This window comes from Pannonibacter anstelovis (genome assembly GCF_036881715.1).
Lineage (GTDB): Bacteria > Pseudomonadota > Alphaproteobacteria > Rhizobiales > Stappiaceae > Pannonibacter > Pannonibacter anstelovis.
Genome location: NZ_JBAKBF010000017.1, coordinates 1 through 53,568 on the forward strand (window position 1 = coordinate 1; position 53,568 = coordinate 53,568).

Sequence of the window (53,568 nt, forward strand, 5' to 3'; positions counted from 1 at the left end):
CTCCTCACAATCCTCAATGCCATGCTCCGGGAGAACGCCACATTCAGACATCAATGAAACAGTTGCCGGCTCGCGCTCCGCTTGGCCGGGGTGACGCCTGAGTGAGGTTGAAGGGCGGGGCAAAACCAAAAGCAGGCGTCAGTGTCGGCCGGGGGAGAGGCCGCAAGTTTGCCGGCAGTCTGAAGGCGGCTCTACGGCCCTGCCGGAATCGCGATTTCCCGTTCGGCAATGGCGCTGATGCCTTCTCCGGCCTTTGCAAAGCCGCGTTCCTGCATTGTGCAGCGCCAGATTCCATCTTCCCGTGCGATGCTGAAGAGATTATAGCGCGCCCCGGGCTTGCTGCCGCCGGGTGCGTGGCTGGCCGAGGGGACTCCGATGACCGGAACGGGGCCGTGCGGGCCTTCGATGCTGGTCAGGCTGTCGATGTGGGTGTGACCGTGCAGCACAAGCTCTGCCCCGCTGCGCTTGACGGCAGCGCGCAGGCGTGAGGCGTCCTCGAGCCGCTTGTGCCAGCGTGTGGCTCCCTTGAACGGCGGATGATGGATCATCACCACCCGGAACAGGCCTTCTTGGCCGGTTGCCTCCAGCATGTCCTGCAGCCGCCGTGTCTGCGGCACGCCGATGCGTCCCGTGGCAAGGCCCGGCGCGCTGGCGCGGGCGGTTGAGACGCCGATGAGGGCCAGCTGCCCGCGGCGGCGCAGATAGGGGAAGTGCGCCTTGATGCTGTTGCGGCTGTCCGGCTCTGCCGGATGGTCACCGGTCATGTAGGGGCGCCAGGCCTTGAAAGCGGACCTCAGCGCGCCGGGCACATAGGCGTCGTGATTGCCTGGCACCAGAGACATCAGATCCGGCGGCGCCACCGCATCCAGCCAGACCTTTGCTGCTTCGATTTCGAGGGGGAGGGCGATGTTCACGAGATCGCCGGTCAGGGCAATGTGGTCTGGTACTTCCGCCAGCATATCCTCGATGAGGGCGGCCAGATAATCCCCGCCCATGGCCTTGTTCCGGTTCCGCCGCCAGTTCACATAGCCAAGGATGCGCTTGGACAGGAGTTGCAGCAGTTCAGGCTCCGGCAACGGGCCGAGGTGCGGGTCGGAAAGATGGGCAAGGCGGAACATGCCTTTCCTTCCCCCGTGTGCCTGGACCCGTCAAGCAAAAAGCGCCCCGATGGGGGCGCTTTCGGCAAGTTTGCGTCTGGTCTGCGCTGTGTCCGGGCTGTTCAAAGGGCCCGCCGCGCAGCGTCCAGATTGCCAGTGTCAGTTGGCCGCGAAAGTGGTCAGAGCGGCGCGGATGCGCGGGTTGCTCATGTCAACTGCGGGCTTCCATGCGAAGCGGCGGTTGCGAGTGCGGCGCGCGAACAGGGCGGTAAACATGTGTGTCTCGTCTGGTTTTCCGATGGGAGCCTCGCACAGACATTGCGCAAGTTGCTGCCTATTTCTTCATCGGAATGATGTGAATATAGCCACTCTTCGCAGGTGCACAACTCATGGAAGTGGCGGGCTGCCCTGCGTTTCCTGCATGACAGGTGAACAGGTTTTTACCGCGTTTTCCGGGAAGGGCTTGCCCTGACCACAATGTTCAGCATACTGCCGCGCATGTACAAGGTTCTGCGTATTTTGCCGCCGGCTCTGCTGCGCCGCATCATTCATTCCGCCAATCTTTTCCGCAGTGCTCATACGCTCGGCGTCCGCGTGGTCATTCGCGATGCGAATGGCTATGTGCTGCTGGTCAAGCACACCTACATGTCCGGCTGGTACCTGCCGGGCGGGAGCGTGGATGTTGGGGAAACCCTGCAACAGGCGGCCGTGCGGGAGGTCTTCGAGGAGACCGGGATTGTGGCTCAGGCTGAACCCCACCTGCTCGGTATCTATCACAACCGCGAGGGCTCCAGCCGTGATCATGTGGCCCTGTTCGAGATTCCCGAATGGCAGCCCGGCATGACATCGCCGGTTCCCAACAAGGAAATCCAGGAGGCCCGCTTCTTTTCTCCCGATGCGCTGCCGTTGGATGTGACCGGGGCGACGCAGCGGCGGGTGGACGAAATTTCCGGTCGGTTGCATCCCAGCGCCTACTGGTGAGCGCACTGCGTCCGGCAACCCTTGCAAAAACTGCTGGACCAGCCGGCCAGCTTCATGATACTCGCGATTCATTCCGGCAGCAGTTGTGCCGGACACGGGACGACTCACGATGATTTCGAGCCACGAACAGCGACGACGACGGAGCGCACGGGACTTTATCCCGATCGCACGCGTGCGTCTTGTTTCTGGCTGCTGACCGGTTCGTCCATTGGCATCTTCAGGGCAGGGCGCAAGAACGCCAGACCATAATGCCGAGATGCCAACTGCCATGAAGACCGATACCTGGTTCATTCGTCTTGAGGCGCCCTCTGACGAGGCCGCTGTTGAAGCCCTGCAAGCTGAAGCCTTTGGCCCGGGCCGTTTTGCCCGTACAGCCTTCCGTATCCGCGAGGGCGTGCCCCACTCTGCTGAACTGAGCTATGTCGGCACTGCCGGTGGCTCCATTGCGGGTTCCGTCCGTTTGACGCCGATCCGCATTGGCGAAACGCCTGCCATGCTGCTGGGGCCGCTGACTGTTGCGCCGGAGTTCAAGAACCGTGGCCTCGGCAAACTGCTGATGCGTACGGCGCTGGACGAGGCCCGGCGGCTTGGCGAAACGGCGGTGCTGCTGGTCGGTGATCCTCCCTATTATGGCCCGCTTGGCTTTGCGCCTGTGCCCTTCGGACAGATTACCCTGCCAGGACCGGTGGACCCGGCACGCCTTCTGGTGGCCTGCCTGACAGACGCCCCCATGCCTTCCGGCGCGGTTCGCGGCGGCCGGTAAGCCATGCCCCGGTTAGAGGGGGCATTTCATCTTGAAAAACAGACAGCGCGCGCGGACCTTACGCTGCGGCTGGGTGAATAGAGGGGTTCGGATCATGATGGGATCTGACGGTGTTGCAGCTTTTGAGCCGCAGGCAGAGGCGAGCCTCGATAGTCTGCTCGAAGAAGACGGTCTGCTGGAAGACGTGACGGCGGTTGCGATCAAGCGCACGCTGGCGCTCCAGCTTCTGCATGCAATGAAGACGCAGAAGATTACAAAGTCGGAGATGGCGCGGCGGATGCGCACCAGTGCCTCGCAGCTGGAGCGTATCCTTGATCCGTCGAATGACCGGGTGCAGCTCGACACCCTGTTGAAGGCCGCCTCTGCCGTTGGCCGCAAGCTGAGCTTCAGTCTGACTTAAGCCCCCTTACCGGCCTTCACGGTACCAGGCGAGCGACAGGGCGCCGAGGAGAAGGGCGAGACCGGCGAGGCCGTTGAAAACGGGGTAGCGGTCGATGCCCTTCAGCACGCTTGCCTGAGAAGTCTTCAGTCCCATCCAGCCACTGCCGGAGAAGCCATCCGCCCGGTTCATGGGCACGATACGGGGCGGGTTTACCTCGCCGCCTGCATCCGCCAGCCTTACCGCAGCGCCGCCTGTCTGGGAGGCGAGGGGGCCGAGCTTTGATGTGGTGGAGATAACGTCGGCAAACTCGCGCGGGTTCTGCGGACCCACGTGTATCAGCGCCGTGCGCTCGCCGTCCGTCACGGTATAGAGGCCAAGCTCCGTGACGCGCAGGCCTGCCGTCCACAAGCCCGGCTCTTCCTCGGAAAGCTCAAGCTGGCGCTGGGTTCCGGAAGGGGGCGTGAGCGTGACCGGGGCTGCCGTTTCACCCAGAGTCTGACGTTCAATCCGCAGCAACGGGCCGCGCAGGGAGAGGCGCAGAGCTTCTTCCTCAAGGTCGGGCTCCTTCATCAGCCAGTGGCCGAGGCGCCGCAGCAACGGCACATAGGGGCCGCCACCTTCATAGCCGCGCGCCCAAAGCCAGACGTGATCGGACAGCAGCGTTGCCACGCGGCCTTCACCCTGACGGCTGAGGACCAGAAGCGGCAGGTCGCTGGGGCCTGTCATCAGCTGTTCTCCCGCATCGACTTCTGCTTCTACGGCACGGAACCAGCGGCTCCACTGCGGCGGCTCGGAGCTGGCGCCGGGCAGGCCGCGGGTCACGGGGTGGCGGCTGCCGAGTTCTGACACCTCCGGATAGAACGGGCCTTCAATGACATTGCCTGTGGGTCTTGCTGGCAGAACCGGGGCCATGGGCGTGCGGTAGATGGTTGAAGCTTCCGCATAATCCGGGCCGCCCGCAATCAGCAGCGCACCGCCAGCCTGCACGTAACGGGCGATGTTGTCGAAATAGAGCATCGGCAGCACGCCACGGTTCACATAGCGGTCGAAGATGATCAGGTCGAACTCGTCGATCTTCTCGGAAAACAGCTCGCGCACGGGGAAGGCGATCAGCGACAGTTCGTTGACCGGCGTGCCATCCTGCTTTTCCGGCGGGCGCAGGATGGTGAAATGGACGAGATCCACCGACGCATCGGATTTCAGGAGATTGCGCCAGGTGCGCTCGCCCGCGTGCGGGGAGCCGGAGACCAGCAGCACCCGCAGGTTCTCGCGGATGCCATCCACCGTCACCACAAGGCGGTTGTTTATGGGCGTAAGTTCGCCGGGAAGCGCATCCGTCTCGAATTCGAAGATGTTCTGCCCGCCATGGGCGATCTGCACGGCAATGTCCGCAGGCTGGCCGGGCTGCACCCGTTGTTCGGTGATGGGCTGGCCGTCCCGGCGCACGCGGATGGTCACCGGCTGGCCGCTGCCTGCCAGCGTGCCCATGTCGCGTACCTCAACCCGGACAGTCTGCTCGGAGCCGACGAGGCCGAAACGCGGGGCACGGACCAGCGCCAGCCTCCGGTCGCCTTCGTCCGGGCGTCCGGTCACCAGCGCATGCAGCGGGGCCTTGAAGCCAAGGGCATCTGCGGTGGCGGGAATGTCATGAACCTGACCGTCAGTCACCATGATGGCGCCGGCCACCCGGTCGGGCGGCACATCGGAAAGCCCGCCGGAGAGTGCATTGAACAGCGCTGTGCCGTCATCCTGCGTGCTGGGGTTCACCTCGATGCGGCGCACCTCGAAGCCGGGCAGGGCGGCAAGGCGGTCTTCCAGCGCCTTTGCAGCGTCATCCGTCACAGTGGCGCGGCTTTCCAGTGACTGGCTCTGGCTCTTGTCCACCACCAGTGCCACGACGCTTGAAAGCGGCTCCCGGTCTTCCCGGTCCAGCGCCGGATTGGTGAGAGCGGCGAGCGCCAGCGCCAGCGCCAACGCCCGCAGCCATGTGCCGCGCACGCGCATCAAAAGGCCTGCCACCAGGAAGCCCAGCACCAGCACGGCAGCGCCGCCCAGCACCGGCCAGGGCAGGAAGGGCGCAAAGGAGAGGGACCAGTTCATCGCCGCGTTCCCCTCATTGTCCCAGCCGTTCCAGCAGCGCGGGAACGTGCACCTGATCGGCCTTGTAGTTGCCGGTCAGGCTGTACATGACGATATTGACCCCGGCGCGGAAGGCATATTCGCGCTGCAGCGGATCATCGGGCACCGTGGGGTAAAGATAGGTACCGTTGGCATCCACCGCCCAGGCTGCGGCCATGTCGTTGCCGGTGATGAGGATAGGCGACACGCCATCGCCGGCCCGCACTGGCCGGCCATCATCCGCCGGACCGTCTTCGCTCGCCTCCACCCATAGCGGGCTTGTGGCATAGCGGCCGGGGAAACTCTCCAGCAGGAAGAAGGTCTTGGTCAGCACATGGTCGAAGGGCACGGGTTCCAGCGGCGGCACGTCGAGGCCATCGAGGATCTCGCGCAGCTTGGCGGTGGCAGGCGTCGTACCGAAACCGCTCGCGGAGCTGACCAGATTGTCGCGCGTGTCGAACAGGATGCTGCCGCCATTGCGCATGAAGCTGTCGATCCGGGCCATCGTGCGGTCATCAGGCTTTGCCGCTGAAGGATCAACCGGCCAGTAGAGCAGGGCATAGAAGGCCAGCTCGTCCTTCGAAATGTCCACGGCCATGGGTGTCCCGGGTTCCAGAGCAGTGCGATCGGCGAGATAGCGCGACAGACCTTCCAGACCGGCAGCGGATGCCGCATCAATCTCTGCATTGCCGGTCACCACATAGGCGAGCCGTGTTTCCAGCGTTGCTTCCAGCGCCTTTACATCGTCAGCGCTTTCCTGCGCCCCGGCCGGAGACGGCTGTGCCACAAGTGAAAGGGCGAGGGCGGGAACCAGCAGCAGGGCGCCTGCTGTGCGCACCATCCGGCGAAGACGCAGGCGGCTGATCAGTCCTGCGAGCAGCAGCACGATCAGGGCATCCAGCGCCATCAGCCCAAAGGCGGAGAGGAACAGCGGCGCTCTCAGGTCCGCCGGCTCACTGTCCGCATAGGGGCGAAGGTCCGCGTTGGGGGAGAGGGACATGTCGAGCGGCACAAGCTTGGCCCCCTGATCCAGAAGGTTGAGCGCCCGGAAGCCGTCGTCTGCCCCATAAAGGCCCGGCGGCGCCGCGCGGCTGGCCTTCGTCCGGGCAAAATCAGCTACGGCAATGGGGGAGACATCAGCACGCGGGCTGGAGAGAACGCCATAGCCATCCAGCAGGCGCAGCGGCGGCAGAACGTTGCGCACGGCGGTGTCGGTCTCAAGCACGGCGCTGGTGCCGGTTTCTTCCGTCTCTGCAGATGGCGCCGCGGCCGCCGGATTGGACAGGGCTACAATCCGGCGCAGCATCTCCACATAGACGCCGGAGAGCGGCAGGTTGGACCAGCCGGTGTCTGCGGTGACGTGGAACAGCACGATGGCGCCGGTGCCGCGCGATTGTGCGGTAACGAGCGGCGTGCCGTCGCTGAGCATGGCCCAGCTGTGGTCCGGCAGATCGGCGGTGGGCTCTGCCAGCACCTGCCGCGTCACTTCCACCTCTTCAGGGATGGTCAGTCCTGCAAAGGGCGACTGCTGCGGGAAAGGTGCCAGCTTCTGCGGCTGCTCCCAGGAGAGGCTTCCCCCCAGCGTGCGGTCCCCGGCGCGCAGGCGCACCGGCAGCAGGTCATCCGTGCCGCCCGCCGTTCTGGGCCCGGCAAAGCGCACCAGCAACCCGCCGCCATCCACCCAGCGGCCAAGCTCGGCGGCGGCATTGTCTGGCAGACGCCCGACATCGGCAAGCATCACCACCGAAACGCCCTCGGCCAGCAGTTCCGGAATGGCTTCGCTAAGGTCTGCCGTGCGCGGGGTCTTCAGATCGGCAAAAGGCGCAAGTGCGCGCTGCAGATAATAGAGCGGCGAGAGCAGCGGCTGCGCCTGGTCTGCGCTTGCGCCGGAAATGAGCGCAACCGTGCGCCGCCTCCAGCTGTCATCCAGCAGCTTTACAGCGCCCGAGGCGCGTTCGCCGGAGACTTCCAGCCGGGCAATATCGTTGCGCAGTTCGCTTGGCAGGTAAAAGGAGGCGGTTGCCTCCGTGGCGCCATCCGCAAAGACGGCATCTGCCTCGCCGATCGTCAGGCCGCGCAGGTCTGCCGCGCGGACGCGAACGGTCACAGGGCCTTCGCCGGGCTTGCGGATCACGGTCACAGTCAGTGCGTCGGCATTGCTGGTGAGGGCAGCAAGGCCCATCGGTGTGCGAAGGCCGGCGTAAACTGTCAGCGGTTTGCTGCCCAGCATCTGTCCGAAGTCCCGCTGGAAGGTGCCCGGAGCATCATCTTCCAGCCCGTCGGAAATCCAGGCCGCCTGTTCTACCGGCGTTTCCTGCAAGGCCTTGCGCAGGGCGGTGATCAGTTCGGCGCGTTGATGTGCGTAGGCGCGTGGCTCAAGTGCGCGCAGCCTTTCTCCCGCAGCTGCTGCGGTGGATGCATTGAGTGGCTGATTAGGTCCTTCGGCTGTTGCCAGCAGTATGACGGGAGTGCCGGTTTCTGTTGCTGTGTCCAGGATCTGCTGGGCCGTTGCCACCTGCCGGTCCCAGTCCTTGGCGGAGGTCCAGCCATTGTCGATGACGAGCAGCAGCGGCCCGCCCTCAAGCGTCAGCTGTTCCGTGGGCCGCCATACGGGACCGGCGAGGGCTACGATGAGCAGGGCTGCAAGCAAGAGGCGCAGGGCTGTCAGCCACCAGGGGCTTTTCTGCGGGGTTTCCTCGTGTTTCTCGATTTCCAGCAAGAGCCGGGTGGGCGGAAAGGTGACCTCGCGCGGGCGCGGCGGGGTGAGCCGCAGCAGCCACCAGATCACCGGCAGCAGAGCAAGGGCGGAGAGGATCAGCGGGGAGGCGAAGCCGATGGGCAGGCCGAACATGGATCACAGCCCTCCCATGCCGGACGTTATGCCGCCCGGCTGACCGGACAGGCGGCCATGCAGCGCCAGCAGCGGCTCGGTGGCAGGTCTGTCGGTGTGGTGCAGAATGTGGCTCCACCCGGCGCGCCCGGCAATCTCGCGCAGCTGCGCCTTGCGGGCGGCAAGCCGTGCCTGATAGGCCTCGCGCCAGCCTTCCGCACGGCCTGTGGTCAGCCGCAGCCCGCCTTCGGGATCGCGGAACTCCACCCTTCCGTCGAAGGGAAAGCTCTCCTCGATGGGATCGAGGATCTGCACCAGATGCCCGCGCGCACCAGTCGAGGCGACGCGCCCGACCCAATCGGTAACGGCGGCTATGGGATCGAGAAAATCGGCGATCAGCACCACATCCGAGAACCGGCGGACGGACGTTGTATCCGGCAGGGCATCGGTGCGGGTGGCATGGGCTAGGGCTGCAGCAAGCCTTTCCGGTGCATCGCGGCTAGTGATAGGGCGGGTCAGGCCCGGCAGGCCGACACGTTCTCCACTGCCGGACAGCATGCTGGCCAGCGCCAGCATCAGCACCAGCGCCCGGTCACGCTTCACGACGGGGGCCAGCTTCGAGCCAAAATTCATGGAAGGTGACAGATCGGCCCAGAGCCAGATGGTGTGGGCCGCCTCCCATTCGCGCTCGCGCACATAAAGATGCTCGTCACGGGCAGAGCGCCGCCAGTCGATGCGGCGCGCAGGCTCACCCATGGAAAAGGGGCGGAATTGCCAAAAGGTTTCGCCGGGTCCGGCACGGCGGCGGCCATGCCAGCCGGTGGCAACCGTATTGCCCACCTGCCGCGCTTCCACCAGCAGCTCCGGCAAGGCTTCGGCCACCGTGCGGGCGGAGGCGAGCATGCCCGGCCCCAGCCCGCTGGTCTGTGTTGTGTCTGCTGCCGGTGCCGTGCTGGTGCCTGCCATTCAGGTCCTCCCGGCTCAGCCGATACGGGTCTTGAGGCGGGAAATCACCTCGCGCACGGTGTGGCCATCGGCGCGGGCGGCAAAAGTCAGCGCCATGCGGTGCTGCAGCACCGGCTCGGCCAGTGCCAGAACATCGTCGATGGAAGGCGCAAGGCGGCCCTCGATCAGGGCGCGGGCGCGCACGGTCAGCATCAGGGCCTGGCTGGCGCGGGGGCCGGGGCCCCAGGCGATCAGCCGGGACAGCTCGTCGCCTTCACCCTGTTCTGCCGGGCGGGCGGAGCGGACCAGCTTCAGGATGGCATCGACCACGCTTTCGCCCACGGGCATCTGGCGCACGAGCGCCTGCAGGGCGATCAGCTCTTCCCCGTTCAGCACGGCTGTGGGCTTGGCCTCGGCAGAACCGGTCGTCTCCAGCAGGATGCGGCGCTCGGCTTCCAGCGTCGGGTAATGCACGTCGATCTGCATCAGGAACCGGTCCAGCTGGGCTTCCGGAAGGGGATAGGTGCCCTCCTGCTCCAGCGGGTTCTGGGTGGCGAGTACGTGGAAGGGGCGCGGCAGATCATGCGGCTGGCCGGCCACCGTCACGTGATATTCCTGCATGGCCTGCAGCAGGGCAGACTGGGTGCGCGGGCTGGCGCGGTTGATTTCGTCGGCCATCAGAAGCTGGGCGAAGACCGGACCGGGAATAAAGCGGAAGCCGCGCGTGCCATCTGCAGCCTGCTCCATCACTTCCGCACCGAGAATGTCGGAAGGCATCAGGTCCGGCGTGAACTGGATACGCCGGGCATTGAGGCCGAGCACCGTGCCCAGTGTTTCCACCAGCTTTGTCTTGGCAAGGCCGGGGACACCGACCAGCAGCCCGTGGCCGCCGGCGAGAATCGTAACCAGAGCCCGGTCAACCACGGCTTCCTGGCCAAAGATCACCCGGGCCACATCGGCACGTGCCGCACCAATGCGGGCGACGGCCCTTTCGGCCTGCTCAACAATGTTGACGGAGCTGGCAGGGGGCGTGGTGATTGCGCTCATGGAAACCTCTTCAAGGCGTTGTCCGTGTCCTTGCCCGGCGGGAAAGGAGCAGCGTTCCGTCTTTCATACTCCGGCCATCCTTGCGGCGGCCTGATGCGGCAGGCAGATCGCTGCTGCATTCTTTCACTCTGACAGTTTATCCGGGTTGGTATAAGCCTTTTTTCCGTGCGCCGGGTTGTGCACAGGCCTACGATGCTCCAGATCAATGTGGATCACACAGTGTCCCGGTGGCGGAACCATGGCAGAAACAGCAAGGCGGACAGGGCGGCCCGACTGATGACAGACGAAACCCGGCTTTCCACTTCTTCAGGTTCGGCCCGGCCCGCTGATGCCCTTGCGGCGCTGATTTCCCGTGCGGGCGGCGGTGATGGAAAAAGGCCGCCGGTAGAGCGCTGGAATCCGCCATTTTGCGGCGATATCGACATGGCCGTCCACGAAGACGGCTCCTGGTCCTATATGGGCTCTCCTATCGGACGCGAGGCGCTGGTCAAGCTGTTTGCTTCGGTGCTGCGCAGGGATGAGGACGGGTGTCACTATCTTGTGACCCCTGTGGAAAAGGTTCGTATCCGCGTCGCAGATGCGCCGTTCCTCGCTGTCGAAATGCACAGCCTCGGACAAGGCGACTCACGAAAGCTCACGTTCCGGTCAAATGTTGGCGATGTGGTGGTTGCGGGGGCAGAAAATCCGCTGCGTTTCCGGCTGGATGAAGAAAACGATGGTCTTGTGCCCTATGTTCTTGTGCGAGGGCGGCTGGAAGCACGGCTGACACGTCCGCTGCTCTATGATCTGGCTGAGCTGATCGAGGAAAAGGAAGGGGTGCAGGGCGTGTGGAGTAGCGGCGCGTTTTTCCCGCTGCCGGAGGGGGCATTGGGCGAGACGGTAGGGGGAGGCGCTGATCGGTCATGAGCGTGATGGACGTAATCGGGTCCCGGACAGGGCGGATGCCTGGCGCGGCAGATGACCTGTTTTCATTCGAAGGCTTCCGCTCCCGCGCGCTGCGGCGCTTGCCTTTTGCCGCTGAACGGGACACGGGCGACCATATTCTCAATCCGGACCTTGGGCCTTATGCCAAATGGACGGGCGATCCGCGCGAGGCGGCGGTGCTGATACCTGTCCTTGCCAAGCCATTGCTGCAGGGGCTTGAGCCGGGCGAGGCATCGGTGCTTTTCACGCTGCGCACGCCGCATCTCACGGCCCATGGCGGGCAGATTGCCTTTCCCGGCGGCAAGATCGACCCTGAAGACGGCAGCCCGGAGGCCGCCGCCCTGCGTGAGGCGCAGGAGGAAATCGGGCTGGACCCATCGGCCGTTGAGCCCTTCGCCCGGCTGTCGCCCTATCTGACTGGGTCCGGCTACCGGATCACGCCGGTCGTGGGTCTTGTGCATGAACTGCCGCCACTGACGGCCAATCCGGGCGAAGTGGCGGATATCTTCGATGTGCCGCTCGGATTTCTGATGCGGCCGGAAAACCATCAGCGCCAGAGCCGTGAATGGCAAGGCCGCCCGCGCTACTTCTATGCCATGCCTTATGAGACCCGGTATATCTGGGGTGTCACGGCCGGCATCGTGCGCTCGCTTTATGAAACGGTCTATGCCTGATGCTGCGTGTGACACTGACACAGATTGGAATTTTCCTGCTGCCTTTCGCGGCTTATGCCTTGTGGCTTTGGTTTTCAAAGAAGGCTGAAAAGTCTGAAGCCTGGAGCCGGGGGCACATTTTCTGGCTGTTCATTACGGGCGGCGGGCTCGTGATCGTGAGCTTCATCGTGATGGCAAGCTATGACGACAAGCACGAGGGGCAGACTTACCGGCCTGCGGAATTCCGTAATGGTGTTCTGACGCCTGGCCGTTATGAATAGGCCCTGCAACGGGAACGCCGAGAGCGACTGACATCATGACCTTGCCCCGCAAGCTTCCGGACACTGCCATGTCATGGCTGCGCGGTGCCGCCATCCAGCGCGTCTTCGAGGCGCTGCAAACGGATGGCGGCGAGGTGCGGGCTGTGGGCGGAGCGGTGCGCAATGCCCTGCTGGGGGAGCCGATCCGTGACGTGGACATGTGCACCACGGCGCTGCCGCAGCAGGTAATGGAGCGCGCGGAAGCCGCCGGGCTGAAGGCTGTCCCCACCGGCATAGACCATGGCACGGTGACGGTGATCAGTTCCGGGGAGCCTTTTGAGGTGACCACCCTGCGCGAGGATGTGGAGACCTTCGGACGTCACGCGGTGGTGCGCTTCGGACGCGACTGGGCGCATGACGCAGCCCGGCGCGACTTTACCATGAATGCACTTTATTGCAGCGCTGACGGTACGATCCATGATCCGCTCGGCGGGCTGGAGGATTGCCTCGCACGCCGGGTGCGGTTCATTGGCCGGGCGGAAGACCGCATCCGCGAGGACTACCTGCGCATTCTGCGCTTCTTCCGCTTTCACGCCACCTATGGCGCAGGCCCGACGGATGACGAGGGGCTGTTGGCTTCCGTACGTTTGCGGGACGGGCTCTCACAGCTTTCGGCGGAGCGGATCGGCGCGGAGATGAAGAAGATCCTCGCTGTCAAAACCTGCCCGCCGGTGATCGCCGTCATGGAAGGCACGGGCATCCTGCCGCTGCTGACGGGCGGGGTGGCCCGCCTTGCCAGCCTCGCCGCGCTGAAGTCTCTCAGTGATGAACTGCCGGAAGCTGGCTCGCCCATCCTGGCACTTGCCTGCCTCACCGGTTTCGCCGGCGAAGACGCCGGGCGCATCGCCCGCCGCTGGCGCCTGTCCAATCAGGAGCGGGATACGATGTTCCGCGCCATCGAAGGGTCGGTTGCCTTGTTGCTGGCGTCAAGGCCAGCTGCGGTGCTGAAGGCGCAGATGATGGCCTGGGGGCGTGAGACGGCGTGCGACGCCCTTGTTCTCGCCCATGCCCGCGCCCGTTCCGCAGGCCGCGGTGAAACGGGTTTCGCGGGCCTGCATGAGCTGGCTCGAAGCTGGGACATTCCGGTGTTTCCGGTAACAGGGCATGACCTTATCACCGCTGGGGTGCCGAAGGGGCCGGCGCTGGGCTCTGCGATGGAACGCCTGCGCAGCCTCTGGGCCGCCTCGGATTACCGGGCAGCCCGCGAGGAGCTTCTTGCTGCTCTTTCGGGAGAATGAGGCCTCAGGGCCACTTCACCACGGGCGGCATTGAGGACAGGATCGAGGCCACGTTGCCGCCAGTCTTGAGGCCAAAGATCGTGCCGCGGTCGTAGAGCAGATTGTACTCTACATAGCGCCCGCGCCGGATCAGCTGTTCTTCGCGCTCAGCCTCTGACCAGGATTTTTCGAAGTTGGCACGCACCAGCTTTGGGTAGATGCCAAGGAAGGCAAGGCCGACGTCCTTGGTGAAGGCAAAATCCGCGTCCCAGTCGCCGGAGTTCAGATAGTCGTAGAAAATGCCGCCAATGCCGCGCGGCTCGTTGCGGTGCTTGAGGAAGAAATACTCGTCGCACCAGTCCTTGTAGCGCGGATAATCCGCATTCTTGTGCGGTGCGCAGGCTTCTTCCATGGCCTTGTGGAAGGCGATGGAATCCGGGTCCGTCTGGGTGCGGCGGGCATCGAGGACCGGCGTCAGATCGGCGCCGCCGCCGAACCACTGGCGCGTTGTCACCACCATACGAGTGTTCATGTGCACCGCCGGAACATGCGGGTTCTGCGGGTGGGCGATGAGGCTGATGCCTGATGCCCAGAACCGCGGGTCTTCCGAAGCTCCGGGGATCTGGCCCCGGAATTCGGGCGAGAATTCGCCGTGCACGGTGGAGACATGCACGCCCACCTTCTCGAATACGCGGCCATGCATCATCGACATGACGCCGCCTCCGCCCTTTGCGCCGGAGCTGTCGGTTCGCTCCCAAGGAGTGCGGACAAACCGGCCGGCCGGCTGATCCGCCAGGGGGCCGCCCTTGGCGCCGATCTCGTCCTCCAGATCCTCGAAAGCTTGGCAGATCCGGTCCCGCAGGCTGGCAAACCATTCCGGGGCAACCGTCTTCTTGGTTTCGATACCGGCGGGCACGGGGCCGCCGCGTGTTGGCTCGGCTGCCTTGGTCATGGGCGCTCCTTCGTCATCTCTGGTGCTGCCGCTCCGTCATTCGGGGAGAGCAGCTTGTTTGGGTTCTTCTTATCAAGCCCCTGCCGCGATTTGCAAAGCGGTGATCTGTCCTGCCGGAGGTCAACGGGATGGGGTTGGAAAGGTTCCGGTCTGGCGCAGCGCCTCGCCCAGAACCATGGCTGCCGAAACGGCCACATTCAGCGAGCGCATGCCCGCGGCCATTGGGATGGTGATGCGCGCATCTGCGCCATCGTGCACGGCATCAGGCACGCCAGCGCTTTCGCGGCCCAGCAGCAGCATGTCGTCCGGCCGGAAGGCAAAGTCCGTGTAGGGCAGGGTGCTCTTGGTTGTCAGCAGAACCAGCCGCCGCCCGGCAGCCTTGCGCGCTTCCTCGAAAGCGGCCCAATCGAGGTGGCGGATGAGGGCGGCCCGCTCCAGATAATCCATTCCGGCGCGCTTGAGCGCACTGTCGGACAGGGGAAATCCGGCCGGCTCGATCAGGTGCACGCGCACATCAAGGCAGGCAGCCATGCGGATCATGGTGCCGGTGTTCTGCGGGATGTCCGGCTGGTAAAGGGCAAGATCAGGCATGGCCACGCAGTGCCCGGTTTTCTGCTGTTTGTCCAGCGTCTGAAGCGTATCTCTTGATGCCTGCGGCAAGTCATTTCAGCATTTTAGGCCCCTTGCGGCTGGCCATTCCCGGTGCGGGTGCTAAAACCCTGCAAGGGGCCCCTCGAAACCGGACCAATCCTTTGAACAGAATCTTGCGCAGCCTTGAAGGCTGGATCGACCCCTTCGTTTCTGCGCCTGCCGGAAAGCTGCCCGTCACTGCTGGCGGCTATCTTTGGTTCCTCGTGCGCCAGTCGCCCTGGCCCTTCGTGGCCATGCTGCTGCTGGGCGGGGCGACAGCTCTGGTGGAAGCAGGGCTCTACAGTTTCATCGGCATCATCGTTGATCTGCTGCAGACCACGCCGAAGGACGAACTCTTCACGCAGAACTGGCAGCTTTTTGCCGGCATGGCTGCCGTTGTGCTCGTGCTGCGCACGGTGCTGGCCTTCTTCACCGCAGGCGTTGAAGAGCAGACCGTTGTGCCCGGCTTTTATGCCCGCGTGCGCTGGCAAGCGCATCAGCGGATCATGGAGCAGAGCATCGCCTTCTTTCACGATGAATTCTCGGGCCGCATTTCATCCAAGGTCTGGCAGGCAGGGCAGGCGGCGGGCGAGTTCATGGTCACGCTGCTGCAGGTGGTCTGGTACATCGCGGTCTATGCTCTGGCCACACTGCTGCTGCTGGGCGAACTGAACTGGCGCCTGGGCGCAGTCATTCTGGTCTGGCTGGCTGCCTTCTCGCTCATTGCCCGCTACTACGTGCCGCGGATCCGCAACAGCTCCAAGGCGTCGGCACATGCCGCCTCCGGTGCGACGGGCAGGCTGGTCGACACCTACAGCAATATACAGACAGTGAAGCTCTTCAGTTCGCGGGAGAGCGAGCAGGCTAGCGCGCGTGCGATTTTCGAGGGCTATCTTACGGTTCTGAAGCGCTTTACGCGCAATCTGACCGAAGTGCGCTCGCTGATGTCGCTGCTGAGCAGTGTCATGATGGTGAGTATCGGCTGGTTTTCACTGGTGCTTTGGCAGAGCGGTATTCTGACGGCCGGCAATGTGGCTGTGTCATTGGGCCTTGCCTTGCGGCTCAATCTGCTGCTGGGGCGGATGCTGGGCCAGCTTAACTCCCTGTTCCGCTATTTCGGAACGCTTCAGGACAGCGTGGAGATGCTGACGCGGCCAATTGCGGTGACGGATCAGCCGGGTGCCCCGGCGCTTATGGTCAGCACGGGCGCGATCGTTTTCGACAAGGTCAGCTTTCATTATGGCAAGCGCGGGGGTGTCATCGATGATCTGAGCCTTACCGTGAAGGGCGGCGAGAAGATCGGCATCGTTGGTCCCTCAGGGGCGGGCAAGTCGACGCTGGCCAGCCTGCTGCTGCGCTTTCATGACGTGGAGAGCGGCCGCATCCTGGTGGACGGCCAGGACATCCGGCAAGTGACGCAGGCCTCGCTCAGGGCGCAGATCGGCATGGTTGCACAGGACACCTCGCTTCTGCACCGCTCTATCCGCGAAAACATCGCCTATGGCCGTCAGGATGCCAGCATGGCGATGCTGGAGGACGCTGCGCGGCAGGCGCATGCGCTGGACTTCATTCAGAGCCTGAAAGACAGCAAGGGCCGCTCCGGTTTCGAGGCACAGGTGGGCGAGCGTGGCGTGAAGCTGTCCGGCGGCCAGCGCCAGCGTATTGCCATTGCACGCGTGCTTCTGAAGAATGCGCCTATTCTGGTGCTCGACGAGGCGACCTCTGCTCTGGATTCCGAGATTGAAGCGGCCATTCAGGACAATCTGATCCCGCTGATGCAGGGCAAGACGGTGCTGGCCATCGCCCACCGCCTGTCCACCATCGCGGCCATGGACCGGCTGATCGTCATGGATGGGGGAAAAATCGTCGAGGAGGGCACCCATGACGCGCTGCTGGCGCGCGGCGGGCTCTATGCGGATCTGTGGGAGCGCCAGTCTGGCGGGTTCCTGCCTGCGGGGGAAATGCTGGCCGCCGGGGAGGAGTGACGTCCGTCTTGCGTGATCCGGCAGACGTGAAGCCACGTAAGATCTCCCAGAAGGGGGACCTCCGTATGGGCCAGATTATCACCGCCTACCTTGCGACTGCTGCCGTGTTTCTCGCGATTGATGCGGTCTGGCTTGGCAAAGTGGCAACGCGCTTCTATTTCGACCGTATCGGGCATCTGATGATGGACAAGCCCAATCTTGGTGCGGCAGCGATTTTCTATCTTCTTTATGTCGGTGGTCTGGTTTTCTTTGCTGTACTCCCTGCGTTGAAGTCTGAAAGCATCTGGACCGCAGTGATCTGTGGAGCGGTCCTAGGTTTTATTGCGTATGCAACCTACGACATGACCAACTATGCGACCCTGAGGGACTGGCCGATCGAGGTGGTTTTGGTAGACATTGCCTGGGGTACAGTCCTCAGTGCCGTGTCGGCTGCCGGAGGATATGCCATCGCGCATAAGCTGTTGTCCTGAGCGATTTATCTGATTGCGTGAAGAAAATCTTTACGCTCGCTCCCTAGTACTATTCCCCATGGTATCGGACCGAAGAACGTTTCTTCAGACCATCGGGAATGGACATGCACGATAATGTAGGTACGGGCATCCGCCTTTCGATCCTTGGCCGCTTTCTTGTCCTGGTTGTATCTTCGGCCCTGATCATGGTGGCCGGAACGGGATATGCGTTCTATGTCTTCCGCGAGGCGTTGACGTCCGCTCTGGGTGATCCGTCGCAGGCGCAGGCCTTTCTTGGCCCGCAAGCCTCCACGCTGCTTGATGGCCTGATTATCGATCAGATGCTGCAGATCGTTCTTGTCTGTTCGCCCATCGGCATCGCCTTCCTTGGGCTGGCCGTTGTGCTGGCCCTGGGCGTTGCCCGGCCCCTCAACCGGCTGCAGGATGGTCTTGATCTTCTGTCCGAAGGCCAGCTGGATGTCAGCATTGCGGGCGCCCACAGGACCGATGAAATCGGTGCCATTGCGCGCTCTGTTGTCCAGTTCCGTGAAAAACTCGCTGCCCGCGCCAAGGAGGAAGTTGAACTCCAGGCGGCCCAGCAGGCACAGATCGAGCAGGAGCGCCGGGAGCTGATGCGCGATGTTGCGAGCGACTTCGAGCGCTCGGTCATCAGCGTGGTCGAGGCTCTGACAAGCACGGCGAATGCAGTTGGCGGCAATGCCATGGACCTGCGTCAGGCAGTCGGCAACTCATCCCGTGCCGTAGATGAAGTCTCCACTGCGACAGCAGAGGCCGGACAGTCGGTTCGCGTCATGTCCCAGTCTGCCGAAGAACTGGCAGTTTCTATCTCGACCATCGGCAACGATGTGGAGAGCGCTTCCCAGATCGCCAGCGCTGCTGTTCTGGAAGCGCGCCAGACCGATGAAATCGTCGGACGCCTGTCCGAGACAGGGCGCCAGATCGGCGAAGTCGTTGAACTGATCAGCCAGATTGCCAACCAGACGAACCTGCTCGCCCTGAATGCCACCATTGAAGCTGCCCGTGCGGGTGAAGCGGGCCGTGGCTTTGCGGTGGTGGCAAATGAAGTAAAGGCGCTGGCCGGACAGACCACCAAGGCAACGGAAGAGATCACCGCGCAGGTGGCCTCGGTGCAGTTCGTCGCTGAGCAGGCCGTGGGTGCGATCCGCTCCATCACCGCGACCATCGAGCAGATCAGCCAGATCTCTGAGGCCGTTCATGGCTCGGTCCAGAGCCAGATGCAGGCGACCGGCGAGATTTCCCGCTCGGTTCATGTTGCCAATGCCAGCACCGAACGCGTGGGGGGCAACATGAACCGTCTTGCAGAGGCAATGCAGGCCAGCACCTCGGCCACGGATGAAATGCACCGGGCTGCGGGTGAACTGACGAAGCTCTCCAGCAGCCTGCAGACGCAGGTGAGCCAGTTCCTCACCAGCATCCGCGCTGCCTGAAACACGCAGTTTATGGGACGATGACACGCGGCGGATCGACTCCGCCGCGTTTTTTGTCTTCTGGCACATGAGGCATGCATGAAGACCTGTTCGGGGCCGCACGTCTGACTTCCATCAAGGCCAGGTTGCATTGTTGCCGCATGGCAACAGGCAGGCGTTAATCCACGCCCCAGCTGCGCTTGGGCCTTGCGATTTCAGGCAAAGAGTTTAGGAACGTGAAGCGCGTTCTGCCGCGCTGTCTTTGCCGTCAACCGAGCTAACAGAGGAGGGGTGTTCATGACCAATATGTCACGTGTCCATATGACCGTAGCCCTTGCTCTCGTGGGCCCGTTTCCCATCTCCTGCCGCCCGGCAGCCTGAGACGGCGTTTCAAACATTCCAGCTGAATAGCGACTGGCTTCAAGCATAACCGGAACTCTCCGGTGCTGCGCGCCGTTCATTTGCGCGTTCCGCCAGCCGTGCCTCATCAGTCCGATTCCGCCTGGAGCAGAACCATGTCTGTTCGTTATCCTTTGGATCCTTTCGATCTGCCTTATCCGCCGGACCTGCCGCGTCCGGATGACTTTGCGGCGCCTTCGCCGCGTCTGGCGCTGCCGTGGCGCCGGCGCCTTGCCCTTGGCGGGGTAGCGCTTGCCATGTTTTCCGCAGCAACGGCAGGAGCTGCCGTGCTGATCTTCCTGCCGGTTCTTCTTGCTGACCTGTGGTCGCTGGAAGCCGTCCGGATCGGCAACGCGGTTCAGAGTGCTACCCAGTACCGCACGCATCTGATTGAGCTGTTCCTGGGCACGCTGGTGCTTGCAGGTGCGCTGGTCAGCTTCGTCTTTTCGCTGGCCTTCGGTGGCCGCCGTCCCTATTGGCAGCGCCTTGAACCCAGGCGGCTGCGCGGTTCTGCCCGGTCTGCGGGTGAGAGCCGTAACTCTCTGGAGTTGAGAAATGTTTTCCAGATTTGAACGTCTGATAGATCCCTTTGCGGACTATAAGCTGGACGTGCCGCCGAAGGGGTTTGCGGCCTTCTGCTGGTACTACACGAAGCCCCTTTGGCCGCTGCTGGCCGGTGTCGGCGTGCTGGGTGCGATGATCGCGATCTTTCAGGTCGCGGTCTTCGCCTTCCTGGGCGATCTGGTCAACTGGCTGGGCGAGGCCAACCGGGCGACGTTCTGGACCGACAACTGGGTGAAGCTCTCGCTGATGGCCGGTGTCATCCTGCTGTGCCTGCCGTTGACGCAGGCCTTCTGGGAGCTGCTGTTTCATCAGGGCGTGATCGGCACATATCCCATGTCCGTGCGCTGGCGCGTCCACCGCTATCTGCTGCGGCAGAGCATGACTTTCTACCACAACGACTTTGCCGGCCGCATCGCCAACAAGATGATGCAGACAGCGCTGGCGGTGCGTGAAGTCGTGACCCGGATCGTCGATATGATGGTTTACGTGCTGGTCTATCTGACCAGCGCATTGATCGTCATTGGTGATGCCAACCTCTATCTGGCCATTCCGCTGGTGGTCTGGACATTCGCCTACATCGGCGTGCTGCGTATCTTCATTCCCCGCCTCAAGGCGATCTCACAGGAGCAGGCGGACGCCCGTTCGGTGATGACCGGCCATGTGGTGGATGCCTACACCAACATTGCCACGGTCAAGCTCTTTTCCCACGCAAAACGTGAGGAAGAATATGCCCGCAACTCGATGATGGGCTTCATGAAGACAGTGTTCGGCCAGATGCGCTACGTGACGCTGCTCAACATTTCGCTGAACACGCTGAATACGCTGCTTCTGTTCTCTACGGCCGGGCTGTCCATTGTGCTGTGGCAGCATGAGGTGGTCACTACCGGCGATGTGGCTGTAGCGGTGTCGCTTGTCCTGCGCATTCAGGGCATGTCCCAATGGATTCTGTGGGAAGTGGCGGGCCTGTTCGAAAACGTCGGCACGGTGCAGGACGGCATTGGCACAATCGCGCGTGAGCGGGAAGTGCAGGACGCGCCGGATGCAGCGCCTCTTACGGTCACCAGAGGTGAGATCGTCTTCGACAAGGCCTCCTTCCACTATGGAAAGGTCAAGGGTGTCATCGACGCGCTGGATCTGACGATCCGCCCGGGCGAAAAGATCGGGCTCATCGGCCGCTCCGGTGCGGGTAAGTCCACCCTCGTGAACCTTCTGCTGCGGTTCTATGACCTTGAGAGCGGTTCGATCCGTATCGACGGGCAGGATATCGCCCGTGTCCGCCAGGATGATCTGCGCGCGCATATCGGTGTCGTTACGCAGGATACATCGCTGCTGCACCGGTCCATCTATGAGAACGTTGCCTACGGCAAGCCGGAGGCATCTGAAGCGGAGGTGATCGAGGCCTTGCGCAAGGCCCACGCCCTCGAGTTCGTTCAGGGACTTGAGGACAGGGACGGGCGCAGCGGCCTTCAGGCTCAGGTGGGTGAGCGCGGCGTGAAGCTGTCCGGCGGGCAGCGCCAGCGGATTGCCATCGCCCGGGTTCTGTTGAAAAATGCTCCTATCCTGCTGCTGGACGAGGCCACATCGGCACTCGACAGCGAGGTTGAGGCAGCGATTCAGGACAGCCTCTTCGATCTGATGGAAGGCAAGACGGTGATTGCCATCGCGCACCGCCTGTCAACCATCGCGGCCATGGACCGGCTCATCGTCATGGACAAGGGCCGAATCATCGAAGAGGGGCGTCACGAGGAGCTGCTGACCCGGGGTGGCCTCTATGCACAGCTGTGGTCGCATCAGTCTGGCGGATTCTTGCAGTCAGCTGCAGAAGTTTGATCCAGATCAAACGATCCGGCTTTCAATTAGGGCCTTTTCAGGGCATCAAAAAGGTGATGACGGCATCCCAAGCGGTGCGACATTTAGCGTTCTGGCCGAAGGTCATCTGGACAATACGGCAGAACGGTGCAAAAAGACCACCGCTTGGTGTGGTGCGGGCGATTGCCGCACCCGTTTGCCGTTAATGCCCGCGCCGGGCAGCCGACCGTTCCGGAGGGGAGGGCGAGGCTGTCTGCCTGTGGGCATTCGGTATACGTTAAACAGGTTTCGAGAGGACGCGACCTTGGCTCATACGGATTCGGCGGAACCTACCCGCCGTGATTTCCTCTATCTTGCGACCGGCGCCATGGGCGTTGTGGGCGCGGGCGCTGTCGCCTGGCCCTTCATCGACCAGATGAACCCGGACGCTTCGGCTCTTGCTCTGGCCTCCATCGAGGTGGATGTCTCCGCCGTCGAGGTGGGGCAATCGATCACCGTGAAGTGGCGCGGCAAGCCGGTCTTCATCCGTCAGCGTACGGAAAAGGAGATCGAAGAGGCCAAGGCTGTGCCCCTTTCCGAACTGCCGGATAAACTGGCGCGTAACCTCAACCTGTCCGATTCCGCCGATGCCTCCGACGCGAACCGCGCCGCCGAGGGGAAGGAAGCCTGGCTCGTCATGGTTGGCATCTGCACCCATCTGGGCTGCGTCCCGCTGGGCAATGCGGGCGACTTCGATGGCTGGTTCTGCCCGTGCCATGGTTCGCACTATGACACCGCAGGGCGTATCCGCCGGGGGCCTGCTCCGGAGAACCTCCTCGTACCGCCATTTGCGTTTGTTGAAGACGCCAAGATCAAGATCGGTTGACCGGTAGACCCCAGGAGACAGCCATGGCTGGACATTCCAATTACGTTCCGCAGAGCGCGGCGGCGAAGTGGCTCGAGAGCCGTCTGCCGGTCATCTCGCTTGTTCGCGGCTCTTTCGTCGATTTCCCGACCCCGAAGAACCTCAATTACTGGTGGACCTTCGGCGGCATTCTCTTCTTCATGCTGATCTCGCAGATCATCACCGGCATCGTGCTGGTGATGCACTACACCCCCAGCACCACGGCAGCCTTCTACAGCGTCGAGCACATCATGCGTGATGTGAACTTCGGATGGCTGATCCGCTACCTGCATTCCAACGGCGCGTCGATGTTCTTCATCGCCGTCTACATCCACATCTTCCGCGGCCTCTACTACGGCTCCTACAAGGCTCCGCGTGAAATCTCGTGGATCCTGGGTGTGATCATCTTCCTCATCATGATGGGCACCGCCTTCATGGGCTACGTGCTGCCGTGGGGCCAGATGTCCTTCTGGGGCGCCACCGTGATCACCAACCTGTTCTCGGCGATCCCGATGGTGGGTGAGGCGATCCGCACCTGGCTGTGGGGCGGCTTTGCCGTCGACAACCCGACGCTGAACCGCTTCTTCTCGCTGCACTATCTGCTGCCGTTCATGATCTTCGGCGTTGTCATCCTGCACGTGTGGGCCTTCCACACCACGGGTAACAACAACCCGACGGGCGTGCAGCCGAAGTCCGGTCAGGACACGGTGCCGTTCCATCCGTACTACACGGTCAAGGACGCCTTCGCGATCGTCGTGTTCATGATCTTCTTCTCGTGGTTCGTGTTCTATGTGCCGAACTACATGGGGCACCCCGACAACTACATCGAAGCGAACCCGCTGGTCACGCCCGCGCACATCGTTCCGGAATGGTACTTCCTGCCGTTCTACGCGATCCTGCGCGCCGTGCCGGACAAGCTCGGTGGCGTGGTGGCCATGTTCGGCGCCATTGCAGTTCTGTTCGTCCTGCCCTGGCTCGACACGTCCAAGGTCCGCTCGGGTGTTTACCGCCCGCTGTTCAAGCAGTTCTTCTGGATCTTCGCGATCAACGCGGTGGCGCTCGGCTACCTCGGTGCGATGCCGGCTGAAGGTGTGTACGTGATCCTGTCGCGTATCTGCACCGTCTACTACTTCGCCCACTTCCTGGTGATCCTGCCGCTGCTGGGCTTCCTGGAAAAGCCGCTGCCGCTGCCTGCCTCGATCTCCGAAGCGGTTCTTGGTGCCGGCAAGCCGGCTGCTGCAGTTGCAGCGCCCCAGACGAAGTGACGGAAAGGGTCAGGAGTTTTTGAAATGAGCACCATGATCAAGACCGTCCGCGCCCTTGGCGTATCGCTGGCCGCGACCCTCGCGGTTGCCGTTGCCTCGCCCGCTTTCGCAGCGGGTGAAGGGCCCCACATCCCGCGTGAGCAGTGGTCCTTCGCAGGTCCTTTCGGTACCTTCGACAAGGCACAGCTGCAGCGCGGCTTCAAGGTCTACCGCGAGGTTTGCGCCTCGTGCCACGGCCTTAAGCTCGTGTCCTTCCGCAACCTTGCCCAGCCCGGCGGCCCCGGCTTCACGGAAGAGCAGGCCAAGGCTATTGCTGCGGAATACACGGTTCAGGACGGCCCGAATGACGACGGCGACATGTTCGAGCGTCCCGCCATTCTGGCTGACAAGTTCCCCTCGCCGTTCCCGAACGAGCAGGCAGCGCGCGCGTCGAACGGTGGTGCCTATCCGCCGGACTTCTCGCTGATTGCCAAGGCCCGTGCAGCCCATCGCGGCTTCCCGTGGTTCATCTTCGATGCCTTCACCCAGTATAACGAGCAGGGGCCGGACTATATCCATGCCCTCCTGACCAGTTATGACGAGGAAGTGCCGGCAGGTGTGAACATTCCGGAAGGTCAGCACTATAACCCGGCGTTCCTCAGCGGGTCCGCTATCGGTATGGCTCAGCCGATCTCTGACGAGCAGGTGGAGTATACTGATGGCACGCCGATGACGGTGGATCAGTACGCCCGCGACGTGTCTGCCTTCCTGATGTGGGCTGCCGAGCCGCACCTTGAAGAACGCAAGAAGATGGGCTTCCGGGTCATCATCTTCCTCATCGTCTTCGCTTCGCTGCTTTACTTTACCAAGAAGAAGCTGTGGCGGAACGTCGAGCACTGATACAAGCACTCGGCCAATTGGTCTGAGTTCTGAGAAGGGCCGCCCCAATGGGCGGCCCTTTGGTTTTGGTGGAGGTGCTACCGGGTTTGACAAGCGCCGGCAAACCGGACCTAATCACACCAACTCTGATTGGGGGCGTTGATGGCTGAGGCGGTTCTGGGCGTGATTGGCGGATCGGGGATCTATGATCTGCCCGGCCTTGAGGGAGCGGAATGGATCGGGGTTGAAAGCCCTTGGGGCGATCCATCCGATGCGGTCCGGATCGGGCACATTGACGGGCTCAAGGTGGTGTTCCTGCCGCGTCATGGCAGGGGACACGTGCACTCGCCGTCGCAGATCAATTACCGAGCCAACATTGATGTCATGAAGCGCTGCGGTGTGACGGATCTCATCTCCGTTTCCGCTTGCGGGTCGCTGAAGGAAGAGCTGGCCCCGGGCACATTCGTGCTGGTGGAGCAGTTCATCGACCGGACTTTCGCGCGGGAGAAGAGCTTCTTTGGCACGGGCTGCGTCGCGCATGTGTCCATGGCCTATCCGGTCAGCCCACGGCTGGTTGATCATGTTGAAGCGGCAGCACGGGCTGAAGACCTCAAGTACCGGCGTGGCGGCACATATCTCGCCATGGAGGGGCCGCAGTTCTCGTCGCTCGCAGAGAGCCATCTCTACCGTTCCTGGGGCTGCGATGTGATCGGCATGACCAACATGCCGGAAGCCAAGCTCGCCCGCGAGGCGGAGCTCTGCTACGCGACGGTTGCGATGGTCACCGACTATGACAGCTGGCACCCGGACCATGGCGAGGTGGATATTCAGCAGATCATCAAGGTGCTGCATGACAATGCCCACCATGCCCAGCAGCTGGTGGCGCGTCTGGCCCGTGATCTGCCGCGCGAGCATGAGACTTGTCCCATCGGCTCCGACCGTGCGCTTGATTATGCGATCATGACGGCTCCGGACAAGCGCGACCCCGCCCTGCTGGCAAAGCTGGATGCCGTGGCGGGCCGGGTGCTTTTCGACAAGGACTGACAGCTGCGGCGCATTGGCCGTGGGCAAGGCGGTTATGCCTTTGCCCGTGGCCAATGCGCCTTGATATAAGATCTGGCAAAGGCCCTGCTGCCGGGGCTCTGACCCCGGCCTCAATGGCCCCCTCCAGACACGACGCCCCAAGAGGACGATAATGGACATTCCCAGCGTATCCGACGAGCTGCTGCAAGCCATCCGCACCATCCCGGATTACCCCAAGCCTGGCATTCTGTTCCGCGACATCACCACCCTTCTGGGCAACGCCCGTGCCTTCCGGCGGGCTGTGGATGCGCTGGTGCAGCCCTGGGCTGGTTCCAAGGTGGAGCAGATTGCCGGCATTGAGGCGCGCGGCTTCATTCTGGGCGGTGCCGTGGCGCATCAGCTGTCTGCCGGCTTTGTGCCGATCCGCAAGAAGGGCAAGCTGCCCTGGCAGACGGTGAGTGTTGCCTATTCGCTGGAATATGGCCTTGATGAAATCGAGATGCACAGCGATGCAATCAATCCGGGCGACAAGGTAATCGTGGTTGATGACCTGATCGCCACCGGAGGCACGGCGGAGGCTGCCTGCAAGCTGCTGCGCGGGCAAGGTGCGGAGATTGTCGCCGCCTGCTTCATCGTTGACCTGCCGGATCTGGGCGGACGTCAGAGGCTGGAAGCCATGGGTGTGCCGGTGCGCACGCTGCTGTCTTTCCCGGGGCATTGACCATGGCTGGGCAGCACGGGCACGGACCGGATTTTTCCCCTGTGTTCAGGGCTGCCTTTGCCGATCTCCTGCACTGGCGGCGTGACGTGCGCCGCTTCCGCAAGGACAGTCTGCCGGATGGCCTGCTGGATGAGATTCTGGCGCTGGCCGATCTTGCTCCCTCCGTTGGCAACAGCCAGCCCTGGCGCATCGTCAGGGTGGAAAGTCAGGCCCGGCGGGACGCGGTGACGAGGCTGTTCGAGCAGGAAAACACCCGGGCCCTTGCTGCCTATGACGGCGAAAAGGCGGAGCTTTACGCAAGGCTCAAGCTGGCTGGCCTGCGGGAGGCTCCGGTTCACCTGGCGGTGTTTTGCGATCCGGACCCGGAGCAGGGCCATGGCCTTGGCCGTGCAACAATGCCGCAGACACTTGCCTTTTCTGCCGTTGGCATGGTCCAGTGCCTGTGGCTAGCAGCGCGCGTGCATGGCGTCGGGCTCGGCTGGGTGTCGATCATCGATCCGCAGGCCGTTAGGACAACGCTGGACGTGCCTTCCGGCTGGGAGCTGATCGGCTATCTCTGCCTAGGGTTTCCCGAGGAGGAGCACCTGGTGCCGGAGCTGGAGCGGGAGGGCTGGCAGGCCCGCACGCCGCTGCAGACACGAATTTTGACCCGTTAGGAGGTTCTATTGGGAGTCATCATCAGGCCGATTGAGGACAAGGACCGTCCTGCCCTTGCCCAGTTGCTGGAAGAGCGGTGGGCGGGTGTGGAAATCCTGCTGGATGGCGCCATGGTCGATGCCTCGGCTCTGCCGGGCTTTCTGGCAGAGGATGACGGCCAGCTTGCCGGGGCGGTCACTGTCATCCGGCGGGAGAGTGAATGGGAGATTCTAACGCTCGACTCTCTCAGCCGCTGGGCCGGTACGGGTACGCAGTTGCTGGATGCCGTCGTCAGCGAAGCCCGCAGCCATGGTATTCCGCGCCTGATGGTGCGCACCTCGAATGACAATCTGGATGCTTTCCGCTTCTACCAGCGGCGCGGTTTCCGTCTGGAACGCATCGTGCAGGGCGTCATCGATGATGAGCGCGAACTCAAGCCGGAGATCCCGCTGACAGGCGAATACGGCATTCCGCTGCATGACGAAGTGGTGCTCGGCCGCAGCCTTTAGGCTGCGGCAATCCGAAGGTTAAGCCTGCTGCGGTCTGCGGCGCAGGTAAACCTTGCTTTCAAAACTGAAGACGAGTTCACCGTTCTGGTTGGTGCCCTCATTGCGGCCGCGCAGCACGCCCCAGTCCGGGCGCTGCGGGATATCGTCCTTGGCAATCACGACGCTGGCGTAGGTGATGGTGTCGCCGGCGAACACGGGTTTGATCCATTTGAGGTTTTCAAAGCCGGGGGAAGGGCCGCGCTCCACCGGCGTTTCCCCGCGGGCTATTGTTTCGGCATCCAGTTCCTGCATGGTCAGGATCAGGCGCCGCATGAAGGCGGAAGCCGTATGCCAGCCGGAGGCGCACAGACGCCCGAAATGAGTGGCCGCTGCGCCTTCTTCCGTCAGATGGAAAGGCTGTGGATCGAAACTGGAGGCAAAGCGGACGATGTCCTCTGCGGTGAAGTGATGGGAGCCAAGCTCGACGCGCTCGCCCAGCTTCATCTCGTCAAACCAGGTTCTCATGCGCCCGCCTCCGGTGCGGTTTCACGGCAGGAAAAGAGGATCGGGTTCTCCAGCACCATCACGGTGTCGCCGTTCTGGTTGGCGACCGAGAAGGCAAACGTGACAAGCCCCAGACCGGGCCGCGAACGCAAGGGCCGGCTGCTCAGCACCTTGGCCTCTGCCGTCAGTGTGTCGCCCGGATAGACGGGCCGCCGCCATGTGAGGGTGTCGATGCCTGGCGCGCCCTGACCGGCGGAGTGAGCCAGCAGCCCGTCCACCAGCATGCGCATGAACATGGACGCGGTGTGCCAGCCCGATGCGGCAAGGCCGCCCAGAAGCGAGGCTTTTCCGGCCTCTTCATCGAGATGGAAGGGCTGAGGGTCGAACTCTGCCGCGAAGGCGACGATCTCGTCCTTCGTGACAGTCTTCTTGCCGAGGGAGATGATCTCGCCGGGCGAGAAATCTTCGAAGTAGCGGTGGGCGGTCATGGGACTTGTTTTATCTTGCCATGACCGCCCGCGCCAGTGGTTGATGGGGCTCAATTCCGCTTATGGCATATGCTCCTTTTGGTGGAGCTTCACTGCCAGCTTAGACTTCGCGATTGGCCGGGGCGTGCATGACACGCTCCGGGCGTCTCAGTCGTAATACATCTCGTTGTCGTCCAGATAGACGTTCGAGGCTTCGCAGATGTCGATGGAGACAGGGTCATCCAGCACTTCTCCGCCATCTGTCCCAAGCCAGCCGACCTGGAATGTCTGCTCGCATGGGCCTGTGTTGGCGTGGAACGTTGCACGCACATCGTCGCCCGGAGCCAGACGGTTGCTCAGCCAGTTGTCACTCCAGCCATCGCCTCCGTTGGTGTAGAAGCCAACAACGGTGTTGCTGTCCGTGTTGTTGTAGATCTGAAAATAGCCTTCCTGCCCGGTTCCGGCCGCCATCAGCGGCGCAGTTGCGGTCAAGGTTGCGGCAACTGCCGCAGCTAGAAAACCGAAGCTTTTCATCATGCTCCCCACGGAACCATGGGCAAGTTGCGACTCTTCGCAGCCCAGAAGCTCGATGAAAAGCAAGACCACTGCCGTCGCGGCGTGTAAAGGCAGCGTTAAATATCGATAATCAATGCATGTTGAAATTGTGCACTCTCTGGGTGAGCTCCAGGAAATGATATATCATGCATTGCCGATCAGCACGCCCGCTGCGAACACCAGTGATCCGCCAAGGACCACCTGCAGGGCCGCGCGCCAGAAAGGGGTTTCCATATAGCGGTTCTGGATCCATGCAATGGCCCAGAGTTCAACAAAGACGACGGCTGCAGCCAGACTGGTCGCTGTCCAGAATTCCGGAATGAGGTAGGGCAGGGCGTGGCCAAGTCCGCCAACCGTCGTCATGATGCCGGACGAGAGGCCGCGTTTCAGTGGCGAACCGCGCCCGGATAGCACCCCGTCATCATGCGCGGCTTCCGTGAAGCCCATCGAAATGCCGGCGCCAACGGAGGCGGACAGGCCGACGAGGAAGGTCTGCCAGGTGTCCTGCGTTGCAAAGGCTGCCGCAAAGATGGGTGCGAGTGTCGAGACTGAGCCATCCATCAGCCCGGCGAGACCGGGCTGCACGTAGGTGAGAATGAACTGCCGGTGGGCCGTCTTGTCTTCTTCGGCCCGTACATCCGTGGGGGTCAGGGCCTCGCCGAGAGCCTCGGCACGGCTCTCGTGGCCGCGTTCGGCCATGGCGAGATCTCCAAGGAGCTTGCGGGTCGCCGCGTCGCTGGTCCGCTTTGCTGCTTCTTCATAAAAGCGGGCCGCCTGATCCTCCATCTGCTCGGCCATCGCCCGCACCTTTTCAAGGCCCAGCGGACGGACCAGCCAGTCCGGCTTGCGGGTATAGTATCCGCGCACATGCTCGCGCCGGATCAGCGGTATCGTGTCGCCAAAACGGTCCCGGAAGAGGGCAATCAATTGCTGCCTGTGCCCGTTTTCCTCTTCCGCCATGGCATCGAACACAGATGCAGAAGCCGGAAAATCATCCCGCAACCCATCGGCATAGGCCCGGTAGATCCGGCTGTCATCTTCTTCAGAGGAGATCGCGAGGGCGAGAATCTCGGCCTCGCTCAGCGATGAAAAGTCGCGGCGGCCAGTCGACAGAAACCGGGAGAACATCTGCGGGATCCGATCAGAAAAGGATGAGAAAACTCCCTGCACTCTAAACCGCAAGAAATGTCAAAACCACCCATGATAGGCCTAGTGCGTCAAAGTGAGTGAGCAGCATGACCTTCCAGCCCCCTTCGGATCTGTCCCAGGCCAGAACCTACGAGCGGCGCTTTGCCCGTGTCATCGAGCATGTGCACGACCATCTCGATGAGCCGCTTGATCTCGATCAGCTTGCGGATATCGCCGCCATGTCGCGGTGGCATTGGCACCGGGTTTGGCAGGCTTGTTTCGGCGAGAGTGTGGTCGCCATGGTGCGGCGTCTGCGGATGCAGAGGGCAGCCACCGCGCTGGCCAGAGGCGAGACGGATCTGGACCGGCTGGCCCGGGAGGCAGGCTATGGCAGCCTCGCCGCCTTCACCCGTGCGTTCCGCCAGTCCTATGGACTGCCGCCCGCCACGTACCGGGACGAAGGTTCGCACCGGCGTTTTGACAAGGACTGGACCCCACCGGCCCTGACGCGGCCGGCTGACCTTGGAGCTTCTCCCATGCATGACATCGTCATCCGCCAGGAACCGCAACGCGTACTGGCCAGCATCGCGCACAAGGGCCCTTACATCGAAATCGGCCGCGCGTTTGAGCTTTTGATCGGAAGCCTTGCCAGCCGCGGGCTGATGGACAAGGCAGGCGTGATGATCGGATTTTACTACAGCGATCCGTCCGTGGTGCCGGAACAGGAGCTGCGTTCGGCCGCAGCGGTCGAGTTGCGGCAGGACATTGCTTTTTCTCCGCCGCTCGAGCGCATCGATGCTCCGGCGCAGCGCTATGCCGTGTTGCGGCACAAGGGTCCGTATGCGGACATGAAGGCCGCCTACGACTGGCTCTACGGCACCTGGCTGCCGGTATCTGGCCATGAGCCAGCCGATGCGCCGGTCATGGAGATTTACCTTAATAACCCCCGTGACACGGCCCCGTCCGATCTTCTGACCGACATCTGCCTGCCGTTGAAATAGGGTCAGACCACCGCGACGGTCAGCGGCGCAAAGCCCTCGACACGGGCCTCCAGCTTGTCGCCGCGCGCAACCGGTCCAACGCCGGACGGTGTGCCGGTCAGGATCACGTCACCGGCTGCCAGCATGAAATACTCCGACAGATAGGCGATCATTTCCGGGATCTTCCAGATCATCTGGTTGAGATCGCCGCTCTGGCGCAGGGTGCCATTGACGGAGAGTGTGATCGCGCCAGCCTGCGGATGGCCGCAGACGCTTGCCGGGACCACCGGACCGATGGGCGCAGAATGCTCGAAGGCCTTGGCCGTGTCCCAGGGGCGGCCCATGTCCTTGGCCACCGCCTGGAGGTCACGGCGGGTCATGTCGAGGGCCACCGCATAGCCATAGACGTGGGAGAGAGCGTCCTCGACAGCAATTCCGCAGCCGCCAGACTTCAGCACCACCGCCAGCTCCACCTCATGATGCACATCCGCCGTCTTGCCTGGATAGGGGAACGTCCCGGAGGCATCGAGATTGTCCGGGTTCTTCTGGAAGAAGAACGGCGGCTCCTTGTTGGGGTCGTGCCCCATCTCCACCGCATGGGCCGCATAATTACGGCCGATGCAATAGACCCGGCGCACCGGGAACAGCGCATCAGTGCCTGCCACGGGCAGGGCAGGGATCTTCGGAACGTCGATCACAAAGCTGGTCATGGTGCGCTGCTCTTTCGGGGGCTGGTGTCAGGTGTTGAACTTGAACAGCATCACATCGCCGTCCTTGACGATGTATTCCTTGCCTTCGTCACGCGCCTTGCCGGCTTCCTTGGCGCCAACTTCACCGCCGAGGCTGACGTAGTCGTCGAAGGCGATGGTCTGGGCGCGGATGAAGCCTCGTTCGAAGTCCGAGTGGATGACGCCGGCCGCCTGCGGGGCCTTGGTGCCGCGCGTGATGGTCCAGGCGCGGGTTTCCTTCGGGCCTGCGGTGAAATAGGTGATCAGGCCCAGGAGGTCGTAACCAGCGCGGATCAGCCGGTCGAGACCCGGCTCTTCAAGGCCAAGCGTGTCGAGGAATTCCTTCTGCTCTTCATTGTCGAGCTGGGAGATTTCTGCCTCGATGGCCGCAGAGATGACCACGGAACCAGCACCCTGCGCCTTTGCCATTTCGGCAACCTTGGCGGACAGCTCGTTTCCAGTGCCTGCCGAGCCTTCTTCCACGTTGCACACGTAGAGAACGGGCTTGGAGGTGAGCAGGTTGAGGCCCTGCAGGATCTTTTCCTCCTCGGCATCGGCGAGCTTCAGCGTGCGCACCGGCTTGCCGTCCTGCAGCAGGGCGAGGGCAGCTTCCATGATCGGGGCGATGGCCTTGGCTTCCTTGTCGCCGACCTGCGCCTTCTTCTTCATCGGGGCAAGGCGGCGCTCAAGGCTTTCCATGTCGGAGACCATCAGCTCGGTCTCGACGGTCTCGGCGTCGGAGATCGGGTCGATCTTGCCTTCCACGTGGGTGATGTCGTCATCAACGAAGCAGCGCAGCACGTGGACGATGGCGTCCACCTCGCGGATGTTGGCAAGGAACTGGTTGCCAAGGCCTTCGCCCTTCGATGCGCCGCGCACGAGGCCAGCGATGTCCACGAAGGTGATGCGCGTCGGAATGATTTCCTTGCTGCCTGCGATCTTGGCAATCGCCGTCATGCGCGGGTCCGGAACGGCCACTTCGCCGGTGTTCGGCTCGATGGTGCAGAACGGATAGTTGGCAGCCTGAGCCGCCGCCGTGCGTGTGAGCGCGTTGAAGAGCGTGGACTTGCCGACGTTGGGCAGGCCGACGATGCCGCACTGGAAACCCATGGGAGATCGCTTTCGGTTTGATCGAAGATTTGAGCCGCTTCTTGCCCGAGGGGGCGGGCAAGGTCAAGCATTGCGAAGACGGAAGGCGGGTCAGTCCTGCCCGCCGCTCTTGCCCAGCAGCTTCTTCAGCATCTCGGCCATGGGGCCGGAGGTGGGCAGGGCGGGGGCCTTCGGCTGGCGGGCCTGGCGGATGTGGCTCTGGCCTTTGGGAGCCGGGCGGGGCGCAGGCTGGGTGGTGGCGCCGCCGGTTTCCGCAGCCTTGCGCTTTTCCGGGCGCTGTGCCTTTTCCGGCTCCAGTTGAAGTGTCAGCTTGTTGGCAAAGGTGCTGTCCTGGCGTTTGGCCAGCAGCTCAGCATGACCGGCGATGCCGTCAAACAGCAGCTCCAGCCATTCACTGTCAGCCTTGGCGAAGTCACCAAGCACATAGTTGGAGACAAGCTTCTTGTCGCCCGGATGACCGATGCCGAGCCTCAGGCGGCGGTATGCGTCGCCGATATGGGCAGTGATGGAGCGCAGGCCATTGTGGCCGCCATGGCCGCCGCCGGTTTTCATGCGGAACTTGGCGGGCGGCAGGTCCAGCTCGTCATAGATGACGAGGATATCCGCCGGTTCCAGCTTGTAGAAGCGCATGGCCTCGCCGACCGAGCGGCCGGACTCGTTCATGTAGGTCATGGGCTTCAGCAGCATGATCTTCTCGCCGCCGATCGTGCCTTCGCTCACCTCGCCCTGAAAGCGGGCGCGCCAGGGAGAGAAGCCGGAGTAACGGCGGTGGATTTCGTCCACCGCCATGAAGCCGATGTTGTGCCGGTTGCGGGCATATTGTCCGCCCGGGTTGCCGAGGCCTGCGATGATCTGCATGGCATGTCCGTAGCTGCGCAAGCGGGAAAATTGCGCTGGCCTTGGGGCTGCGCGGTGTCAGCGTCCGCTTACAGCAATGGGCCGCCCCTGTCGAGACGGCCCATTGGTCTGCTGCCTTCGCAGAGCCCTGCGGCTTCATGCCATGCCCGGGGGAAGCATGGCGGCTGTTGCCTCAGGCCTTCTCCTCTGTAAGAGCCGTGCGGATGCGGGCCTGTTCAGCGGCTACGTGAGGCAGCAGCTCGCTGCCGCCCGAGACCTGTTTTTCCATCAGGAATTCGGACATGCGGCGGTCCAGTTCGGTCAGTCTCTCATTACGGCGGTTCGCGTTGCTCTTTGTCCCGAAACCGCGCATGGCGAACCAGAAGGTTGGCGAACCGGTGCTCATGCGCGCACCATGCCGTTCCCCCGCGGTTCCTTGCGGAAGAATTCCTGTTCCGCCTGGATGATCTGCTCCTTGAGGCGAAGGCGCAGTTTCTTGAGGGCTGTAAGGCGGATCGTGTCGGTGTGAGGGCGGCGGGCCTCCCGTTCGATCTTCGCATCAAGAATGGCATGACGGACGCGCAAGGCGACCAGCTTCCGGTGCATGTGTTCCTCCTTTCATTTCCCAGCCATCTTGATATGGGTGATCCATTCGATTGTAAAAATACATAGACTGTATGACATCAATAGATATTATCTATCTCATGCCTTACCGTCCTTCGCACCGTCAGCTCGAGTATCTTGTCGCCGTTGCCGAGCATGGCCACTTTGGCCGTGCGGCCCGTGCCTGTAACGTTTCACAGCCGACACTCTCGGCGCAGCTGAAGCTGCTTGAAGACCGGCTGGGCGTGGTTCTGATCGACAGGGGAGGAGCCCTGGTCCAGGCGACGCCGGCAGGTCACGCGCTGCTGTCTCATGCAAGAACGGTTCTGGAGACGCTGGACGAGTTTGTGCGCGAGGCAAAGGCTGCGGACAAGGGACTGGGTGGCCTGATCCGCCTGGGTGTTGCCCCCACGGCTGGTCCATATCTTCTGACGGGTGTGATCGAGCTCCTGCAGGAGCGTGTGCCGGGTCTTCAGCTGTACATCCGGGAGGAGAGGCCTTCGCTGCTGGAAACGGCCGTACGGGAAGGTACTGTGGATTGCATCCTGACGCCTCAGCCTGTCCGGGAAAGCCGCCTTGTCAGCGATGATCTGTGCGTTGAGAGGATCTATCTGGGACTGCCGCAACGCCACCCGCTGGCTGCCTTGCCGGCGTTGTCCGTCTCAGACCTGCACGGCGAACGGATGCTCACGCTTGGGCGCGGGCACAGGCTTTATGATCAGGTGCAGACGCTTTGCGCCGCTTCAGGCGCGATTATGAGCGAAGATTATGAAGGCACCAGCCTTGATGCCCTGCGCCAGATGGTTTCCATCGGCATGGGTCTGTCGCTGTTTCCCGCTGCTTATGTGGCGTCGGAATTTGCGCGGGAGCGGCAAGTGGTGCTGCGGGAACTGTCCGGCTGGCCCATGCAGCGGCACATCGTGCTGGCCTGGCGGGAAGGTTCACCGCGTCAGGCACATTTTCAACGGCTGGCGAAGCTCGCCCGCGAGGGGATTGCATCCTCGGGCCTTGAAGGCGTCAGCTTACCGGAGGCATGAATGCAAAAAAGGGGACGCTATGCGCCCCCTTTCGCGGAGAAATCCGGCGAGCCTGAAATCAGGCTTCAGCCGAACCTTCTTCCTCTTCGTCCTTCAGGCCTGCCGGAGCGGCGATCGTGGCGATGGTGAAATCGCGGTCGGTGATCGTCGGATGGCAGTTGGCCGGAACGTTGACTGCGGAGATGTGGAGCGACTCGCCGAGTTTGGCGTTGGCCAGGTCCAGCTCCAGGAACTCCGGAATGGCGTTCGCCGGGACGGTCATTTCAACCGTGTGACGCACGATGTTCAGCACGCCGCCGCGCTTGATGCCCGGGCAGGTTTCCTGGTTCAGGAAGTGAACCGGAACGTTGACCACGAGGGTGGTGTTGCCGGACACGCGCAGGAAATCAACGTGGGTCAGCTCGTCGCGGACCGGATGACGCTGGTAGTCCTTGGCGATCACCTGGTGCTTCTCGCCGTCCACAACGATGGTGGCGATGTGGGTCAGGAAGCCGCCCTTGTGCAGGGCCAGAGTGGTTTCCTTGAGCGGAATCGAAATCGGCAGCGCGGCCTTCTTGTCACCATAGATGACGGCGGGGATGAGACCTTCGCGACGCAATGCACGAGCGGCCCCCTTGCCCACCCGGTTCCGCACAGATGCAGTCAGCTCGTAGCTGGCAGCCATGACAGTACTCCTTCGGATGTAAAAATGGACCGGCGCCTCCCTGACCCATTGGTCAGAGTGACGGGATCGGCCCCTGCGCCGCCTCCAGGGGTGCGGACGCGAGCGGGTCTATAGCCGAAAGGCCGGGAAAGCGCAAGCAATGCGCCCCGGATTGCGGGCGTTTTCAGCCTTTCAGGCGCCGGTCCGTGTTTTCCACGAAGGCCGGATCAACCTTGCGGGCAAAGGCGTTACGCCAGCCTTCTGCCAGCACCTCCATGCGCGAAAGCTCCGCCGCTTCTGCCGGATCAAGACGCGGATTGAAACGGGCAGAAATCAGCCGGCTGAGCGTCCAGTCCGGATGGAGCCGCTCGAGCAGGCGGATGCTGCCGCCTGCTGACACGCTGCCCTCTTCCAGAACCCGGTAGTACCAGCCGGTGAAACCTGTCTTCTGGAAGGCAGGCGCCATGCCCGGCAGACCAGTGTGCATGTTCAGCTTCCAGCAAGGCTGGCGGCCCTGACAGATCTGCACTGTCGCGCCGTCCATCTTGAGAATGTCGCCAAGGCAAAGATTCGCTTCGGTCAGCCCATGGCTGGAAATGTTCTCGCCAAAGCAGCCCGGCTGGAAGAATTCCGCCTGCTCCGGCCATGTGTCAGCCCAGTGGGGCATATGATCCGCAGCATAGTGATGCAGCGCCTTCTCCAGCCCGCCATGAACGGCTGTATCTGCCTGTTCGTCGCCGGAAAGCCCTGTCTTCGAAAGCCAGAGAGCCTCCTGCCTTGCCTGCTTGGCGATGGCACTCGGCGCCTTGCCCTCCCAGCGCTCCCGGGCCTTGCCCGTGAAGACGCCAAGGATGGTTGCTTCCAGATGCTGGATCATGTGGTGTTCCTTTCCGGCGGACTGGCGGACAGCCTACCGGCCGTCAGGTCTGAACGAAAATGAAAAAGGCACCCGTCTCCGGGTGCCTCTTCGGGATCGATCAAAGCACGCCGCAAGCTCAGTTGAACAGGCTCGAGACCGATTCTTCCAGCGCCGTGCGGTTGATGGCTTCGCCCATGAGCGGGGCGATGGAGATGGCGCGGATGTTGGAGGCGGCCTTGATGGCGGCGGTCGGCTCGATGGAGTTGGTGATCACCAGTTCCTTGAGCTTGGAGGCAGAGACGCGGGCAACGGCGCCGCCGGACAGAACACCGTGGGTGATGTAAGCCGTCACCGACTTGGCGCCCTTGTTCAGAAGGGCTTCTGCAGCGTTGCACAGGGTGCCGCCGCTGTCGACGATATCGTCCACGAGGATGCAGTCCATGCCATCGACAGTGCCGATGATGTTCATGACTTCCGATTCGCCCGGACGGTCACGGCGCTTGTCGACGATGGCGAGCGGCGCATCAATGCGCTTGGCCAGCGCACGGGCACGCACCACGCCGCCGACGTCCGGCGAAACGACCATCACGTTGTCGGTGGCGTAACGCTCCTTGATGTCGCGGGTCATGACCGGCGCGGCAAACAGGTTGTCGGTGGGGATGTCGAAGAAGCCCTGGATCTGGCCTGCGTGCAGGTCAAGGGTCAGGATACGGTCGGCACCGGCTTCGGTGATCAGGTTGGCCACCAGCTTGGCTGAGATCGGCGTGCGGCCTGAAGCGCGGCGGTCCTGACGGGCATAGCCGAAGTAGGGGATCACAGCGGTGATGCGGCGGGCCGAAGAGCGGCGCAGGGCATCAATGATGATCAGCAGTTCCATCAGGTGGTCATTGGCGGGGTAGCTTGTGGACTGAACCACGAAGACATCCTCACCACGGACGTTTTCCTGAAGCTCGACGAAAATCTCCTGGTCAGCGAAACGCCGCACCTGGCAGGCAGCCAGAGGAACATCCAGATATTTGGAAATTTCTTCGGCAAGCGCGCGATTGGAGTTGCCCGCGACAATTTTCATGGGCGACTGGTCCTTTTGTGCGACGCGGCAACGCCGGACCCGGAAGGCCCCTGCCTCACGTCTTCAGTTACGCGTCCATGTCACGCACCAGTCTGGTGCGCAGCACCCTGAGCTTTGCTTGTCTCAGGCGGCGGCGTTGTAACAACCCCGCTGCCTTCCGACAACACCACAAAAGGCTGTGGCAGCGCTTTTTTCTGCTGCGCTGCACCTAAGGTAAATACTTAGACGTGCAATTGATGCCCTTAAGGCTCAATACGTGTTCACCCAGGCCTTCAATTCCAGCACAGTGCGTGCTGCGATCTGCTGCAGCGAGGATGCGCTCACCGACATCCACGGATCTCCACTCACGCCGCCAATGGTCTCGGTTCCCGAGATTCGGGTCAGCCGGACGCCATTGGCATCGAAAACGTCGAATACGAAGAAGACCGAGCCACCAGCCGGAGTGCCGGTTGCGGTCAGATACCCTTTCACGCGGTAGGTCGGCTTGGCGTCGATGCGGCGGACAAGCTTCAGCCGTTCAATGCCTGCCCGTGCGCCGATCTCCTGGGCCAGTTCGTCTGCCGTGTTGCCCGGAGCGCCGGTGAAGGGTTCAAAAGCAAAGGTTGCCTGCTCGGCCGGCACCTTGGGCGCGGGCGTCAGCGTCTGGTTTCCCGGCACGGACGGCGTGACAGTCCTTGGTTTAGGGGCTGTCTGGTTGCAGGCCGCAACGGCGAGAAGAAGGGTTGCGGCGCAAAGCCTCTTGGCCGTGGAGGACATGGGTGTCGTCATCTGTTCCCGAATACCGTTTCTGGTGGCGGCCGCCGCAGTCGCCTGAGCGCCGGAAATCCTGTGTGTGGACAGGTTTAGCTTGCCTTGACCGGAAGGTCGAGAGGCAGTTCGGAAAGAGAAACAGGTCCGTCCACGCCGGTGAGATAGGTCCGGCCCAGCGACATGGCCGTTTCCGTGCCCGAATCGGCCAGAATCATGTGCATGAAAATGACCATGTTCGGTTCAACGGCTGCATCATTGCCGTTATAGGCCATGGGCCAGTCCATCCAGCTGGGCGTGAAGCGGGCGCCGAGTGAATAGCCGCAGGCATTGAGGCGGTGCGGCAGCATGTTGCGCGCATCCATGGCAGCCGCATGTGCGTCGAAGATCTCGCCGAAGCTGCAGCCCGTCTGTAGTTTGCTCTCTACGGCTGCCAGTGCCTCGCGGCAGGCTTCATACATGGCCTTGTGCCGGGGTGTTGCGCCTCCGACCGCCACCGTGCGCATCAGGGCCACGTGATAGTGCCGGTAAGTGCCGGCCAGTTCGAGCGTGATCTGGTCTTGTGCCGAAAGCTGGCGGCGGCCGGACTTGTAGCGGCACAGCAGAGCATCGCGGCCAGAGCCAATGATGAATTCATTGCCGGGATAGTCGCCGCCACCCTCGAAGATGGCGTTGTGCATGGCCGCCAGAATGCGGCCTTCGTCCGCGCCGGGCCGGATCTCGTCCAGTGCTGCCAGATAGGCGGCATCGGCCAGCTTGGCAGCCTGCCGTACATAGACCAGTTCTTCGGCGCTCTTGATCGCCCTGAGGCGGGGGATGATGTGCGAGGCATCCGACAGTTCGGCAAAGCTGCGCAGGGCTTCGTCCAGTTCCCGGCCCAGCTTTGCAGTCAAGCCGTGGGTGTCATATTCGATGCCAAGCCGGGCACCGAGCAGGTCCATGTCGAAGAGCATGTCCTTCAGCTGTCCAACCGGGCTGGCGCCGCCCCGGTCTACCCAGATCCGGATATCTGAGATGTTCGACGTGTGCTTGGCCTGCCGCTCGTCGGCCGAGCGTGTCAGCAGCACCTTGCGCCCGTCAGCGGTGACCACGAGGCACTGGAAGAAGCAGAAGCCGAAGGTGTCATAGCCCGTCAGCCAGTAGCTGCTGTCCTGCGCGAACAGGAGCATCGCATCCAGCTTTTCCTCGCTCATCCGGGTCTTCAGCCGCTCGAACCGGCTCTCGAATTCCGCGTCTGTGAAATGCAGCGCCATCGGGTCAGTCTCCTGTCAGCACGAGTGCGGAAATCTGGCGGCCATAGTCTGGCTCTCCGCGGTGCGTGGTGCGCCGGTAGGAGAAGAAACGGGCCTCATCGGCATAGGTGCAAAGCCCAAGGCTTTCTGCCCGGCCTGTGCCAGCGGCCTGCAGACGGGCGATGATGAAGGCCTGAAGATCGAACATGAAATGGTTTTCGCGCCCTGAGGTGCCAAAGAAGCGGCCGCTGCCGGGCGCTTCGGCCTCGAAGCGTTCACGGAACTCCGGTCCAACCTCATAGGCGGCAGCGGAGATGCAGGGGCCGAGCACGGCTATGGTATTCTCCCGCCTTGCGCCCAGCTTTTCCATCGCAGTCAGGGTGTTGTCGAGTACGCCCGTCAGCGCGCCGCGCCAGCCGGCATGGGCCGCGCCGATGACGCGGGCCTGAGGATCGGCGAACAGTACGGGGCCACAGTCGGCGGTGGACACGCCGATGGCAAGGCCGGGCGTGGCGGTCACCAGCGCATCCGCCGTGCGGTCTTCGTCTTCCATGAAGGGCCGGCTGACGGTGATGACATCGGGCGAGTGTACCTGATAGGGCGAGACCAGCTGCTCCGGTGCCACGTTCAGGCTGGCAGCGACGCGGGCGCGGTTTTCCAGCACATGTGCACGCTCGTCACTGGAGCCGAGGCCGATATTGAGGCTGCCGTAGATGCCGGTGGACACGCCGCCCTGCCGGGTGAAGAAGCCGTGGCGGATAATGCCGGGCATGGTCAGAAGGTCAGCGGTAATCATCAAGCCTCTCCGGAATTTGCGCCAGCGTGCGGCGGAAGAGCCTCACTGTCAAACGGGGCGGGAACAAGGCCTGGTTGCGCAATGCACAGCACCTTGAAAAGCTCACCCATTTCCTGCGGAGCAGCCAGGCGTTCCACCTCGCTGCGGATGCGCTCCTGCGTGGCGGTGTCCTTGCCGGAACCCAGTTGCCCGGCGCGCTCCAGCAGCCCCATGCGCAGCAGAAATTCGCCCTGCGTCAAGGGCTGGGCCACATTTGCCCCGCCGCGCCGGGCGGCTGCTGCCAGCACCTCGAAATCCACATGTGCCGTCAGATCCGCAAGGCCGGGTTCGGCCAGCACGTCCTGATAGGCGTGGCGGCTGAGCGCCTGCAGTGTATCGCCGGGGGCAGAGCGCAGGTGGCCGTAGTCGATGAACAGGGCGGCCCCGCCATGCGCGGCAATTCTGGTGGCGATTTCTTCCGCAATTGCGGCAGACAGCGGCGAGGTTTCGAGGATGGCGCCAAGCGGGGCGTTTGCGGCTGTCTGGGGCACGGCCGCCAGCGGCAGGCGGCCCGGACCAGTGCCGAAAGCGAGGTCTCCGGCTTCACTCAGGCCCACCATCCGCTCGCGCCAGCCCTCTGGTGTCTTCACATACTGGTGGATGGGCAGCGCATCGAAGAATTCGTTGGCGATCAGGATCACCGGCCCTTCGGGTACTTCGCGCAGGCTTTCATGCCAGTGTGGCGCGAGCGGCGCCTTGACCAGCGCTTCGGCCTGCCGTGCCTTCAGCCGGGGGCTGATTTCGACGAGATGCAGGCTGGCAGCGCGCAGGAAGGCAGGGCGCAAGCTGGCCATGCGCAAGAGGTCCGCCATCAGCGTGCCGCGTCCGGGGCCGGTTTCCACCAGCCGCACGGTCTGCGGCGCGCCCATCGCATCCCAGACCGAGAGAACGAAAGCGCCGATGAGTTCGCCGAACATCTGGCTCACTTCCGGCGCGGTGATGAAGTCGCCCTTCGCGCCAAAGGGCTCTGCGGCAGTGGTGTAGTAGCCATGCTGCGGATCTGCAAGGCAGGCGGCCATATAGGCGGCCACCGTCATCGGGCCTTCCGCCGCAATCTGGCGGATGAGCTTTTCTTTCAGCGGCGAGGCGGGCAGGGCGTCTCTTCTCATGCGGCCTTCGCTCTGCGCCAGCTCCAGACCATCAGCGCGATGCCAGCAATGACCATCGGACCGGAGAGCAGCATGCCCATGGTGAAGCCGCCGGGCAGGAAGCCGATCTGGGCGTCGGGCATGCGGAATTCCTCGGCGATGGAGCGTGTGATGCCATAACCGGCGGCAAAGGCACCTGCCAGAAAGCCCGGCTTCTGCAGCAGGCCGAAGCGGTGGGACATGAGGCGCAGGACGAGGAACAGCAGCACGCCTTCAAGTGCTGCTTCATAAAGCTGGCTCGGATGGCGCGGGACATAGCCGCCCGAGGGGAACTCCACTGCCCAGGGCACATCCGTGGGGCGGCCCCACAATTCGTCATTGATGAAGTTGGCTAGCCGGCCGAAGAACAGGCCAATGGGGGCGGCAACGCCGGCAAGGTCAAACAGCGTCAGCAGCGGTATGCCACGGGCACGGGCGAACAGCACCATGGCCAGAACGGTTCCGGCAAAGCCGCCGTGGAAGGACATGCCGCCGTTCCAGACGGCAAAAATCTCCATCGGGTTTGCCAGATAGACCAGCGGATCATAAACCAGCACATAGCCAAGACGTCCGCCCACGATGATGCCGACGGTGCCCCAGGTAACGAAGTCATCAATATCCACAAGGCCGGGCCGGGGGACAGCCTGCCACAGCCTGTCCTTCTGCACCGTCAGGCGCATGTAGCGCCAGGCCAGCAGGATGCCCACGATGTAGGACAGCGCGTACCAGCGCAGCGCAAAGGGGCCAACCTCGAAGATGACCGGGTCAACGGCGGGGAAGGGCAGAGCGAGAATGGGCATGCAGGGTCCAGTGCTGTTGATCCGGGGCGATTTGCCAGCGGCACCAGACCTTGCGCATTCCCCCCGATGCGTCAAGGCGCTGCATTGCCGCCTTGAACTTGGAGCAAAAGGTCAATACCTGTGTGACACGGCCCGCAGTGCCTCGCCGGATTGGTCCGGAGAGCAAGCGCAGGGGCTGGCCGTCACCATCTTCAGGAGTGTGTCATGACCCAGGGCCCGAACAGGATTTTCGACGATTTCGCCAAGCTCATGACTGATGCCGCAGGTGTGGCTCAGGGAGCCCGCCGCGAAGTGGAGACCGCTTTCCGCGCTCAGGCCGAGCGTTTCCTGGCCGATATGGATCTGGTGAAGCGCGAGGACTTCGACGTCGCCCGTGACATGGCCGTACGTGCGCTGGACCAGATCGAGGTTCTGGAAGCCCGTATTGCTGCGCTTGAAGCAAAGCTCGCCGAGACCGAGGCAAAGCCCGCGCGCAAGGTCAAGACCGAGGGCTGATCAAGCCCGCGCCGGCCTGAGCAATGTCAAGGCGTGATGCGCCAGCATCTCAGCGCCCTGGCATGAAGCCGGGTTTGCGGCCGCAATACAGTGGCGGCGGGAGGCGTTTGCGCCGTCACAATGCCGTGAAACGGCTTGCGCCGATGCGCAGGAAACAATCGTCCACAGGATTTGATCAAAATCTCAGGGTGGTTTCCTGCTGCATTTGCGAAGGAAGTTTATATACTGATTCCAAACAGGGATTCGCACGCGCCCCCAAATGGGTCCTGTTTTGACCCTGCCGCCTTTGGCGGTTCGGCGCGGCCTCTGTTCAGGGGAAGACGCTGGATTTGCGGAAATCCGCCCCTTATCCGGCTCCCGTAAACGGGGAGGATCGCCATGAGCCTCATCGAAATCGACTTTGAACGCCCCGACAATCCCGTCGATCTCATCGAACACGTGGCTGCGCTCAACGAGTGGGCTTTCGAGCGTTCGGATGATGACGAGATCACCATTTCCATCGGCGGATACTGGTGCGACTATCACGTCTCCTTCTCCTGGATGGAGGAGCTGGAGGCCCTGCACCTGGCCTGCGCCTTCGACCTGAAGGTGACCGAGCCGCGCAAGACCGAGGTGATGCGCCTCCTCTCGCTCGTCAACGAGCAGATGTGGATGGGGCACTTCGACCTGTGGAGCAAGGAAAACGTCATCATGTTCCGCCAGTCCCTGCTGCTTGCAGGCGGTGCGGAAGCTTCCGGTGCGCAGATAGAAGGGCTTCTGGCGAATGCGCTGGAAGCCTGTGAGCGCTATTATCAGTCCTTCCAGTTTGTTGTCTGGGCTGGCAAGACAGCTCAGGAGGCGCTGGAGTGCGCCCTGTTCGAAACCGCAGGAGAAGCATGAGTTTTTCAGCTGAGCGCCCGTTCGCCGTTGTTGGCGCGGGCAAGATGGGCGGCGCAATGATCGCCGGATGGATGGCACGCGGCGTTGATGCCGCCAGCCTTCTGGTTGTTGATCCCGCGCCGTCCGCCTCTCTCGTGGCCCAGCTGGACAGCCACGGCATTGCCCATGCGCCGAAGGTACCGGAAGGCGTCAAGACGGGTGTGGTGCTGCTGGCCGTCAAGCCGCAGATCATGGGCGATGTGCTGCCGGGGCTGAAGCCTGCGGTGGCTGACGATACGCTGGTGCTGTCGGTTGCTGCCGGCACGCCGGTACGTACCTTTGAAGCCGCATTTGGCGATATCGCTGTCATCCGCGCCATGCCCAACACGCCTGCCATGGTGGGAAGGGGCATCACTGCGCTTTACCCCAACGCCCGCGTCACGGCAGCACAGCGCGAGACGGCTGGGCAGCTCCTGTCGGCGATCGGCGCTGTCGAATGGCTGACCTCGGAAGAGCAGATCGATCTCGTGACTGCCGTTTCCGGTTCGGGCCCTGCCTATGTGTTCCTCTTGGCAGAGTGCCTGGCGGAAGCCGGACGCCGCGCCGGTCTTCCGGCGGACCTCGCCGACCGCCTTGCCGAAGCAACGGTGAGCGGGGCAGGGGAACTGATGCACCAGTCTGACGACACGCCCGCAACCCTGCGGCAGAACGTCACTTCCCCCAATGGCACGACGGCAGCGGCCCTGTCCGTACTGATGACGGAAAACGGCCTGCAGCCTCTGATGGACGCGGCTGTCGAAGCTGCTGCCCGTCGCGCCAGGGAACTCGCCGGTTCCTGACGGGGCTGCCGCATTGCTTGCCTTTGCCTCTTCCATGCGGACAGGATGTGCCTACCTATAAGGGGAACACATCCTGCCAAGGCATCCAAGAAGGAGGCGGACATGGCACCGGAAGCAGAAGGCACCTCAGGCAAGACCGGGAAGAGTGGACGCAAAGCTGCGCCACGTCCCGATGACAGGACGACGGCTGTCGAAGCCTTTCTCGGGCTGCTCGCCACCCGGTCCTATGCTGAGATTTCCCTGACTGACATCGCCGAAGCCGCTGGGCTGAAGCCCTCGGCTCTCCGGCAGGCGGTTTCCGGCAAGGCCGAGCTTCTGGCTGCCTTCGCCGGGCAGGTGGATGCTGCCGTGCTGGATGACCGCGACGACAGCATGTTTGATCAGCCGCCGCGCGACCGGCTGTTCGACGTGCTGATGACGCGTCTGGATGCGCTGACGCCCCATAAGTCTGCGCTGGTCCAGCTGCGAAAGGATGCCATGCGTGATCCGGCGCTGGCCATGTGCCTGAATGGTATTGCCGTGCGCTCGCAGGGCTGGATGCTGGCGGCTGCCGGGATTTCCATTCCCGGGATCAAGGGCCGATTGGTGCAGCAGGGGCTTGCGGTTTCCTTTGCCCGTGTGCTCGAAACCTTCCTTGAGGAGGATGACGAAAGTCTTCCGCGAACCATGGCCGCCCTCGACAGGGAGCTGGACCGGGGCGAGGATTGGCTGCGGCGGCTGGGAGCGGTGGAACGGGTGACCCGCCCCGTGGCCTGCGGCCTGATCAAACTCGCCGGCAAGGCGATGTCCCGCCGCAAGTCCCGGCGCAGCGAAGCTGCCCCAGGCGCTGCTCCAAGCGCTGCCTCTGAGGCTGGCGGAGAGGCTGCGGCTCAGCCGGTCTGACGTCCTCTGCCTGTCCGCAAGGGCTTGCGCGGCTGCGCCGGGCGCGGCACTGTGAAGATCCTTTCGCATGGATTTTCCGGAGACCTGCCATGACCCCGAGCGCTCCCGCGCAGCCGATCAGCTTTGATGATTTCCTGAAGGTGGATATCCGCGTCGGGCAGATCATCGAGGCCGCGCCCTTTCCCGAGGCACGGAAGCCGGCGATCAAGCTGGTGATCGACTTCGGCCCGGATATCGGCATCAAGAAAAGCTCCGCACAGATCACGAAGCACTACACTCCGGAAGGCCTCGTCGGGCGCCGGGTGCTGGCAGTGGTCAACTTTCCCCCACGCCAGATCGGCCCGATGCGCTCAGAAGTCCTGACGCTGGGTGTCCCGGATGCAGATGGCGAAGTGGTGCTCATCGCCCCCGATCAGGACACACCGCTCGGCGGGCGCTTGTTCTGAGTTTTACCCCGGAATGCGGAAGCGGGCTCTGAGGCCGCCAAGGGCGCTTTCTTCCAGCTGGATATCGCCGCCGTGGCTGCGGGCAATGTCCCGTGCGATGGCAAGGCCAAGGCCGCTGCCGGAAGCGTCCTGATTGCGGGCTTCATCCAGCCGGTAGAAGGGACGGAAGACGTTTTCCCGCTCTTCCTCCGGAATGCCGGGACCATCGTCGTCGATGACCACGGTCAGCCAGCCGTCCATATGGCGGCCCTGGATATCGACACGGCTGCCGTGCCTTGCTGCATTCATGACGAGATTCATGAGGCTGCGTTTCACGGCATTGCGCCGCATTTCCACTTCCGGCTCGCCGGTGAAACTGGAGGAAACGCTGGCCCCGGAAATCTCGGCGGCCTCCTCCAGCTCCTCCAGCATCAGGGTGATGTCCGCCGTCTCCACCGCCTCGCCATTGTCGCCGCGCGTGAAGGCGAGGTAGTCCTCCAGCATGTTGCTCATCTCGTCCACGTCGCGCTTGAGGCCTTCCGTCTCCGGCGTTTCGGGAATGAGGGCGAGCTGCAGGCGGAAGCGGGTAAGGATCGTGCGCAGATCATGGCTGACACCTGCCAGCATGGTGGTGCGCTGGTCGATTTGCCGCTCGATGCGCCGGCGCATTTCGATAAAGGCCTGCGCGGCCCTGCGCACCTCGCGTGCCCCGCTGGGGCGGAAATCGTCGACCGGGCGCCCCTTGCCGAAGCCTTCCGCCGCATTGGCCAGCCGCTCTATCGGCCGGATCTGGTTGCGCAGGAACAGCATGGCGATGGAAATCAGCACCAGCGAAGTGCCCACCATCCAGACAAGGAAGATATGCGAGTTCGAGGCATAGGTCTGGCTGTGGCGGGCTACCACGCGCAGCACCTTGTCCTTGAGTTGAATGCGGATCTCGACGAAGCGGGAGCGGCCGATGGTGTCCACCCAGAAGGGCTTGCCGATGCGCTGGGAAATTTCGCGGCTGAGATTTTCTGCGACCAGATCGAAGAAGGCCCTGGGCCGGGGAGGGGGCAAGGGTTCGGGGGGCAGGATGGAGACGGACATGTCCAGCGTCCGGCTGCCCATTTCCTCGATCAGCCGGTAATCCGCATCCTGGGGGTAGTTCTCAAGCGTATAGACCAGCGCAGCGATCTCGCGCACCACTGCCTGTGACAGGCGGAAGGTGACCTGCTGGTAGTGCTGTTCCATGATCACGAAAGCGAGCACGGACTGCAGCAGCACCATGGGCGTGACGATGATGAGCAGCGCGCGGGTGTAAAGCCCCTTGGGCATGTGGCTGTAGATCCGCCCTGCCACCTTGTCGTAGATCAAGGAGAGGGGGACCAGCAGCGGATACAGCAGCTTTCCCGCCAGTTTCGCTGCCGGGGACAGAAATGCACCAAAACCTGCGACAAGGCCGCGCAGGCGGCTGCGGAGGCGGGCGGGCGCTTCAGTCACAGGCCAGCCTGTAGCCGATGCCGCGCACCGTCTGCAAATAGACCGGGTTGGCCGGATCATCCTCGATCTTGCGCCGCAGCCGGTTGATCTGCACATCCACCGTGCGCTCGCCAAGGCCGCTGTCATCACCGACGATCTTGTGGCGCGGCACGGTGGCGCCGGGCTGTTCGGCGAAAATGGTCAGGATCTGGCGCTCGCGGTCTGTCAGGCGGATCTGGCTGTCCCCCCGGCGCAGTTCGCCCCGCTCCGTTACGAAGACGAAGGGGCCGAAGCGGATCTCCGGCTGGCGGTCCACGCGCCGCGTTGCGCCCCGCCGCAGGATGGCGGCGATGCGCAGCATCAGTTCACGCGGGTCAAAGGGCTTGGGCAGATAATCGTCCACGCCGGCCTCAAGCCCTGCGATGCGGTCTTCTGCTTCGGCGCGGGCCGTCAGCATCAGGATGGGCACAGGGCTGTCCGCCCGAAGCGACGCGGCAAGATCCAGCCCGTTCTCGCCCGGCATCATGATGTCGAGGATCAGGAGATCAAAGGCGAGGCCTGACAGGCAGCGCCGGGCTTCCGCCGCATTGGCGGCTGTTGTCACCCGGTAGCCGTTCTCCAGCAGCACCCGGCCCAGCAGATCGCGGATGCGGCTGTCGTCGTCAACCAGCAGAATGTGGATGGCGTTGTCGTCCGGCACCCGTGTCATCGTTTCAAGCCTCCGTGTCGGCGAGTTGAGGCGCAGAGCCGCTGCTGCCGGGTTGGGGAATGTTGGAGAGCATGCGGGCCACTTCGGGGCGCCGCTCCGGATCAATCATCTGGAACAGAAACTGGCGCACGGTGGCGGCGTCCTGTCCGGGCAGAGCATCCACTGCTGCATTGATGCGCACCGCCTGCAGTGCATCGAGCTTGCGCGACAGCTTGTGGCCCTTGTCCGTCGTGTGCAGCAGCCGCTGGCGCCGGTCTGTCTCGCCAGGGCGCTGGTCGATGAAGCCCTCATCCACAAGCTGCTTCAGCACCCGCCCAAGGCTCTGCTTGGTGATGCGCAGGATGGCGAGCAGATCCGATACACGGATGCCCGGATTTCTGTCGACAAAGTGCAGAACCCGGTGGTGGGCGCGGCCAAATTCGAGCCCTGAAAGCAGCTGATCCGGGTCTGCCGTGAAATCCCGGTAGGCAAAGAACAGCAGTTCGATCAGGTCATAGGGCGTGGACGGTTGGGTCCCGCTGCCAGGAACGGAGGTGCTGTCTTGGGCCATCTCGGGCGCTGCAGGTGCTGTCTTGAAATTTATGTCAGCCATATTGACTTATTTCTGATCGATTGTTACCTGTAGCGGCACCTTGACGAAATGTTCGGTCGCATGCGCCCCCGTGCCGGGTGTTTGTCCAGATCGTACATGGCCCTCAATCCCTTAAGAGAATCCGGGCCCGCCGTCTCGTCAAAACAAGATACCGATTGTTACGGGTGCATGCAAAACTCCTGAGCTGGGCCAGAGGCCGGAAACAGGGTTCCCTTCAGTCGGACAAACAAAAGCAGATTGCGCCGGGCGACAAGGCGCGGGAGACAAGAACAATGGCTGGTATTCCCTTTGATCAACGCGATGGTGAAATCTGGTTCGACGGGAAGTTTGTTCCCTGGGCCGATGCCAAGGTGCATGTGCTGACGCATGGCCTGCACTATGCCAGCGCGGTATTCGAAGGTGAGAGGGCCTACAACGGCCGGATCTTCAAGAGCTCAGAGCATACCGAACGCCTGCATGCCTCGGCAGAGGTGCTTGGCTTTGAGATTCCCTATTCTTCCGAGGTCATCAATGCCGCCAAGGAAGAGCTGCTGAAGCGGATGAACCTGGTTGATGCCTATCTTCGCCCGATTGCCTGGCGCGGCAGCGAGATGATGGGCGTGTCCGCCCAGCACAACACAATCCACCTTGCCATCGCCGCCTGGGAATGGCCAAGCTATTTCAAGCCGGAAGAGCGGCTGAAGGGCATCCGCCTCGACATGGCGAAGTACCGCCGTCCGGACCCTGTCACGGCGCCCTTCAAGTCCAAAGCGGCCGGCCTTTACATGATCTGCACCCTGTCCAAGCATGAGGCCGAGCGCAAGGGCTATGCCGATGCGCTGATGCTCGACTGGCGCGGGCAGGTGGCCGAGGCGACCGGTGCCAATGTCTTTTTCGTCAAGGATGGCAAGATCCACACGCCGAACCCGGACTGCTTCCTCAATGGCATCACCCGCCGCACGGTGATTGATCTTGCGAAGGCGCGTGGTTTCGAGGTGATCGAACGGGTGATCATGCCGGAGGAACTGGACGGCTTCGAGCAGTGCTTCCTCACTGGCACCGCCGCGGAGGTGACTCCGGTCTCCGAGATCGGGCCGCACAACTTCACCGTCGGCGAGATCACCAAGACGCTGATGCTGGATTATGACGCGCTGGTGCGCGCCGATCCGGCCGGCCTCAAGGCGGCCGAGTGACGCTGGCTCCAGTCCGGGAATAATGAGAGGGCGGCTGCACCGGATGCAGCCGCCCTTTTTCATTGCGGCGTAGAGTCTCTTGTTCAGTGCGTCTTGGCGCCTTGCTGGTGCTGGGCGTGGAAGAGCTTGCCTTTCTCGGCCAGAAGCACCCAGCCGATGGCGATGACGCCATAGATGGCGCAGGCCAGCGCCATCGGCAGCAGGGTTCCGTCGAAATTCTGACCGATGATGAAGCCGAGGATGGCGCCGCCCAGCGTGGTGGTGAAGCCGATGGCGGAGGAGGCTGTTCCGGCGATGGCGCCCAGCGGCTCCATGGACATGGCGTTGAAATTCGCGCCCATGAAGCCGAAGCTGGCCATGTTGATGGCCATGCACACGGTGAAGATGGCAAGGTTCTCAACACCAGCCAGCGCCAGGGCAACCTGCAGCAGGCCCATGGCGGTGAAGACCAGCACCGCTCCATGGGACAGGCGCCGCATGCCGATGATGGTGACCAGCCGCGAATTCAGGAACGAAGCCACGGCCATGGTGATGGCGACGGCAGCAAACACAACCGGAAACCAGACACCGAGATCGAAGATGTCGACATAGATCTGCTGCGCCATGGAGATGAAGGCAAACAGGCCACCGAAGATGAAGGTGGTTGCCATGGTGTAGCCGACGCTGATGCGTGTGGTTGCTACCTTGAGATAGGCCAGGGTGATGGAGCCGGGGGAGAAGGATTGACGGGCGTCCTCAGGCAGCGTCTCCGGCAGGCGGAAAGCGGTCCAGACCAGCATGAGGATGCCTGCGCCCATGAGGGTGCTGAAAATCCAGTGCCACTCTGCCACCAGAAGGATCAACTGGCCGATGGAGGGCGCAACAATGGGCACGGCCATGAAGATCATCATCACCAGCGACATGACCTGCCCCATGCGGCGGCCGGAATAGCAGTCGCGGACAATGGAGACCGCGATGACGCGGGTTCCTGCGCAACCAATGCCCTGCAGCACACGGGCAATGAGCAGCTGGTCCAGATTTATGCTGAACAGGGCAAACACGCTGGCTGCGGCATAGAGCGCCAGACCGCCGATGAGAATGGTTCTGCGGCCAAAGGAGTCCGACAGCGGCCCGAAGATGAGCTGCGCGCCGCCGAAGCCAATCAGATAGAAGATCAGGATCTGCTGGCGGTCATTCTCATTGGCAATGCCGAGCGCGTTGCCGATGTCGGGCAGGGCGGGCAGCATGATGTCCATCGCCAGCGCGTTGAGCGCCATAAGCGCGGCTACCATGGTGACGAATTCGGCGAAGGAAAGCCCAGGATGGGGCGTCTGGCTCGCGCCAGTTTTCCGGGCAAGATCGGACATTAACAAACCTTAGGTATGATTCACAGCTAAAGGGAACGCGGCCCGCAGCCTGCGTTCCGGCGTGCAAAATTATCAGTGTTGCTTATCAGTGGTCCAAATTGACCGGTCGGTCAACCCAGTGGCTCCGGGAAATTTCACGCTTTTGAGTGAACGCTGTTCCAGCGATCCAGCGCGGTTTCATCTTCGGCCTTGGCCGCAACCCAGCCGCCTGTTCCACCTTCGCGCAGAATTTCCTTTTTCCAGAACGGGGCTCTGGACTTGAGGAAATCCATCATAAAATCAGCGGCTTCAAACGCAGCCCTGCGGTGGCGCGAGGCGGCGGAAACCAGCACGATCTGCTCGCCCGGCACAATGCGGCCGTGGCGGTGAATGACGGTGAGGCCGGTCAGCGGCCAGCGCTCCAGCGCCTCACGGGCAATGCGCTCCAGCTCTTTCTCCGCCATGCCGGGAAAATGCTCCAGCACCAGCGCTTCCAGCCGCCCTTCCTCGTCACGGCACAGGCCCGTGAAGCTGACGATCGCGCCCACACCGGTGCGGCCTTCGGAGAGCTGCCGGGCTTCGGCCTCCGCATCGAAGGGGCCGGGCTGGACGATGACGCGCAGGACCGGGCTCATCGTCAGCCCCCGGTCATGGGCGGGAAAAAGGCAATCTCGCGCGCGCCCGCAATCGGAGCGTCATGCTCGGCATGGGTCTGGTCGATGGCGGCGCGGATCAGCTCCGGCTCGGCAAAGGCATGGCCATGGGCGTCGTCGATGGTCTGCAGCCAGCTGATCAGGCTGCCCACGGTGGTCACGCTGTCGGGCAGGGTGATCTCTTCCTGCTCCACACCGGTCCGCTCGCGCACCCAGGCAAAGTAACGGATGATCATGTGCCTCTCCTTCTTCGGCAGTCCTTGAGAGACTACTCCTCGATCAGATGGCCGATGCCAGCCCGGAAATAGTCATAGCCGGTGTAGAGCGTCAGAACAGCTGCAATCCAGAGAGCGACAAGACCGGCCAGCTCGGTTCCCGGCAGCACCTCTTCACCGGCAGGGCCTGCCAGCAACAGCGCAAGGGCTACGAGCTGGACTGTGGTCTTCCATTTGGCCAGTTTCGTGACCGGTACGCTGACACGCAGCTCCGCCAGAAACTCGCGCAGTCCAGAGACCAGAATTTCGCGGCACAGGATGATGATAGCCGCAATCAGAGACCAGCCTCCGATATCGCCCCTGGCTACCAGCAGCAGCAGGCAGACGGAAACAAGCAGTTTGTCAGCAATCGGGTCCAGCATCCGGCCGAGCGCTGATTGCTGCTGCCAGGCGCGGGCCAGATAGCCGTCAAAAAAATCGGTCACAGCGGCTGCGATGAAGATGGCCAGCGCAATCCAGCGCGCCGTATTGCCTTCGAAATAGAAGCATCCAACCACAGCAGGCACCGCCAGGATGCGCGCATAGGTCAAAAGGTTGGGCAGGGTCAGGGCGACGTGTCTGGCCATTTGAAGTATCTGCTTCGCGTCTTGGGCGGCGGGTCAGCCGGACACAAGCATGAGGGCGCGCGGGTGTCAACGCATCTGGCGGATGAGTGACTTTGACAATGCAGGAGACGGCAGAAACCGCCCTGTACAATGTCTTTGGACTGGTACCGGCAATAACGGGGCGGTAAGCCTGTCACAGCAAGTTGAAGCTGGGAGACCTGAACACATGCGCCTGAACGAATTGGGTCAGCCGGTTGGAGAGCCGGTGAATGGTTGGACGGGGGCGGCGGCACCGGTGGCGCAGGTGCTGCAAGGGAGCTGGTGCAGGCTTGAGCCGCTGAGCGCCGTGCGCCACGGTGCGGAGCTTCATGCCGCCTGGTCCGCGGACAGGGAGAACCGGGTCTGGACTTATCTGGCCTATGGCCCTTTCTCTGAAGAGGCGGAGTGCATCGCCTTTCTGAAGACGATGGAGGGCAAGGCGGACCCGATGATGTTTGCCATCATCGATCAGGCCAGCGGTAAGGCCATGGGTGTTGGCAGCTACCTGCGGATTGAGCCTGCTGCGGGCTGCATCGAGGTGGGGCATCTGAATTTCGCCCCGGCTCTGCAACGGACGCCGCTGGCGACCGAGGCCATGTATCTGATGATGCGCAATGCCTTCGAGGAGCTGGGCTTCCGCCGCTATGAAT

Annotated in this window: 59 protein-coding genes (1 of these 59 only partly in view); 28 read left to right on the forward strand and 31 right to left on the reverse strand. The window is 62.8% G+C overall.

Annotated features, from left to right (window positions below; all coding sequences use genetic code 11):
- Positions 1-191 precede the first annotated feature (191 nt).
- On the reverse strand, positions 192-1,118 hold the full coding sequence (locus V6L75_RS19505; RefSeq protein WP_334253148.1) for a metallophosphoesterase family protein: 927 nt from the start codon (positions 1,116-1,118) through the stop codon (positions 192-194).
- A gap of 477 nt (positions 1,119-1,595) precedes the next feature.
- Here V6L75_RS19505 and V6L75_RS19510 point away from each other — a divergent pair, with 477 nt between their 5' ends.
- The 3 genes from V6L75_RS19510 to V6L75_RS19520 all read left to right on the forward strand — a co-directional run bounded on the left by V6L75_RS19510 (position 1,596) and on the right by V6L75_RS19520 (position 3,241).
- On the forward strand, positions 1,596-2,078 hold the full coding sequence (locus V6L75_RS19510; RefSeq protein WP_334253149.1) for an NUDIX domain-containing protein: 483 nt from the start codon (positions 1,596-1,598) through the stop codon (positions 2,076-2,078).
- Between the two features lie 268 nt (positions 2,079-2,346).
- On the forward strand, positions 2,347-2,841 hold the full coding sequence (locus V6L75_RS19515) for a GNAT family N-acetyltransferase (RefSeq protein WP_334253150.1): 495 nt from the start codon (positions 2,347-2,349) through the stop codon (positions 2,839-2,841).
- Positions 2,842-2,935: 94 nt separating this feature from the next.
- Positions 2,936-3,241 carry a helix-turn-helix domain-containing protein gene (locus V6L75_RS19520; protein WP_334253151.1) on the forward strand — a complete coding sequence of 102 codons (306 nt, stop codon included), beginning with the start codon at positions 2,936-2,938 and terminating at the stop codon, positions 3,239-3,241.
- Positions 3,242-3,247: 6 nt separating this feature from the next.
- Here the strand turns inward: V6L75_RS19520 and V6L75_RS19525 are convergent, their stop codons facing one another.
- The 4 genes from V6L75_RS19525 to V6L75_RS19540 all read right to left on the reverse strand — a co-directional run bounded on the left by V6L75_RS19525 (position 3,248) and on the right by V6L75_RS19540 (position 10,163).
- Positions 3,248-5,323: a hypothetical protein gene (locus tag V6L75_RS19525; protein WP_334253152.1), complete on the reverse strand. Its 2,076-nt coding sequence runs from the start codon at positions 5,321-5,323 to the stop codon at positions 3,248-3,250.
- A gap of 13 nt (positions 5,324-5,336) precedes the next feature.
- Positions 5,337-8,192: a DUF4159 domain-containing protein gene (locus tag V6L75_RS19530; RefSeq protein WP_334253153.1), complete on the reverse strand. Its 2,856-nt coding sequence runs from the start codon at positions 8,190-8,192 to the stop codon at positions 5,337-5,339.
- 3 nt (positions 8,193-8,195) lie between these two features.
- On the reverse strand, positions 8,196-9,074 hold the full coding sequence (locus V6L75_RS19535; protein WP_334253211.1) for a DUF58 domain-containing protein: 879 nt from the start codon (positions 9,072-9,074) through the stop codon (positions 8,196-8,198).
- Positions 9,075-9,152: 78 nt separating this feature from the next.
- Entirely contained in the window at positions 9,153-10,163 is a 1,011-nt protein-coding gene (locus V6L75_RS19540) for an AAA family ATPase (protein WP_334253154.1), read from the reverse strand.
- Between the two features lie 276 nt (positions 10,164-10,439).
- On the opposite strand from V6L75_RS19540, the gene V6L75_RS19545 reads away from it, so the two are divergent.
- The 4 genes from V6L75_RS19545 to V6L75_RS19560 are packed head-to-tail and all read left to right on the forward strand — an operon-like array spanning position 10,440 to position 13,298.
- Complete coding sequence (locus V6L75_RS19545) at positions 10,440-11,069, forward strand: DUF1285 domain-containing protein (protein WP_334253155.1); 630 nt, start codon at positions 10,440-10,442, stop codon at positions 11,067-11,069.
- Positions 11,070-11,074: 5 nt separating this feature from the next.
- Entirely contained in the window at positions 11,075-11,761 is a 687-nt protein-coding gene (locus V6L75_RS19550) for a CoA pyrophosphatase (protein WP_334253212.1), read from the forward strand.
- Positions 11,761-12,021: a DUF6111 family protein gene (locus V6L75_RS19555; protein WP_334253156.1), complete on the forward strand. Its 261-nt coding sequence runs from the start codon at positions 11,761-11,763 to the stop codon at positions 12,019-12,021. Before V6L75_RS19550 ends, V6L75_RS19555 begins: the two co-directional genes overlap by 1 nt.
- Before the next feature lie 35 nt (positions 12,022-12,056).
- Positions 12,057-13,298, forward strand: a complete 1,242-nt coding sequence (locus V6L75_RS19560; protein WP_334253157.1) for a CCA tRNA nucleotidyltransferase — start codon at positions 12,057-12,059, stop codon at positions 13,296-13,298.
- 4 nt (positions 13,299-13,302) lie between these two features.
- Here V6L75_RS19560 and hemF read toward each other — a convergent pair whose 3' ends face one another.
- Both hemF and V6L75_RS19570 read right to left on the reverse strand, forming a co-directional pair.
- Complete coding sequence (hemF, locus tag V6L75_RS19565; RefSeq protein ID WP_334253158.1) at positions 13,303-14,229, reverse strand: oxygen-dependent coproporphyrinogen oxidase; 927 nt, start codon at positions 14,227-14,229, stop codon at positions 13,303-13,305.
- A gap of 120 nt (positions 14,230-14,349) precedes the next feature.
- Positions 14,350-14,820, reverse strand: a complete 471-nt coding sequence (locus tag V6L75_RS19570; protein ID WP_334253159.1) for a tRNA (cytidine(34)-2'-O)-methyltransferase — start codon at positions 14,818-14,820, stop codon at positions 14,350-14,352.
- 56 nt (positions 14,821-14,876) lie between these two features.
- Between V6L75_RS19570 and V6L75_RS19575 the strand changes: the two genes are divergently transcribed.
- The 12 genes from V6L75_RS19575 to V6L75_RS19630 all read left to right on the forward strand — a co-directional run bounded on the left by V6L75_RS19575 (position 14,877) and on the right by V6L75_RS19630 (position 27,408).
- Positions 14,877-16,844: an ABC transporter ATP-binding protein gene (locus tag V6L75_RS19575; RefSeq protein ID WP_425498810.1), complete on the forward strand. Its 1,968-nt coding sequence runs from the start codon at positions 14,877-14,879 to the stop codon at positions 16,842-16,844.
- Positions 16,845-16,909: 65 nt separating this feature from the next.
- Positions 16,910-17,314 (forward strand): DUF2177 family protein, encoded by a 405-nt coding sequence (locus V6L75_RS19580; RefSeq protein WP_334253160.1) that lies wholly within the window; start codon positions 16,910-16,912, stop codon positions 17,312-17,314.
- Positions 17,315-17,418: 104 nt separating this feature from the next.
- Positions 17,419-18,762 carry a methyl-accepting chemotaxis protein gene (locus V6L75_RS19585; RefSeq protein WP_334253161.1) on the forward strand — a complete coding sequence of 448 codons (1,344 nt, stop codon included), beginning with the start codon at positions 17,419-17,421 and terminating at the stop codon, positions 18,760-18,762.
- A 494-nt stretch (positions 18,763-19,256) separates the two neighbouring features.
- Positions 19,257-19,712: a hypothetical protein gene (locus V6L75_RS19590; RefSeq protein ID WP_334253162.1), complete on the forward strand. Its 456-nt coding sequence runs from the start codon at positions 19,257-19,259 to the stop codon at positions 19,710-19,712.
- Entirely contained in the window at positions 19,696-21,534 is a 1,839-nt protein-coding gene (locus tag V6L75_RS19595; protein ID WP_334253163.1) for an ABC transporter ATP-binding protein, read from the forward strand. The genes V6L75_RS19590 and V6L75_RS19595 overlap by 17 nt, the downstream gene beginning before the upstream one ends.
- A gap of 283 nt (positions 21,535-21,817) precedes the next feature.
- Complete coding sequence (gene petA, locus V6L75_RS19600; RefSeq protein WP_334253164.1) at positions 21,818-22,378, forward strand: ubiquinol-cytochrome c reductase iron-sulfur subunit; 561 nt, start codon at positions 21,818-21,820, stop codon at positions 22,376-22,378.
- Between the two features lie 23 nt (positions 22,379-22,401).
- Complete coding sequence (locus tag V6L75_RS19605) at positions 22,402-23,661, forward strand: cytochrome b (protein ID WP_334253165.1); 1,260 nt, start codon at positions 22,402-22,404, stop codon at positions 23,659-23,661.
- Between the two features lie 24 nt (positions 23,662-23,685).
- Positions 23,686-24,540 (forward strand): cytochrome c1, encoded by an 855-nt coding sequence (locus V6L75_RS19610; RefSeq protein ID WP_334253166.1) that lies wholly within the window; start codon positions 23,686-23,688, stop codon positions 24,538-24,540.
- A 141-nt stretch (positions 24,541-24,681) separates the two neighbouring features.
- Complete coding sequence (locus V6L75_RS19615; RefSeq protein WP_334253167.1) at positions 24,682-25,563, forward strand: S-methyl-5'-thioadenosine phosphorylase; 882 nt, start codon at positions 24,682-24,684, stop codon at positions 25,561-25,563.
- Positions 25,564-25,714: 151 nt separating this feature from the next.
- Positions 25,715-26,263: an adenine phosphoribosyltransferase gene (locus V6L75_RS19620; RefSeq protein ID WP_334253168.1), complete on the forward strand. Its 549-nt coding sequence runs from the start codon at positions 25,715-25,717 to the stop codon at positions 26,261-26,263.
- A 2-nt stretch (positions 26,264-26,265) separates the two neighbouring features.
- The gene (gene bluB, locus V6L75_RS19625) at positions 26,266-26,919 is read left to right on the forward strand and encodes a 5,6-dimethylbenzimidazole synthase (protein WP_334253169.1); all 654 of its coding nucleotides are present in this window, start codon (positions 26,266-26,268) and stop codon (positions 26,917-26,919) included.
- Between the two features lie 9 nt (positions 26,920-26,928).
- Entirely contained in the window at positions 26,929-27,408 is a 480-nt protein-coding gene (locus V6L75_RS19630) for a GNAT family N-acetyltransferase (RefSeq protein WP_334253170.1), read from the forward strand.
- An 18-nt stretch (positions 27,409-27,426) separates the two neighbouring features.
- Here the strand turns inward: V6L75_RS19630 and V6L75_RS19635 are convergent, their stop codons facing one another.
- From V6L75_RS19635 to mbfA, 4 genes are all read right to left on the reverse strand, one after another.
- Positions 27,427-27,912, reverse strand: coding sequence for a MaoC family dehydratase (locus V6L75_RS19635; protein ID WP_334253171.1), 486 nt, complete (start codon positions 27,910-27,912; stop codon positions 27,427-27,429).
- A complete protein-coding gene (locus tag V6L75_RS19640) occupies positions 27,909-28,379 on the reverse strand; it encodes a MaoC family dehydratase (protein WP_334253172.1) in 471 nt (156 codons plus the stop codon). Before V6L75_RS19640 ends, V6L75_RS19635 begins: the two co-directional genes overlap by 4 nt.
- 147 nt (positions 28,380-28,526) lie before the next feature.
- Complete coding sequence (locus V6L75_RS19645) at positions 28,527-28,892, reverse strand: hypothetical protein (protein WP_334253173.1); 366 nt, start codon at positions 28,890-28,892, stop codon at positions 28,527-28,529.
- Between the two features lie 165 nt (positions 28,893-29,057).
- The gene (gene mbfA, locus V6L75_RS19650; RefSeq protein ID WP_334253174.1) at positions 29,058-30,041 is read right to left on the reverse strand and encodes an iron exporter MbfA; all 984 of its coding nucleotides are present in this window, start codon (positions 30,039-30,041) and stop codon (positions 29,058-29,060) included.
- Between the two features lie 107 nt (positions 30,042-30,148).
- Between mbfA and V6L75_RS19655 the strand changes: the two genes are divergently transcribed.
- Positions 30,149-31,042, forward strand: coding sequence for an AraC family transcriptional regulator (locus V6L75_RS19655; RefSeq protein WP_334253175.1), 894 nt, complete (start codon positions 30,149-30,151; stop codon positions 31,040-31,042).
- A gap of 2 nt (positions 31,043-31,044) precedes the next feature.
- Here V6L75_RS19655 and V6L75_RS19660 read toward each other — a convergent pair whose 3' ends face one another.
- The 5 genes from V6L75_RS19660 to V6L75_RS19680 form a co-directional block, all read right to left on the reverse strand.
- On the reverse strand, positions 31,045-31,731 hold the full coding sequence (locus tag V6L75_RS19660; RefSeq protein WP_334253176.1) for a fumarylacetoacetate hydrolase family protein: 687 nt from the start codon (positions 31,729-31,731) through the stop codon (positions 31,045-31,047).
- A 27-nt stretch (positions 31,732-31,758) separates the two neighbouring features.
- Positions 31,759-32,859, reverse strand: coding sequence for a redox-regulated ATPase YchF (ychF, locus tag V6L75_RS19665; RefSeq protein ID WP_050474988.1), 1,101 nt, complete (start codon positions 32,857-32,859; stop codon positions 31,759-31,761).
- 90 nt (positions 32,860-32,949) lie between these two features.
- A complete protein-coding gene (gene pth, locus V6L75_RS19670) occupies positions 32,950-33,717 on the reverse strand; it encodes an aminoacyl-tRNA hydrolase (protein WP_334253177.1) in 768 nt (255 codons plus the stop codon).
- Between the two features lie 172 nt (positions 33,718-33,889).
- Complete coding sequence (locus V6L75_RS19675; RefSeq protein WP_334253178.1) at positions 33,890-34,102, reverse strand: hypothetical protein; 213 nt, start codon at positions 34,100-34,102, stop codon at positions 33,890-33,892.
- Positions 34,099-34,302: a YdcH family protein gene (locus V6L75_RS19680; RefSeq protein ID WP_334253179.1), complete on the reverse strand. Its 204-nt coding sequence runs from the start codon at positions 34,300-34,302 to the stop codon at positions 34,099-34,101. The genes V6L75_RS19675 and V6L75_RS19680 overlap by 4 nt, the downstream gene beginning before the upstream one ends.
- 98 nt (positions 34,303-34,400) lie before the next feature.
- On the opposite strand from V6L75_RS19680, the gene V6L75_RS19685 reads away from it, so the two are divergent.
- Positions 34,401-35,336: a LysR substrate-binding domain-containing protein gene (locus V6L75_RS19685; RefSeq protein WP_334253180.1), complete on the forward strand. Its 936-nt coding sequence runs from the start codon at positions 34,401-34,403 to the stop codon at positions 35,334-35,336.
- Between the two features lie 58 nt (positions 35,337-35,394).
- Here V6L75_RS19685 and V6L75_RS19690 read toward each other — a convergent pair whose 3' ends face one another.
- The 8 genes from V6L75_RS19690 to lgt form a co-directional block, all read right to left on the reverse strand.
- Positions 35,395-36,000: a 50S ribosomal protein L25/general stress protein Ctc gene (locus V6L75_RS19690; RefSeq protein ID WP_334253181.1), complete on the reverse strand. Its 606-nt coding sequence runs from the start codon at positions 35,998-36,000 to the stop codon at positions 35,395-35,397.
- 163 nt (positions 36,001-36,163) lie between these two features.
- The gene (locus V6L75_RS19695) at positions 36,164-36,856 is read right to left on the reverse strand and encodes an MOSC domain-containing protein (RefSeq protein WP_334253182.1); all 693 of its coding nucleotides are present in this window, start codon (positions 36,854-36,856) and stop codon (positions 36,164-36,166) included.
- 118 nt (positions 36,857-36,974) lie between these two features.
- A complete protein-coding gene (locus V6L75_RS19700; protein ID WP_334253183.1) occupies positions 36,975-37,907 on the reverse strand; it encodes a ribose-phosphate pyrophosphokinase in 933 nt (310 codons plus the stop codon).
- 249 nt (positions 37,908-38,156) lie between these two features.
- Entirely contained in the window at positions 38,157-38,675 is a 519-nt protein-coding gene (locus V6L75_RS19705) for a hypothetical protein (RefSeq protein ID WP_334253184.1), read from the reverse strand.
- A 74-nt stretch (positions 38,676-38,749) separates the two neighbouring features.
- On the reverse strand, positions 38,750-39,907 hold the full coding sequence (locus V6L75_RS19710; RefSeq protein ID WP_334253185.1) for a M24 family metallopeptidase: 1,158 nt from the start codon (positions 39,905-39,907) through the stop codon (positions 38,750-38,752).
- 4 nt (positions 39,908-39,911) lie between these two features.
- On the reverse strand, positions 39,912-40,682 hold the full coding sequence (pgeF, locus tag V6L75_RS19715; RefSeq protein WP_334253186.1) for a peptidoglycan editing factor PgeF: 771 nt from the start codon (positions 40,680-40,682) through the stop codon (positions 39,912-39,914).
- Positions 40,682-41,830, reverse strand: a complete 1,149-nt coding sequence (locus V6L75_RS19720; protein WP_334253187.1) for a class I SAM-dependent methyltransferase — start codon at positions 41,828-41,830, stop codon at positions 40,682-40,684. The genes pgeF and V6L75_RS19720 overlap by 1 nt, the downstream gene beginning before the upstream one ends.
- On the reverse strand, positions 41,827-42,648 hold the full coding sequence (gene lgt / locus V6L75_RS19725; RefSeq protein WP_334253188.1) for a prolipoprotein diacylglyceryl transferase: 822 nt from the start codon (positions 42,646-42,648) through the stop codon (positions 41,827-41,829). The genes V6L75_RS19720 and lgt overlap by 4 nt, the downstream gene beginning before the upstream one ends.
- 204 nt (positions 42,649-42,852) lie before the next feature.
- Between lgt and V6L75_RS19730 the strand changes: the two genes are divergently transcribed.
- The 5 genes from V6L75_RS19730 to V6L75_RS19750 all read left to right on the forward strand — a co-directional run bounded on the left by V6L75_RS19730 (position 42,853) and on the right by V6L75_RS19750 (position 46,168).
- Entirely contained in the window at positions 42,853-43,143 is a 291-nt protein-coding gene (locus V6L75_RS19730) for an accessory factor UbiK family protein (RefSeq protein WP_334253189.1), read from the forward strand.
- A 378-nt stretch (positions 43,144-43,521) separates the two neighbouring features.
- Positions 43,522-44,022, forward strand: a complete 501-nt coding sequence (locus V6L75_RS19735; protein ID WP_019963954.1) for a type III secretion system chaperone family protein — start codon at positions 43,522-43,524, stop codon at positions 44,020-44,022.
- Positions 44,019-44,840, forward strand: a complete 822-nt coding sequence (gene proC, locus V6L75_RS19740; protein ID WP_334253190.1) for a pyrroline-5-carboxylate reductase — start codon at positions 44,019-44,021, stop codon at positions 44,838-44,840. The genes V6L75_RS19735 and proC overlap by 4 nt, the downstream gene beginning before the upstream one ends.
- Positions 44,841-44,942: 102 nt before the next feature.
- A complete protein-coding gene (locus V6L75_RS19745; RefSeq protein ID WP_334253191.1) occupies positions 44,943-45,722 on the forward strand; it encodes a TetR/AcrR family transcriptional regulator in 780 nt (259 codons plus the stop codon).
- An 89-nt stretch (positions 45,723-45,811) separates the two neighbouring features.
- Complete coding sequence (locus tag V6L75_RS19750; protein WP_334253192.1) at positions 45,812-46,168, forward strand: tRNA-binding protein; 357 nt, start codon at positions 45,812-45,814, stop codon at positions 46,166-46,168.
- Between the two features lie 3 nt (positions 46,169-46,171).
- Here the strand turns inward: V6L75_RS19750 and V6L75_RS19755 are convergent, their stop codons facing one another.
- The 3 genes from V6L75_RS19755 to V6L75_RS19765 form a co-directional block, all read right to left on the reverse strand.
- The gene (locus V6L75_RS19755) at positions 46,172-47,464 is read right to left on the reverse strand and encodes an ATP-binding protein (RefSeq protein WP_334253214.1); all 1,293 of its coding nucleotides are present in this window, start codon (positions 47,462-47,464) and stop codon (positions 46,172-46,174) included.
- 157 nt (positions 47,465-47,621) lie between these two features.
- Positions 47,622-48,317: a response regulator transcription factor gene (locus V6L75_RS19760; RefSeq protein WP_334253193.1), complete on the reverse strand. Its 696-nt coding sequence runs from the start codon at positions 48,315-48,317 to the stop codon at positions 47,622-47,624.
- 4 nt (positions 48,318-48,321) lie between these two features.
- Positions 48,322-48,867 (reverse strand): MarR family winged helix-turn-helix transcriptional regulator, encoded by a 546-nt coding sequence (locus V6L75_RS19765; RefSeq protein ID WP_334253194.1) that lies wholly within the window; start codon positions 48,865-48,867, stop codon positions 48,322-48,324.
- Positions 48,868-49,181: 314 nt separating this feature from the next.
- Here V6L75_RS19765 and V6L75_RS19770 point away from each other — a divergent pair, with 314 nt between their 5' ends.
- Entirely contained in the window at positions 49,182-50,081 is a 900-nt protein-coding gene (locus V6L75_RS19770) for a branched-chain amino acid aminotransferase (protein ID WP_334253195.1), read from the forward strand.
- Between the two features lie 83 nt (positions 50,082-50,164).
- Here V6L75_RS19770 and V6L75_RS19775 read toward each other — a convergent pair whose 3' ends face one another.
- The 4 genes from V6L75_RS19775 to pgsA all read right to left on the reverse strand — a co-directional run bounded on the left by V6L75_RS19775 (position 50,165) and on the right by pgsA (position 52,900).
- Entirely contained in the window at positions 50,165-51,427 is a 1,263-nt protein-coding gene (locus tag V6L75_RS19775) for a multidrug effflux MFS transporter (RefSeq protein ID WP_334253196.1), read from the reverse strand.
- A gap of 134 nt (positions 51,428-51,561) precedes the next feature.
- Positions 51,562-52,041, reverse strand: coding sequence for a molybdenum cofactor biosynthesis protein MoaE (locus tag V6L75_RS19780; protein WP_334253197.1), 480 nt, complete (start codon positions 52,039-52,041; stop codon positions 51,562-51,564).
- Between the two features lie 2 nt (positions 52,042-52,043).
- Positions 52,044-52,295, reverse strand: a complete 252-nt coding sequence (moaD, locus tag V6L75_RS19785) for a molybdopterin converting factor subunit 1 (RefSeq protein WP_334253198.1) — start codon at positions 52,293-52,295, stop codon at positions 52,044-52,046.
- A 32-nt stretch (positions 52,296-52,327) separates the two neighbouring features.
- Positions 52,328-52,900, reverse strand: a complete 573-nt coding sequence (gene pgsA, locus V6L75_RS19790) for a CDP-diacylglycerol--glycerol-3-phosphate 3-phosphatidyltransferase (RefSeq protein ID WP_334253199.1) — start codon at positions 52,898-52,900, stop codon at positions 52,328-52,330.
- A gap of 205 nt (positions 52,901-53,105) precedes the next feature.
- Here pgsA and V6L75_RS19795 point away from each other — a divergent pair, with 205 nt between their 5' ends.
- Positions 53,106-53,568, forward strand: partial view of a GNAT family N-acetyltransferase gene (locus V6L75_RS19795; protein ID WP_334253200.1) — the 5' portion only. 242 nt of this gene lie beyond the right edge of the window; 463 of the gene's 705 nt are visible here — the first part of the coding sequence; its start codon is at positions 53,106-53,108; its stop codon lies beyond the right edge, outside the window.

Excerpts from the sequence above, each read along its gene's own strand:
- V6L75_RS19635 (WP_334253171.1), bottom strand. The coding sequence starts at position 27,912 with ATGAGAACCTGGTTTGACGAGATGAAGCTGGGCGAGCGCGTCGAGCTT.
- V6L75_RS19615 (WP_334253167.1), top strand. The coding sequence starts at position 24,682 with ATGGCTGAGGCGGTTCTGGGCGTGATTGGCGGATCGGGGATCTATGAT.
- V6L75_RS19640 (WP_334253172.1), bottom strand. The coding sequence starts at position 28,379 with ATGACCGCCCACCGCTACTTCGAAGATTTCTCGCCCGGCGAGATCATC.
- V6L75_RS19510 (WP_334253149.1), top strand. The coding sequence starts at position 1,596 with ATGTACAAGGTTCTGCGTATTTTGCCGCCGGCTCTGCTGCGCCGCATC.
- V6L75_RS19605 (WP_334253165.1), top strand. The coding sequence starts at position 22,402 with ATGGCTGGACATTCCAATTACGTTCCGCAGAGCGCGGCGGCGAAGTGG.
- pth (WP_334253177.1), bottom strand. The coding sequence starts at position 33,717 with ATGCAGATCATCGCAGGCCTCGGCAACCCGGGCGGACAATATGCCCGC.
- V6L75_RS19580 (WP_334253160.1), top strand. The coding sequence starts at position 16,910 with ATGGGCCAGATTATCACCGCCTACCTTGCGACTGCTGCCGTGTTTCTC.
- V6L75_RS19550 (WP_334253212.1), top strand. The coding sequence starts at position 11,075 with ATGGACGTAATCGGGTCCCGGACAGGGCGGATGCCTGGCGCGGCAGAT.
- V6L75_RS19505 (WP_334253148.1), bottom strand. The coding sequence starts at position 1,118 with ATGTTCCGCCTTGCCCATCTTTCCGACCCGCACCTCGGCCCGTTGCCG.
- V6L75_RS19745 (WP_334253191.1), top strand. The coding sequence starts at position 44,943 with ATGGCACCGGAAGCAGAAGGCACCTCAGGCAAGACCGGGAAGAGTGGA.
- V6L75_RS19520 (WP_334253151.1), top strand. The coding sequence starts at position 2,936 with ATGATGGGATCTGACGGTGTTGCAGCTTTTGAGCCGCAGGCAGAGGCG.
- V6L75_RS19655 (WP_334253175.1), top strand. The coding sequence starts at position 30,149 with ATGACCTTCCAGCCCCCTTCGGATCTGTCCCAGGCCAGAACCTACGAG.
- V6L75_RS19570 (WP_334253159.1), bottom strand. The coding sequence starts at position 14,820 with ATGCCTGATCTTGCCCTTTACCAGCCGGACATCCCGCAGAACACCGGC.
- lgt (WP_334253188.1), bottom strand. The coding sequence starts at position 42,648 with ATGCCCATTCTCGCTCTGCCCTTCCCCGCCGTTGACCCGGTCATCTTC.
- V6L75_RS19695 (WP_334253182.1), bottom strand. The coding sequence starts at position 36,856 with ATGATCCAGCATCTGGAAGCAACCATCCTTGGCGTCTTCACGGGCAAG.
- V6L75_RS19575 (WP_425498810.1), top strand. The coding sequence starts at position 14,877 with ATGCCTGCGGCAAGTCATTTCAGCATTTTAGGCCCCTTGCGGCTGGCC.
- hemF (WP_334253158.1), bottom strand. The coding sequence starts at position 14,229 with ATGACCAAGGCAGCCGAGCCAACACGCGGCGGCCCCGTGCCCGCCGGT.
- V6L75_RS19685 (WP_334253180.1), top strand. The coding sequence starts at position 34,401 with ATGCCTTACCGTCCTTCGCACCGTCAGCTCGAGTATCTTGTCGCCGTT.
- V6L75_RS19710 (WP_334253185.1), bottom strand. The coding sequence starts at position 39,907 with ATGGCGCTGCATTTCACAGACGCGGAATTCGAGAGCCGGTTCGAGCGG.
- ychF (WP_050474988.1), bottom strand. The coding sequence starts at position 32,859 with ATGGGTTTCCAGTGCGGCATCGTCGGCCTGCCCAACGTCGGCAAGTCC.
- V6L75_RS19765 (WP_334253194.1), bottom strand. The coding sequence starts at position 48,867 with ATGGCCCAAGACAGCACCTCCGTTCCTGGCAGCGGGACCCAACCGTCC.
- V6L75_RS19750 (WP_334253192.1), top strand. The coding sequence starts at position 45,812 with ATGACCCCGAGCGCTCCCGCGCAGCCGATCAGCTTTGATGATTTCCTG.
- bluB (WP_334253169.1), top strand. The coding sequence starts at position 26,266 with ATGGCTGGGCAGCACGGGCACGGACCGGATTTTTCCCCTGTGTTCAGG.
- V6L75_RS19540 (WP_334253154.1), bottom strand. The coding sequence starts at position 10,163 with ATGAGCGCAATCACCACGCCCCCTGCCAGCTCCGTCAACATTGTTGAG.
- V6L75_RS19690 (WP_334253181.1), bottom strand. The coding sequence starts at position 36,000 with ATGGCTGCCAGCTACGAGCTGACTGCATCTGTGCGGAACCGGGTGGGC.
- V6L75_RS19555 (WP_334253156.1), top strand. The coding sequence starts at position 11,761 with ATGCTGCGTGTGACACTGACACAGATTGGAATTTTCCTGCTGCCTTTC.
- mbfA (WP_334253174.1), bottom strand. The coding sequence starts at position 30,041 with ATGTTCTCCCGGTTTCTGTCGACTGGCCGCCGCGACTTTTCATCGCTG.
- moaD (WP_334253198.1), bottom strand. The coding sequence starts at position 52,295 with ATGATCATCCGTTACTTTGCCTGGGTGCGCGAGCGGACCGGTGTGGAG.
- V6L75_RS19755 (WP_334253214.1), bottom strand. The coding sequence starts at position 47,464 with ATGCCCAAGGGGCTTTACACCCGCGCGCTGCTCATCATCGTCACGCCC.
- V6L75_RS19735 (WP_019963954.1), top strand. The coding sequence starts at position 43,522 with ATGAGCCTCATCGAAATCGACTTTGAACGCCCCGACAATCCCGTCGAT.
- V6L75_RS19515 (WP_334253150.1), top strand. The coding sequence starts at position 2,347 with ATGAAGACCGATACCTGGTTCATTCGTCTTGAGGCGCCCTCTGACGAG.
- V6L75_RS19730 (WP_334253189.1), top strand. The coding sequence starts at position 42,853 with ATGACCCAGGGCCCGAACAGGATTTTCGACGATTTCGCCAAGCTCATG.
- V6L75_RS19660 (WP_334253176.1), bottom strand. The coding sequence starts at position 31,731 with ATGACCAGCTTTGTGATCGACGTTCCGAAGATCCCTGCCCTGCCCGTG.
- V6L75_RS19560 (WP_334253157.1), top strand. The coding sequence starts at position 12,057 with ATGACCTTGCCCCGCAAGCTTCCGGACACTGCCATGTCATGGCTGCGC.
- V6L75_RS19775 (WP_334253196.1), bottom strand. The coding sequence starts at position 51,427 with ATGTCCGATCTTGCCCGGAAAACTGGCGCGAGCCAGACGCCCCATCCT.
- pgsA (WP_334253199.1), bottom strand. The coding sequence starts at position 52,900 with ATGGCCAGACACGTCGCCCTGACCCTGCCCAACCTTTTGACCTATGCG.
- V6L75_RS19595 (WP_334253163.1), top strand. The coding sequence starts at position 19,696 with ATGTTTTCCAGATTTGAACGTCTGATAGATCCCTTTGCGGACTATAAG.
- V6L75_RS19680 (WP_334253179.1), bottom strand. The coding sequence starts at position 34,302 with ATGCACCGGAAGCTGGTCGCCTTGCGCGTCCGTCATGCCATTCTTGAT.
- V6L75_RS19590 (WP_334253162.1), top strand. The coding sequence starts at position 19,257 with ATGTCTGTTCGTTATCCTTTGGATCCTTTCGATCTGCCTTATCCGCCG.
- V6L75_RS19545 (WP_334253155.1), top strand. The coding sequence starts at position 10,440 with ATGACAGACGAAACCCGGCTTTCCACTTCTTCAGGTTCGGCCCGGCCC.
- V6L75_RS19585 (WP_334253161.1), top strand. The coding sequence starts at position 17,419 with ATGCACGATAATGTAGGTACGGGCATCCGCCTTTCGATCCTTGGCCGC.
- V6L75_RS19620 (WP_334253168.1), top strand. The coding sequence starts at position 25,715 with ATGGACATTCCCAGCGTATCCGACGAGCTGCTGCAAGCCATCCGCACC.
- V6L75_RS19770 (WP_334253195.1), top strand. The coding sequence starts at position 49,182 with ATGGCTGGTATTCCCTTTGATCAACGCGATGGTGAAATCTGGTTCGAC.
- V6L75_RS19675 (WP_334253178.1), bottom strand. The coding sequence starts at position 34,102 with ATGAGCACCGGTTCGCCAACCTTCTGGTTCGCCATGCGCGGTTTCGGG.
- V6L75_RS19535 (WP_334253211.1), bottom strand. The coding sequence starts at position 9,074 with ATGCTCGCCTCCGCCCGCACGGTGGCCGAAGCCTTGCCGGAGCTGCTG.
- V6L75_RS19780 (WP_334253197.1), bottom strand. The coding sequence starts at position 52,041 with ATGAGCCCGGTCCTGCGCGTCATCGTCCAGCCCGGCCCCTTCGATGCG.
- V6L75_RS19760 (WP_334253193.1), bottom strand. The coding sequence starts at position 48,317 with ATGACACGGGTGCCGGACGACAACGCCATCCACATTCTGCTGGTTGAC.
- V6L75_RS19610 (WP_334253166.1), top strand. The coding sequence starts at position 23,686 with ATGAGCACCATGATCAAGACCGTCCGCGCCCTTGGCGTATCGCTGGCC.
- V6L75_RS19700 (WP_334253183.1), bottom strand. The coding sequence starts at position 37,907 with ATGAAAATTGTCGCGGGCAACTCCAATCGCGCGCTTGCCGAAGAAATT.
- proC (WP_334253190.1), top strand. The coding sequence starts at position 44,019 with ATGAGTTTTTCAGCTGAGCGCCCGTTCGCCGTTGTTGGCGCGGGCAAG.
- V6L75_RS19720 (WP_334253187.1), bottom strand. The coding sequence starts at position 41,830 with ATGAGAAGAGACGCCCTGCCCGCCTCGCCGCTGAAAGAAAAGCTCATC.
- pgeF (WP_334253186.1), bottom strand. The coding sequence starts at position 40,682 with ATGATTACCGCTGACCTTCTGACCATGCCCGGCATTATCCGCCACGGC.
- V6L75_RS19525 (WP_334253152.1), bottom strand. The coding sequence starts at position 5,323 with ATGAACTGGTCCCTCTCCTTTGCGCCCTTCCTGCCCTGGCCGGTGCTG.
- V6L75_RS19530 (WP_334253153.1), bottom strand. The coding sequence starts at position 8,192 with ATGTTCGGCCTGCCCATCGGCTTCGCCTCCCCGCTGATCCTCTCCGCC.
- V6L75_RS19705 (WP_334253184.1), bottom strand. The coding sequence starts at position 38,675 with ATGACGACACCCATGTCCTCCACGGCCAAGAGGCTTTGCGCCGCAACC.
- V6L75_RS19645 (WP_334253173.1), bottom strand. The coding sequence starts at position 28,892 with ATGAAAAGCTTCGGTTTTCTAGCTGCGGCAGTTGCCGCAACCTTGACC.